Here is a 55142-nt window from a genome sequence, read left to right as displayed (position 1 = left end):
CGCAGTCGCCCTGCACCACGAAACCCATGCCCGGGCAGGCGAGGTTCGTCAGCGACACGTGGGCGCGCGCGGAGAGGAGTGTCGGCCACGCCTGCTGCGGTTCCAGGCCGAACCCCGACATGAGGGAGTCTCCCAGCGTCACCACCCGCAGGGGCCCCGTCGGCGTCGACGACGGCGACGGGCTCGCCTCGAGCGCGGGGGCGGCGAGGGTGGGCAGGGCAGCGGGGTCGGCGGGGTCGGCGGCGCAGCCGGCGAGCATCGCGACCACGCCTGCGGAGAGGGCGGTCAGCGAAGCCACGGTGGCGCGGCGTCCGAAGGTCATGACGCGATCCTAGGTTCGCGCGCCTATGAACGAGCGCGGAGGTTCACCCCTAGACGCGCAGGGCCGCGAGGTGCTCGCGCAGGGTCGGGCCCCCGCGGAACTCGCGGATGAGGTGCTGCACCACCTCGCGCAGATCGCCGTCGGCCGCGTCGGCGACCGCGATCTGCCGCGCCGAGCTGCCGCCCGTGGCGAGGATCGTCTCGAGGCTCGCGAACTCCTTCGCGCACTTCAGCTCGAGGGCGATGTCGGCGAGCTCCTCCATCGTCTCGCGCAGGTGCTCGACCACGGGGCGCTGCGTCCCCTCGCGGTCGACGATCACGCGCGCGTCGAGACCGTAGCGGGCCGCGCGCCACTTGTTCTCGCGGGCGTACCAGGGCGGGATGCCGGGAAGCTCGCGCCCCTCGTCGAGCAGCCGCGAGAAGTGCTCGACGAGCGTCTGCGCGAGCGAGGCGACCGCGGCCAGCTCGGGCAGGGTCGACATGCCGTCGCAGGCGCGGATCTCGATCGTGCCCCACTTGGGCGCCGGACGGATGTCCCAGCGCACCTCGCTGGCATCCGCCATCACTCCGGTACGGACCATGTCGTCGAGGTAGCTCTCGAAGTCGCCCCACGAGTCGAGCTGCCAGGGCAGGCCCGCCGTGGGGAGCTGCTGGAAGACGAGAGCGCGATTCGAGGCGTACCCGGTGCGCTCGCCCGCCCAGAAGGGGCTGGATGCCGACAGCGCCTGCAGATGGGGGAGGTAGACGTTCAGTGCGTTGACGATCGGAATGACCTTCTCGACGTCGTCCACGCCGACGTGCACGTGGATGCCCCAGATCATCATGTTGCGCCCCCACCACTGGGTGCGCTCGATGAGCGAGTGGTAGCGCGTCTTGTCGGTGACCTCCTGGTCGAACCACTGCGCGAAGGGGTGACTGCCGGCGCACAGGATCTCGACCCCGCGCGGCTCGGTCTCGTCGCGCAGGGCGCAGATGGCGTCGGCGATGTCGTCCACGGCCTCGGCGACGGTGTGGCCGACGCCGCTGGTCACCTCGACGGTGTTCGTGAGCAGCTCACCGGTGACCGTGAACCGCTCGAGCGCGGTCTTGTCTTCGAGCTGGTCGAGGATCTCGGGCGCGCGGGGGACCAGATCGCCCGTCTCGCGGTCCGCGAGCATGAGCTCCCATTCCAGACCCACGGACGAACGCGTCGATGCAGCGAACGGCAGCCTCATGCGGCTCAGTCTGGCACGGGGGTCGGATGCGGGGATCCTCCGCTACCCTTCGAGACGCCGCGTGTCGCGGCGCGTCGCGTGTCACCGCGAGGCCCGGGGATCTGGCAGAATAGAGGGCTGGACCCGCTACTCGACCCTCTATCCAGTATCGGTCCACCCTTTTGAGCTTCCGCCGGGTGTGCACCCCACTCTCCAGGCGTTCGGTTCGTTCGTTTTCATCATTTGGAGTCATCGTGGCTGTCAAGATCCGTCTCAAGCGCCTCGGAAAGATCCGCGCGCCCTACTACCGCATCGTCGTCGCCGACTCGCGCACCAAGCGCGATGGTCGTGTCATCGAGGAGATCGGCAAGTACCACCCGACCGAGGAGCCCTCGTTCATCGAGGTCGACTCCGAGCGCGCGCAGTACTGGCTCTCCGTGGGCGCGCAGCCCACCGAGCAGGTCGCCGCCATCCTCAAGCTCACGGGCGACTGGGGCAAGTTCAAGGGCGACAAGAACGCCGTCTCGACCGTCAAGGTCCGCGAGCCCAAGGCCGCGTTCGAGGCCGACGCCTCGAAGAAGTCGGTCGTCAAGCCCAAGGCCGAGAAGAAGGCCGAAGCTCCCGCCGAGGCGCCCGCTGAGGACGCCGCCGAGACCTCGGCCGAGTAATTCCCGTGCTGTCTGCCGCGCTCGAACACGTCGTCAAGGGGATCGTCGATCACCCCGATGCCGTGACCATCCGCTCCAGCTCTTCGCCTCGCGGCGACGTGCTGGAGGTTCGCGTGCACCCCGATGACCGGGGTCGCGTGATCGGGCGCGGCGGACGCACCGCCAAGGCACTGCGCACGGTCGTGTCGGCTCTCGCCGACGGACGTCGCGTGCGCGTCGACGTCGCCGACGACTGATGGCGAACGGCGACACCGCGGGCGCGCAGCCCGCCAAGACCCAGCTCCGCGTCGGACGACTCGTCAAGGCCCACGGCCTGAAGGGTGCGTTCAAGCTCGAGCTGTACACCGACGATCCCGACGGGCGCTTCACGCCGGGGAGCACCTTCACCCTGCAGGTTCCGGAGTCCTCGCCGTGGCACGGCCGCGAGCTGACGGTCCGTGAATTCCGGTGGATGAACTCGCACCCCGTCGCCTTCTTCGAGGGCGTCGACGACCGCAACGCGGCCGAAGAGCTCGTCAAGGCCATTCTGTGGATCGACCAGGATGCCGAAGCCGCTCCCGCCGAAGACGACGCCTGGTACGACCACCAGCTCGTCGGTCTCGACGTCGTGCGCGACGGCGCCGTCATCGGCCGCGTCGCCCGCGTCGACCACTTCCCGGCGCAGGACCTCTTGATCGTCCGCATGGCCGGCGAAGACCGCGAGGTCCTCGTTCCTTTCGTGGGCGCCATCGTCCCCGAGGTCGACATCGCGGGTGGCCGCGTCGTCGTCACTCCGCCCGCGGGGCTCTTCGAAGAGCTCCCGGCCGACGCCGACGACGAGCCCGAACCCGTCTCGGCGTCGGACGAATCCGACGGCGAGACGCCCGACGCCTCCGAGGACTGACGTGCGCATCGACATCGTCTCGATCTTCCCGACGATCTTCGATGCTCTCGAGGTGTCGCTGCTCGGCAAAGCCCGGCAGAGCGGTCTGCTCGACGTCCGCATCCGCGATCTGCGGGACTACACGCACGACCGTCACCGCACCGTCGACGACACCCCGTACGGCGGTGGCGCCGGCATGGTCATGAAGCCCGAGCCCTGGGGCGAAGCGCTCGACGACGTGACGAGCGACGCCGAAGCGCGCCCGGTCATCATCTTCCCCTCGCCCGCGGGCGAGCGGTTCACGCAGGCGACGGCGCGAGAGCTCTCCACCGCCCCGCACCTCGTCTTCGGCTGCGGCCGGTACGAGGGCATCGACGAGCGCGTCTTCGACTACGCCGCCGAGCGGGGCGACGTGCGCCTGATCTCTTTGGGCGACTACGTGCTCAACGGGGGAGAGGTCGCCGTCATGGCGATGGTCGAGGCGATCGGACGACTGATCCCCGGCGTCGTCGGCAACCCCGAGAGCCTTGTCGAGGAGTCGCACGAGGACGGCCTGCTCGAGTACCCCTCGTTCACCAAGCCGGCCGTGTGGCGCGAGCGAGAGGTGCCGCCCGTGCTCCTGAGCGGCAACCACGGCGCCGTGGCGACGTGGCGTCGCTCGCAGCAGATCGAGCGCACGCGCGAGCGCCGGCCCGACCTGCTCGCCGACTGAGGCGGCAGAGCTCTTCCGGCGCTCCCGGGAGGATGCCGCGACCTCGGGCCGCGGCATCCGGGATCATCCGTCAGTCGACGCCCAGGAACGAGCGATCGGTCAGGACGATGGGGCCGTCGGCGGTGATCGCCACGGTGTGCTCGGAGTGCGCCCCGCGCGATCCGTCGGCGCTGCGCAGGGTCCATCCGTCGGGGTCGGTGATCAGCTCGTCGGTGGTCTGCAGGAACCACGGCTCGAGCGCGAGCACGAGGCCGTCGCGCAGCGGGTAGCCGCGGCCGGCCTTGCCGTCGTTGGCGACGTGCGGGTCGCCGTGCATGGTGCGGCCGACGCCGTGGCCGCCGAAGTCGGTGTTGATGCTCAGGCCCTCGGCGTGGGCGACGGCGGCGATCGCGGCGGAGATGTCGCCGATCTTGCGGCCCACGCTCGCGGCCTCGATCGCGGCGGCCAGCGCGCGCTGCGAGGTGTCGATGAGGGCGAGGTCCTCGTCGCGAGCGGTGCCCACGACGAAGGAGACGGCGGAGTCGGCGACCCAGCCGTCCACGGACGCGGCGAAGTCGAGCGAGACGAGGTCGCCGTCGCGCAGCACGTAGTCGTGGGGGAGTCCGTGCAGCACGGCGTCGTTGATCGACGTGCAGAGCACCTTGCCGAAGGGGCTCGCACCGAAGGACGGGTGGTAGTCGATATAGCACGACTCCGCGCCGGCCGAGCGGATCATGTCGTGCGCGCGACGGTCCAGCTGCAGCAGGTTGGTCCCCACCTTGGTCTCGGCGCGCAGCGTGGCCAGCACCTCCGCGACGAAGCGTCCGGCGGGGCGCATCGCGTCGATCTCGGCCGGGGTGCGCAGTTCGATCATGGGTGGTTCCTCTCGCGTCGAACCTCCATTGTCTCCGATCCGCGGCGCCGCCGCCCGATGCGCGCGCGCCATAGCCTTCTCAGAGGCGAAGCACATGCGCGAGCCCTAGTCTCGGGTCATGGCGTTGCGACGGATGTTCCTCCACTGGCTGTTCCCGGCCGCGTTCGTTCTGCCGCTGTGGCTGTTCGTCGGGTGGATCGTCTTCTCGGGAGGCAGCGCGTGGGGCCTGCTCTGGCTCTTCGTCGCGGTTCCGGCCGTCTTCATCTCGCAGCTCGTCCTGACCCTCATGGTGCGAGCGCGGGGGAGTGTGCGCGAGAACCGCGCGGTGTCGTGGCGGGATCTGGCGGGCCTGGGCATCTGGCAGGTCGTCATCGTCGCGCTCGGCTTCTTCGACTCCCGGGTCTTCTTCCCGCTGCTCGTGCTGTCGATCGCGGGAGCGCTGGTGTTGTTCTGGTCCTCTCTCGCGCAGCTCTGGAACGAGGCACGCGGGGCGGTGACGGTGCTGCACACGACGGACGGGACCGCGTACATCCCGCCGCCGCGCGAGAACCGCGAGCAGACTCGGGATGCCGAGGTCATCGTCGTTCCGGAGACGCGGCGTCGCGACTGACGTCGTCGCGTGCCCGCGGCGGGGCGGACCGTTTTGGCGGGTAGGCCTGCGCGTGGCAGAATGGACGCTTGTGCCCTGACCGGCTCTGCCTCAGGGGAGTCAGCTGCTTCGGCGGCTTCGGGCACGCCTCACCTTTTTCCCTCTTATCGTGCGATCGACCTGTGGCGGTCGCAGGAAGTGATGATCATGCAGATCCTCGACTCCGTCGACGCGGCTTCGCTCCGCTCCGACATCCCCGTCTTCGGCCCCGGCGACACCGTCAAGGTGCACGTCAACATCACCGAAGGCAACCGCTCGCGTATCCAGGTGTTCCAGGGCGTCGTCATCGGCCGCTCGGGTGACGGCGTGCGGGAGACCTTCTGCGTCCGCAAGGTCAGCTTCCAGGTCGGCGTGGAGCGCACGTTCCCCGTCCACAGCCCCGTGATCGACCACATCGAGGTCGTCACCCGCGGTGACGTGCGTCGCGCCAAGCTGTACTACCTGCGCAGCCTGCGTGGCAAGAAGGCCAAGATCAAGGAGAAGCGCGACCGCTGAGTCCGCTCTCTCGAACGCCCCGTGGGTTTGACCCGCGGGGCGTTCGGCGTTCTCACGGCGTCGTCGGTCACGGGGCGGCTCCTCGATGTGCGACCCTGGTTCCTGCGGTTCGCTCGGTGTGCGTCGAACCCGGTGAAGGAACACATGAGCGACCAGACCGCCTCGACCCCGGATGCCGTGGCATCCCGCTCCGCCGGACGGCGTCGACGTGGATGGGGGGCGTTCTTCCGCGACCTGCTCGTGATCGTGCTGATCGCGCTCGTGGTGTCGTTCCTCGTCAAGACCTTCGTCGTCCGCTCGTTCTACATCCCGTCGGCGTCGATGGAGAACACGCTGCTGATCAAGGACCGCATCCTCGTGGACGAGCTGACCCCGAAGTTCGGTCAGTACTCGCGGGGTGACGTGGTCGTGTTCCGCGACCCCGGTGGATGGCTGCCGCCGAGCCCCACCGAGGAGCGGTCCCCGGTGGTCGAGGGCGCCGACTGGGTGCTGTCGCTCTTCGGGCTGTCGGCTCCCGACAGCGACGATCACCTCATCAAGCGCGTGATCGGCACGGCGGGCGACCACGTCGTCTGCTGCAACGCCCTGGGGCAGACGACGGTCAACGGCGTCCCGCTCGATGAGTCGTACGTGCGGCTCGCTCCGGGGGCGACTGCGCCCGAGCCCGTTCCCTACGACATCACGGTGCCCGACGGCTCGCTTTGGGTCCTCGGCGACAACCGCAACAGCTCGCGCGACTCGCGTTTCAACCAGGATCAGCCCGGGCAGGGCTTCGTCCCCGTCGACAACGTCGTGGGACGCGCGTTCCTCATCACGTGGCCGTTCACGCGCTTCGGCCTGATCGACTTCCACCACGAGGTGTTCGCGGGGGTCCCCGCGCCGGGAGCGCAGTGATCGAACCCACCCTCACCCTCGAGCGCCGTCTGCTGAAGGATCACGCGATCGTCATCGCGTGCGACGAGGTCGGGCGCGGGGCCCTCGCGGGGCCAGTGGCGGTCGGCGCCGCGGTCATCGACCCGGCGCGTTCGCGCAAGCGGGTTCCCGCCGGCCTGCGCGACTCCAAGCTCGTTCCCGAGGCGCGACGGCCCGAGGTGGCCGCCCGGGCGGCCGCGTTCGTCCAGCACAGCGCCGTCGGGTGGGCGAGCTCGATCGAGGTCGACGAGATCGGCATCATCCGGGCTCTGGGGCTCGCGGCCGTCCGCGCGATCGCGGATCTGCGCGCGCACGGCGTCGTGCCCGAAGAGGCCCTCGTCATCCTCGACGGCAACCACGACTACATCACGCCGGCGGGGGAGTCGGGGCTGACGGTGCGCCCCATCATCAAGGCCGACCGTGACTGCGCGAGTGCGGCCGCGGCATCCGTCATCGCCAAGGTCGCCCGCGACACCCTCATGACGGGACTGCACGACGATCACCCCGCCTACGGGTGGGCGCGCAACAAGGGCTACGCGAGCCTCGATCACCGCGAGGCGATCACCGCGTACGGAATGAGCGTGCACCACCGGCACTCGTGGGCCATCGCCGCGGCCCCGACGCTCTTCTGACCCCGCTGCGGACACGGCGCCCGAACGCGCCCGGGCGGCTGCACCGTGCGGCCGGGGCGACGGCGCGCGCCTAGGATGGAGAAACCATGGATGACGACGTCTTCGAGGACTACGACCGCGAGCTCGAGCTGGCCCTTTACCGCGAGTACCGCGATGTCGTGCGCCAGTTCACCTACGTGATCGAGACCGAGCGCCGGTTCTATCTCGCGAACGACGTGAACGTCGTGCGGCGCGACACCGAGCACGACTTCTACTTCGAGATCTCGATGACCGACGTGTGGGTGTGGGACATCTACCGCGCCGACCGCTTCGTGAAATCCGTGCGCGTGCTGACCTTCAAGGACGTCAACGTCGAGGAGCTCTCGCGCCACGACTTCCAGTTGCCCGACGAGCTCTCGCTCGACAACTGAGGTCCCTCCCCAGTCGGATCTTCCCCCGGGTTGTCCACCGATAGGTCCCTCCGCTCCGCGCGAGGGGGAGGGTGGATGCCACGCTCTCGGGCATGGCAGCGAAAGACGAGCTCGGCAGAGCAGGCGAAGATCGCGCCGTCGCGTACCTGAGGGACGACGGCTACCGCATTCTCACGCGCAACTGGCGGTGCGATCAGGGCGAGATCGACATCGTCGCCGCACGCGACGACACTCTCGTCGTGGTCGAGGTGAAGACCCGACGCACCGAGGACTACGGCCACCCCTTCGAGGCCATCGACGCCCGGAAGGCGCAGCGGCTCTGGCGCCTCGCCATGGCGTGGTTGGCGGCCCATCCCGAAGAGGCGAGGGGGCGACGCCTCCGGGTCGACGCGATCGGCCTCGTCGGTCCCGATCCCGCGCGGGCGCGCCTCGAGCACCTCGAGGACGCCTTGTGACCCTCGCGCGGACCTGGGCCGTGGCGTTGTCGGGGCTGCACGGCGATCTCGTCGAGGTTGAGGCCGACGTGTCCTCTCAGACCCCGGAGTTCTCGATCATCGGTCTCGCCGACAAGGCCCTGGGCGAAGCCGGTCGGCGCGTGCGGGGCGCGTGCACCAACCGCGGCCTCGACCTGCCCAAGCGTCGGATCACCGTCAACCTGTCGCCCGCGAGCCTGCCGAAGCGCGGATCGGGGTTCGACGTGGCGATCGCCGTGGCCGCCCTCGCGACGTCGGTGCGGATGGATGCCGCCCGCGTCGCGCGGACCGTGCACATCGGCGAACTGGGACTCGACGGACGACTCCGACCCGTTCCCGGGGTCCTGCCGGCGGTCGTGGCAGCGCAGCGCGCCGGTCATCGGCGCGTGGTGGTCCCGGCGGCCAATGCCGCGGAGGCGGGACTCATCGAGGGGATCGAGGTGTTCGCCGCCACGTGCCTCGCCGACGTGGTGAGGTGGCACGGCGGTACGAGCGACGCGCCCGACCTCGAGCCGGTCGAGGCGCCCGCCACCCGTGCAGACGACGAGGAGCAGCTCGACCTCGCCGATGTCGTGGGGCAGGGGGACGCCGTGGACGCCCTCGTCGTCGCCGCGGCGGGCGGGCACCACCTGCTCATGAGCGGCCCGCCGGGCGCGGGCAAGACGATGCTGGCGCGCCGGCTCCCCGGCATCCTTCCGCCCCTCGATGACGAGGCGGCCCTCTCGGTCGCGTCGGTGCGCTCCCTGTCCGGCGAGGCGGTGACTCGGTTGTCGCGCACGCCCCCGTTCGAGAGCCCCCACCACGGGGCGACCGCCGCGGCGCTGATCGGGGGAGGCTCCGGCGTGGTGCGTCCGGGTGCCATCGCCCGCGCGAGCGAGGGAGTACTGTTCCTCGACGAGGGCGGCGAGTTCCCGGCCTCCGTTCTCGACGCCCTTCGTCAGCCCCTCGAGAACGGCGTGATCCAGGTGCACCGCTCCGGGGTCTCGGCGACGTACCCCGCGCGGTTCCAGCTCGTGGTGGCCACGAACCCCTGCCCGTGCGGCCAATACGGCGTCCCGGGTGGATCGTGCGAGTGCGCTCCGCAGGCGATACGCCGCTACACGCGGCGCCTCTCGGGCCCGCTTCTCGATCGGATCGACATCGACCTGCGGCTGCAGCGCGTGTCCACCGCCCGGCACGAGTGCAGTTCCCGGACGGTGTCCTCGGAACGCGCGCGCGAGATCGTCGCCGCCGCTCGTGCGCACGCCGCTCGACGGTGGGCCCAGACGCCCTGGAGACGCAACGCCGATGTGCCGGGCACGTGGCTGCGCGGCCCGGCCGCCCCGTCGCCCGAGGTCCTGCGTCCGCTCGACACCGCCCTTCGCCGCGGCGCAGTGACCTTGCGCGGATACGACCGCCTGCTCCGTGTGGCGTGGACGGTTGCCGACATCGCGGGCCACGAACAGCTCCGGTCCGACGATGTGGGCCGTGCCCTCTACCTGCGCCGAGGTGCGGGCGCATGACGCCCTACGAGGTCGACGAGATCGAGGCCGCACGCGCCCTCCGGGGCCTGCGGGACGACGATGACCATGGGGGTGCCGTGGAGGCGTTCGCGCGGGCGGTGTGGAGTGTGCTGACCGAGCCCGGAGACGGGGTCGCCGGGAAACTCATCGCGGAACACGGACCGGTTCGGGCCCTGAGCGTGGCCACGTCCGCGGGGCGTGAGGATCTCGGGGCGGCGCGTGCCCGGTGGCTGCCCCGGCTCCATCCCGACGCGATCGCGGCAGCGCTCGACGCCGCGCGGCGGTCGGGAACCTCGCTCGTCGTTCCGGGAGACGCCTCGTGGCCCGCCCGCCTCGACGATCTGGGGGAGCACGCGCCGGTCGTCCTCTGGCGCCGCGGAGCCGGCATCGAGGACGATTCCCCCACGGTCGCCCTCGTGGGCGCGCGAGCTTCGACGGCGTACGGGGAGGGGGTCGCGGCGGATCTCGCCGCCGACCTGACGGCGGCCGGTGTGATCGTCGTCTCGGGGGCGGCGTACGGGATCGACGGGGCCGCTCATCGGGCGGCGCTGTCGACGGGCGGATCGACGGTCGCGTTCCTCGCCGGCGGCGTCGATCGGGCGTACCCGCGCGGTCACGAAGGTCTCCTTGCCCGGATCGCGGGAGCCGGCGCGGTCTGGAGCGAGACGCCCTGCGGGACGACGCCCACCAAGTGGCGCTTCCTCGCGCGCAACCGGTTGATCGCCGCGATCGCGGACGCCGTCGTGGTCGTCGAGGCGGGGTGGCGCAGCGGCTCGCTCAACACCGCCGCGCACGCCGCGAGCCTCGGCCGCGCCCTCGGCGCGGTGCCCGGTCCCGTCACCAGCGCGGCGTCGGCGGGGTGCCACCGTATCCTCCGCGAGTACGGCGGAGTCTGCGTGACGGGCGCTGCCGACGTGCTCGAGATGGTCGGCGCGGGAGGACCCGGCGAGCACGGCGCCACCGATCGCACCGACGACATCACCCGACTGCTCGACGCCCTCTCGGCGCGCTCCGGTCGGTCGACGCGGGAGGTCGCCCGCCGAAGCGGGATGTCGAGCGAGGAGGCCGGGGTGCTCCTCGGCTTCGCGGAGCTCGAGGGGAGGGTCGTCCGCGACAGCGAGGGGCTGTGGACGTCCGCCGGTCGGGGGGACGGGCGATCTCCGCGATGAGGGAAACGCCGTTCGGCGCGCGTCGTCGCGCACGCGCGGCCGGCCTGCGGGCACTCTGGGGGGATGCAGTTGTCGGAGGCCGTCGCGGGATATCTCTCCCACCTGTCCGACGTGCGCCGACTCTCTCCGGCGACGGTGCGGGCCTACCGCGCGGATCTCGCGGACCTGATCCTGTGGGTCGGCGATCGCCCCCTGGGCGAGGTCGGCGTGGAGGATCTGCGCGAATGGCAGTGGCAGTCGGCCAAGTCGGGGCAGTCCAAGGCGACCGCCGCGCGTCGCGCGTCGACGGTACGGGGGCTGTTCGCCTGGGCCGTCGAGGAAGAGCTGGTCGGGGTGGACCCCGCGCGGAGGCTGGTGTCTCCGAAGCGCGGGCGCACCCTCCCCGCCGTCGCGACCACCGACGCGCTCGACGACGTCCTGACCGCGGCGGCCGAGCGCGCGGCGAGTGGCGATGCCGTGGCGCTCCGAGACCACGCCCTCCTGGAGGTGCTCTACGGATCGGGCGCGCGGGTCTCCGAGGTGTGCGGTCTCGACCTCGACGACATCGATCACGATCGACGCACCCTGTTCCTGCGCGGCAAGGGCGGCAAGGACCGCGTCGTGCCGTTCGGACTCCCCGCCGCTCGCGCGCTGCAGGCCTACCTGGTGCGGGCCCGTCCCGTCCTGCAGGCACGCCGGGTCGAGGCATCCGCATCTCTCGCATCCGGGTCGCGCCACGACGGAAGGGGGAGCGGCTCCCGCATTCCCGCCCGCGAAGCCGGGGGTGCGACGCGCCCGCACGAGCGCGCCGTGTTCCTGGGGGCGAAGGGCTCGCGTCTCGGGCCGAGGGCCGTGCACGCCCTCGTGTCGAGAACCGTGGCGCCGAGTGTGGGGGCGGACGTGCTCGGGCCGCACGCTCTGCGGCACTCGGCCGCGACCCATCTGCTCGACGGGGGCGCCGATCTGCGCTCCGTGCAGGAGATCCTCGGCCACGCGAGTCTGGGCACCACGCAGATCTACACCCATGTCTCCGCCGAGCGCCTCCGCGAGGCTTACCGACTCGCGCACCCGCGCGCTTGAGGGGTCGGCGCGGGCGACCCGGGTGGCGCAGCGCCTCGTGCCGAGGAGCCCGTCCTCGGCCAGCGCTCCGGCAGGCCGCGCGGCTCACCTCGCCGTCGGGTTCTCGCCGGGCGGCCCGTGAAGTGTCCCGTATGCGTGCGCATGCGCGCCGGACCCCCTAGCGTGGAACCGTGATCTCCCGCCGCCTGGTGCCCGCCGCGATCGGCGTCGTCGCGCTCGTCGGGGTGCTCAGCGGGTGCAGCCTCGCCCCGGAGCCGGTCGAAACCCGTCTTCCTCCCGGGCTCGTCGCCTCGAGCCCTCCGCCCACGGTCGCCGTGCCCTCGCCCTCCGTCGTCACAACGTCTCCCGCGCCGGTCTCGTCGACGGGCCCGTCGACTCCCGCCGCAGGATCCGGCACCGACGCCGTCTCGTGCGGCGACGGGGGAAGCCAGACCGTCTCGGGGGCCGAGCAGAGCGTCCGCATCGTCGGAACGTGCGCCGAGCTCACCGTCTCGGGGTCGGCCCTCACCGTCGACGCCTCGGGGGCCTCGATCGGTACCCTCCGCATCTCCGGCGACCGCGCCCGCATCGACGCCGGCTCGATCGATGCCCTCATCCTGCAGGGCAACGACGGCTCGGTCCGTTCCTCGGGGGCGATCGGCAGCGCCGACCTGAGCGGCGATCGGTCCTCGATCCAGGCGGGCGGTGCGATCTCGGCCGTCACGGTCCGCGGGCAGGATAACATCGTGAGCGCCACGGGCGGCATCGGCACCCAGACCGTCGAGGGCCGCGGCAACCGGATCGGATGAGCGGGCCCGCCGAGTCACCTCTCGCAGCAGGGCAGCAGCACCGCTCGCGGGACGCCGCCCAGCAGGCGCAGCGGATTCACGTACTCACCGTTCCACCGCACCCCGAAGTGGACGGTCGCGGGGCCGGCGTGCCCACCGGCGGCCACCCGCCCCACCGGTGACGCGCGCGCGACGACCGCACCCACATCCAGGTCGGTGACCACGGGTTCCAGCGTCGTCACGAGGCCGTCGCCGTGGTCGATGGTCACGATGTCGCGCCCGGCTACGGCCCCCACGAAGGCGACGCGGCCGTCCGCGGGGGACCGGACCGAATCTCCCGCGAGATCGAGCCCGCGGTGACCCGGACCGTACATGTGAGCAGGGGCGACGAACGGCCGCACCACCCGGGCCGGAATCGCGGGCCACACCCAGACGCGGTCGCCGAGCGGGTCGCCGTCGGACGCTTCGGCGGGCGACGATACGAGGAGCGTCGCCGTCAGAAGGGCGAGAGTGACGAGGCGGGCGGATGCCGGGATCATCAGCGAAGTCTTCTCTCCCCGGGTCCGCGCGGAGCGCCGTGGAGGCGAGACGGGGGAGAGTTCGCGCCCGCACGCGGGTGGGGAGGAGCAGTCCTGTATGCTGGAGGACGCATCTCGCATGTCGGGATGACTCCGCGTGCCCACAGCGCATCGCGCCGCCCTCCGGGGCAGCGCACCGCGCGGCATCCACACCCCCTGGTCCTCCGCTTCGGCGGATGGCGGGTGTGCGCCGGGTACCAGGCTCGTCAGACGGATCGTCTGGCGCGAACAACCACAACCACGGCGCGAAAGCGCCCAGAAACAGGAGTACGACCATGGCCGTCGTCACCATCCGCCAGCTGCTCGACAGCGGCGTTCACTTCGGACACCAGACCCGCCGGTGGAACCCGAAGGTGAAGCGCTTCATCCTCACCGAGCGCTCGGGCATCCACATCATCGACCTCCAGCAGTCGCTCGGCTACATCGACAAGGCGTACGAGTTCGTCAAGGAGACCGTCGCACACGGCGGCACCATCCTCTTCGTCGGCACCAAGAAGCAGGCGCAGGAAGTTCTCGCCGAGCAGGCGACCCGCGTGGGCCAGCCCTACGTCAACCAGCGCTGGCTCGGTGGCCTTCTCACCAACTTCCAGACGGTGTCGAAGCGCCTCGCCCGCATGAAGGAGCTCGAGGAGCTCGACTACGAGAACCCGGCCGAGAGCGGCTTCACCAAGAAGGAGCTCCTGCTCAAGAAGCGCGAGCTCGACAAGCTGCACAAGTCGCTCGGTGGTATCCGCAACCTGCAGAAGACCCCCTCGGCGATCTGGGTCGTCGACGCCAAGCGCGAGCACCTCGCGGTCGACGAGGCCAAGAAGCTCGGCATCCCCGTGATCGGCATCCTCGACACGAACGCCGACCCCGACGAGTTCCAGTACCCGATCCCCGGTAACGACGACGCGATCCGCTCGGTGAGCCTGCTCACGCGCATCATCGCCGACGCCGCCGCCGAGGGCCTCATCCAGCGCCACCAGCCCGCCGGTGAAGAAGAGGCCGCCGAGCCCCTCGCCGAGTGGGAGCGCGAGCTGCTCGAGACCCCCGCCGAGTCGACCGACGCCCCCGCGGCCGAGTCGACCGACGAGGCTCCCGCCGCTGAGTCGACCGAGGCTTCGGCCGGGGAGTCGACCGAGGCCGCCGAGACCGAGGCCACTGACGCCGAGGCCACCGACAGCAAGTAAGCCGCGAGGCGTTCCGTTCTCCTCCGCGTGAACGGCCCGCTACCCGCACAGGCTACGATCCGGCGGGGTCGTGACAGCCCCCTCTTCGGAGGGTGGCGACACGGCCCCGCCGGGCTCACATCTAGAACGCAAACGACAAGGAGACGCCACACCATGGCAAACTTCACGATCGCCGACATCAAGGCGCTGCGCGAGCAGCTCGGCACGGGCATGGTCGACACCAAGAAGGCGCTCGAAGAGGCTGACGGCGACGTCGAGAAGGCCGTCGAGATCCTGCGCCTCAAGGGCGCGAAGGGCAATGCCAAGCGCGCCGACCGTTCGACCAGCGAGGGCCTCGTCGCCGCCCGCGAGAACAACGGTTCCGTCACGCTTCTCGAGCTCGCCTGCGAGACCGACTTCGTCGCCAAGAACGAGCGCTTCATCGCTCTGGCCGACAAGGTCGTCGACGCAGCCGCCGCCGCCGGTGCCGACTCGGTCGAGGCCGCCCTGGCCGCCGACGCCGACGGCAAGACCGTCGAGCAGCTCATCTCGGACGAGGCCGCGATCATCGGCGAGAAGGTCGAGCTCCGTCGCGTGCGCACCATCTCGGGCGACAAGTTCGAGGTCTACCTGCACAAGACCAGCAAGGACCTGCCCCCGCAGGTCGGCGTCGTCCTCGCCTACTCGGGCGATGACGCCGAGACCGCTCGCTCGATCGCGCAGCACATCTCGTTCGCCAACCCCTCGTACCTCACCCGCGACGCCGTCCCCGAGGCCGACGTCGAGAAGGAGCGCGAGATCGTCACCGAGATCTCCCGCAACGAGGGCAAGCCCGAGGCTGCGCTGCCGAAGATCGTGGAGGGCCGCGTGAACGCGTTCTTCAAGCAGGTCTCGCTGCTCGACCAGGACTACGCGAAGGACAACAAGCTGTCCGTCGCCAAGGTCGCGTCCGACGCCGGTCTCACGCTGACCGACTTCGCCCGCTTCAAGGTCGGCGCGTAACCCTTCGACAGGCTCAGGGCCCGTCATGAGGCCCGGGATGCCACGGCATCCCGGGCCTTTTCCCTGCCCGCGTCCCATATCGGTTCCTGCGTATCGGTCGCGGGTGCGGGGGGATAGTTTGTTCAAGACGAGAGGACATCACACGTGATCGATGAAGCCACCAAGCGCCGCCGAGTTCTGCTGAAGCTGTCGGGGGAGGCGTTCGGCGGCGGCCAACTGGGCGTGAATCCCGACGTCGTGGGCCAGATCGCCCGTGAGATCGCCGAGGCCGTCGACCGCGTCGACATCGCCATCGTCGTCGGCGGGGGCAACTTCTTCCGCGGCGCCGAGCTCAGCCAGCGCGGCATGGACCGCGGGCGGGCCGACTACATGGGAATGCTCGGCACCGTGATGAACTCCCTCGCGCTGCAGGACTTCCTCGAGCAGGCGGGGGCCGCCACGCGCGTGCAGTCCGCCATCTCGATGACCCAGGTCGCGGAGCCCTACATCCCGCGTCGTGCTGTCCGTCACCTCGAGAAGGGTCGCGTCGTGATCTTCGGCGCCGGCGCCGGACTGCCGTACTTCTCCACCGACACCGTCGCCGCCCAGCGCGCGCTCGAGATCGGAGCGACCGAGGTCCTCGTCGCGAAGAACGGCGTCGACGGGGTCTACACGGCCGACCCGAACGTGGATCCGACGGCCACGAAGCTCGACCACGTCACCTACAACGACGCCCTGCAGAAGGGTCTGAAGGTCGTGGACTCCACGGCGTTCAGCCTCTGCATGGACAACGGAATGGATATGCGCGTGTTCGGCATGGAGCCGGCCGGAAACGTCACCCGGGCCCTTCTCGGCGAGACGATGGGCACCCTCGTCACCGCATGACGCGCCGCGCGGGCCCGGGGAGCCGGGCCCGCGCGCGACTAGACTGAACAGTCAGTCCCAACGAATGGAGTCACCGTGATTTCCGATGTCCTCGCCGATGCCGGAGCGCGTATGGATCGCGCCGTGGAGGCCGCCAAGGAAGACTTCGCGACGGTCCGTACCGGACGCGCGAACCCCCAGATGTTCCAGAAGGTGCTGGTCGACTACTACGGCTCGCCCACCCCGCTGGCTCAGCTCGCCTCGCTGAACAACCCCGAGGCGCGCACTCTCGTCATCAACCCGTACGACAAGTCGGCGCTGAAGGCGATCGAGCAGGCGATCCGCGACATGCCGAACCTCGGGGTGAACCCGACGAACGACGGCAACATCGTCCGCGTCACCATGCCCGAGCTCACGCAGGACCGCCGCAAGGAGTACGTCAAGATCGTGCGCGGCAAGGGCGAGGACGCCAAGGTGCAGGTCCGCAACCTGCGCCGCAAGGCCAAGGACGACCTCGACGCGCTGAAGAGCGACGTCGGCGAGGACGAGCTGGTCCGCGCCGAGAAGGAGCTCGACACCGTCACGCGCACGCACGTCGACCTCATCGACGAGGCGCTCAAGCGCAAAGAGGCTGAGCTCCTCGAGGTCTGACCCCCATGCCCGACGCTCCCGAGATCGGCGACAGCGAGCCGGTCGATCCGTCCGCCTCGTCGCGCCGGGCCGATTCAGCGCGCCGTTCGCCGACCACGGGTGAAGGGGTGACTGCGATCGAGTCGCAGCTGCGCGCGATGCGGTCGGACGCCGATCAGCGGATCGCGCACGCCCGCGCCGAGTTCGACCAGGCGAACGAGCGGATCAAGCAGCGCACGGGGCGCGACCTCATCGTGGCGACCCTGATCGGGGTCGGCATCGGCGTGATCGTCATCGCCTCGCTGATCTTCGTCAAATGGCTGTTCGTCCTGTTCGCGGCCGCCGCGATGGTGCTGGGCGTCCTCGAGTTCTCGCGCGCCCTCCAGGTGGCCGGGCGTCGCGTCGATGTGGTCCCGCAGCTCGTCATGGGGTTCCTGCTCCTGCTGAGCGGGTTCTTCCTGGGCCCGTGGGTGCACTGGATCGCCACCCTCGTCGCCGTCGTCGTCGTGATCGTCTGGCGCCTGACGGCCCAGATGTTCGCGTCCGACGGTCGCGCTCACATCGAGGTGATCGGCGACGTCCTCGTCGCGAGCTTCGTGCAGCTGTACGTGCCCTTCCTGACGAGTGTCGCGATGATCCTCCTCGCGCAGCCCCGCGGGGAGTGGTGGGTGCTCGCGTTCCTCATCCTGGCGGTGGCGGCCGACACCGGCGCGTACGTCTCGGGCTTGACGTTCGGCCGGGGTGGTCGGCATCCGATGGCCCCCCGCATCAGCCCCAAGAAGACCTGGGAGGGCTTCGCGGGAGCGTGCGTCGCGGCGCTCGTGGCGGGCGCGCTCCTGGCCGCCTTCATGCTGCAGGTGCCGTGGTGGGCCGGTCTCATCTTCGGGGCCGTGGTCCTCGCGACCGCGACCGTGGGCGACCTCGGGGAGTCGATGCTCAAGCGGGACCTGGGCATCAAGGACATGAGTTCGTGGCTTCCGGGTCACGGGGGAGTGCTCGACCGCCTCGACTCGATCCTGCCGTCGGCGACCGCCGCCCTGGTGATGTTCTATCTGCTGTCCCCCCTGGGAGTGTCATGACCGAGACGCCGATCCACGACACCGTGGCCGCGACGCCGTTCCCCACGACCTCGGGTCGCACCAAGGGGTACGAGAAGCGCGCGGTCGACGTCTTCCTGGCCCGCGCGCGCGAAGCGTTCGAAGCCGACGAGGTCGGGGCCCTGCGTTCCTCCGAGGTTCGCGCCGCCGCCTTCCCGCTCGTCAAGGGCGGCTACAAGGTGGAGGCCGTGGACGCCGCTCTCGGCCGTGTCGAGGACGCCTTCGCCGCGCGCGAGCGCGAGCACGCCCTGTCGCGTCTCGGCGCCCGCGCGTGGGTCGCCGAGACCCGGGACACGGCGCAGGTGGTGCTCGACCGTCTTCGTCGCCCGCGGGGTTCGCGCTTCGACCGTGTCGGCCTCCTGCGCTACGGCTACCGGGTCGACGAGGTGGACGTCGTCGCCGATCGCGTGGCCCGCTACCTCGCGGCGGGTGATCCGGTGACACCCGATCAGGTGCGTTCGGTCGCGTTCCGCATGCAGCGCGGGGGATACCGCGAGACCCAGGTCGACGCCGTCCTCGACGCCGTCGTCGAAGTGATGCTCGCGGTCGGATGACCCCGACGCGTGGCGTCCGGCCTCGGGCGTCGGTAGAATCGAGCGCACTGTGACTTCTGGTTCGGAACTTTCGCGCGCATCCACGTCCCGTGTCGCCCGCCGGGGCGCCTCGGTCGACGTGGTCCCGCCGTCTCTCCCGCACCGTTCCAGCCCCCGCTGGTCGCGTCGTCGCGGTGTGGTCGGCGTCTTCGGGGCTGCGGCCGCGGTCTTGTTCGTCGGTGCATACGTCGGCCCGATGGGCGCCTCGCTGCTGCCAGCCCAGGCCGAGGAGCCGCACACGGTCACCCTGTACGCCGAGGGTCTCGGCGACACGCAGGCCGTGTCGACCTCGGGCGAGAAGCAGGCGCCGCAGCTCGACCGGGCCAGCTACAACGTCTACGTCAAGCCGAAGCCCACGCCCACCCCGACGCCGACGCCGTCCCGCGAGAAGGACTCCGGCTCCGGCTCGTCCTCGGGCAACGCCGGTCCCATGCTCTACACCGGTGGTGGCGCTCCCGCCGAGTGGATGGCCGCTGCCGGCATCTCCGAATCCGACATGGGCTTCGTGGACTACATCGTCAGTCGCGAGAGCGGTTGGAACCCGAACGCGACGAACCGCTCGTCCGGCGCCTGCGGCCTCGTGCAGGCCCTGCCGTGCAGCAAGGTCCCCGGCAACGGCTACGACCCGGTCGACAATCTGCGCTGGGGAACCGGCTACGCCACCGGGCGTTACGGCGGATGGGCCGGCGCCTACGCGTTCTGGTCCGCCAACCACTGGTGGTGAGCGGCATCCATGCCCCGCTCCCGTAAACGGCGCCCGGACTCCTCCCGAGGCGACGAGTCGCTCGATCGTCTGATCGCCGGGTGGAAGCGCACCGAGGTCAAGCGGGGCGGGGAGTGGACGGTGCAGCCCATCTCGGGCCCACAGGCGGTCAAGGACTACCTGTGCCCCGGGTGCGGTCGGACCGTGGAGGCCGGAACCGCTCACGTGGTGGTCTGGCGCGCCGACGGCGTCCTCGGGGACGCAGCCGATCTCGCCGCCCGTCGTCATTGGCACACGCACTGTTGGAGGATCGCCTGATGGAGATTCGCGGACCCGTTCTTCTGCCCGCCCGTCGCGAGGACGTCGAACTGCGCACCGTCGACGAGCTGACCCTGGTGGGCGAGCTGGCGCTGCCGGCCGATCGCGACCCGGTCGCCACCCTCGTCACGCTTCACCCCCTGCCCACGGCGGGCGGTTTCATGGACTCGCACATCCTGCGCAAAGCGGCGGGCCGGTTGCCGGCGCTGGCCGACCTCGCGGTGCTGCGTTTCAACACGCGGGGAACGACGTCTCCGCGCGGGACCAGCGACGGGGCATTCGACGGGGGTGCGAACGAGTGCTTCGACGTCGCGGCCGCCGTCGATTTCGTCCGTGAGCGCGGTCTTCCGCGGCCGTGGCTCGTCGGCTGGTCGTTCGGCACCGAGCTGGCGCTGAAGTACGGTCGCGATCACGACATCGAGGGCGTCATCCTGCTCTCGCCCCCGCTGCACCGCGCGACGGCCGAAGAGGTCGCCGCCTGGGCGGGCGACGAGCGCCGCATGGTCGTGCTCGTCCCCGAGTTCGACGACTACCTGCGTCCCGACGAGGCCCGCGAGCGGTTCTCGTCGGTACCGGATGCCACGCTCATCGCGGTCGAGGGCGGCAAGCACCTGTGGGTCGGCGAGACGCAGACCCGTCGCGTGCTCACCGAGATCGTCGCGGCGGTCAACCCGGACGCGCTGCCGCTCCCGGTGGAGTGGGACGGCGAGATCGCGGGCTGAACCCGCGCGCCGGTGCTCCGGCGTCGATGCCGGGTGTCCGCGGACGGGCTCAGCGTTCGTTCTGCCGCGGGATGATGACCTCGCGGTAGATGATGAGGATGCTCGCGGCGACCGGGATGGCGATGAGCGCGCCGAGCAGGTTCAACAGGGCGCCGCCGGCCAAGGCCGAGATCACGACGACGGATCCCGGCACCGAGACCGCGCGGTTCATGATGCGCGGCGAGATCACGTACGCCTCGATCTGCATGTACACGAGGTAGTAGATCGCGGCGGCGAGGATCGCCCACGTGGGGGTGCCGAGGCCCGGGATGAGGCACGTCAGCACGATGATCGTCGACCCCGTGAGGGTGCCCACCAGGGGGATGAGCGAGAAGAAGAAGGCGATGACCGCCAGCACGGCCGGGAACGGCGCGTTGATGATCGACAGGAAGATGGCGCTCAGGACGCCGTTGATGACTCCGAGACTGACCTGCCCCATGACGTAGTAGCCCACGGAGTCGGTGATCTTCTCGGCCAGCTCGATGAATCGGGCGCGCTTCGAGGCCGGGACCAGCTGGTAGACGGCCGACTTCAGCGAGGGAGTGGATGCCGTGAAGTAGATCGTGAGGATCAGCACGATGAACGCGCCGCCCAGGCCGGCCGCGACGGCGCCGCCGATGGTGAGGAGGCTGTTGCCGATCATCGTGGAGATGCTGCCGACGTCGAGCGTGGAGAACCAGTGCTGGATCCCCGCCCACACCTCGTCGATCTTCAGCCAGGGGAGGGTCTGCGACACCCAGGCCTGCACGTCGGTGACGATCTCGTTCCACCGACCGGGCTGTAGCAGCTGCTCGATCTGGGACACCAGCTGGGCGATCTGGCTCACGATGATCGGGACGACCATGAAGATGATCCCGGCGAAGACGCCGAGCACCGCCAGGATCGTCACCAGCACCGCCGCCCAGCGGGGGAGACCTCGACGCTCGAGGAACGACACGACGGGGTCGAGGCCGAGAGACAGGAACAACGCCGTGCCCACGTACAGCAGGATCGTCGACAGGTTCTGGACGCTGCCGATGAGCAGCAGGCCGACTCCGACGCCGAGCGTGGCGAGCAGAGCCACCCGGAAGGGATTGTGAATCTTCATGCCGAACGACTCCCGCATCAGCCGGGCTGACGTGCCCGTGTCGTCAGGATACTGAGCGGATGGCCCGACCGAGCGCGCGACGGGCCTCGCCGAGAACTTTCAGGCGCCCTCGGATAGTCTGAAATGTCGATTCGGTGGCGCCCGAGCCACCGGTGGGGATGGTGTGAAGCGTGAGATTCGTCTGGGCCGTGGTGGCATTCGTCATCGCTGCCGCCATGATCGGTGCCGGTATCGCCCAAAGGACCGTGTTCCACGGCCCTTCGGAGACCTCGGCCAACGTGCAGACCGACGGCTCGACGGCGTTCACGCTGATCGACGGCGCAGTGCTGACGAGCGTCCCCGGGGCGCAGACCCTGCGCGTCCAAGGCGATGGGGCGGTGTTCGTCTCGTACGGACGCACCGCCGACGTCACCGCGTGGCTCGCCGACGTCCCCTACACCGCGGTGACCCTCGACGGCGCCGGCACCGTCCAGACCTCCGAGGTCGCGCCGACGGTCACCCCCGCCTCGGGCGCCGCGACCACCGGACGATCGCCCGTGGACTCCGACCTCTGGCTCGACGAGTTCGAACAGACCGGATCGCTGTCGACCACTCTGCAGCTCCCGTCCGACATGAGCGTGCTCGTCGCCTCCGACGGAACGGCCCCCGCCCCCTCGACCGTCAGCCTCACCTGGCCGATCGACGACTCCACGCCGTGGGCCGGTCCGCTCATCGTCGGCGGCGGAATCGTCCTTCTGGCCGGTCTGGTGCTCTACCTGCTCGGCATCCGCCACGTCCGTCGTCAGCGTCGTCCGCGCCGCAAGGGGCTGCCCCTTCCGGTCACCGAGCCGATTTCGACGGTCGACGCGGATGCCGAGAGCAAAGGCGTCGTGAGCCAGAGCCCCGGTCGCCGCGGAGGGTCGCGAGTCCGCGGGGCCCTGCGCGGTCGCCGCGCTCTGGTCGCCATCCCCGCGCTAGGCGTGTCGATCGCTCTGCTGGCGGGATGCTCGGCTGACGCGTGGCCGCAGCTCGCGGCGACCGAGTCGCCGAGCCCCACTCCGACGGTGATCGTCCCGGAGGGGCAGTTCCCGCCGGCGGTCACCGAGGCGCAGGCGCAGCGCATTGTGGCGAAGGTCTCGTCGACCGTCGCGCAGGCCGATGCCTCGCTCGACGGGAACGTCGTCGCCGAGCGACTGTCGGGCCCGGCTCTCGCGGAGCGGCAGACCAACTACAAGCTGCGCGCCGCGATCCCCGACCGACCCGCCCTGCCCGCGATCCCGGCGGAGCCCGTGCAGATCGTGCTGCCGCAGACCACGGGAACGTGGCCGCGCACCCTCATGACGGTGGTGGAGTCGGCGGATGCCGCGACCCCCACGACCACGATCATGATGATGACGCAGCAGACGCCGTGGGAGGAGTACAAGGCCTCGTACGTCGGCAACCTCGAGGCCTCGACGAACCTTCCCGAGCTCGCGGCGCCCTACGTCGGTGCCACGCAGGTTCCGCCGGACTCGTCCTTCCTCGTCATGGCGCCCGAGAAGGTGGCCGCCGCCTACGCGGATGTCATCAACAACGGCCAGAACAGCGCCTCGTTCGCGAAGTTCGACACGGCGAACGACCTGCTGCTCTCGGCGATCCAGGACAACAAGACCAAGCGCACCGACGAACTCAACCAGACCGGTGCGGGAACGGCGGAGATCAGCTTCTCGGCCTCCGCGGGAGCGGCGACCCCCATCGCGCTGGCGACGCTCGACACCGGTGCGATCGTCGCGGTCAACGTGTACGAGAGCGACACCGCGAAGCCCACCAACAAGGACGCCGTGATCAAGCTGGACAACAATCCGGCGGTCAAGGCCCTGACCGGTGTCGACCAGTCGGCGACAGGCTTCACCACGACATACTCCGACCAGGTGTTCTTCTACGTGCCCAGCCAGGGCTCCGACGATCAGATCCGCCTGCTCGGCTACCGATCCAGCCTCCTCGAAGCGAAGGTGTCCCCGTGAGCACTCCCGCCCCCGGTTCCGTGATGCGCGGTGCCGTCGACCTCTCGTCGTTGCGCAACCGTCCCCAGCCGCCGGCGGCACCCGCCTCCGGCGCCCCCGCGACGCCCCCGCGCCCCGCCGGCGCGCCGCCCCTGGTCTTCGACGTGACCGATGAGACGTTCGGTGAGGTCCTCGAGCTCTCGCGCACGGTCCCGGTCGTCATCGATCTGTGGGCCGAGTGGTGCGGGCCGTGCAAGCAGCTGAGCCCCGTGCTCGAGAAGGTGGTCACCGAGCTCGCCGGCCGCCTGGTGCTCGCCAAGGTCGACGTCGACGCGAACCCGCAGCTCGCGCAGGGCTTCCGCGCGCAGTCGATCCCCATGGTGCTCGCGCTCGTGGCGGGTCAGCCGGTGCCCCTGTTCACGGGAGCCGTCCCTGAGCAGCAGGTGCGCGACGTGTTCGCCCAGCTTCTGCAGCTCGCCGCTCAGCACGGCGTAACCGGTACCGTCCCGGTCGAGGGCGCCCCCTCCGCCGATGCCCCCGCCGCGGAGCCCGAGCTGCCCCCGCTGCACGCAGAGGCGTTCGCCGCGATCGAAGAGGGCGACTACGCCCGCGCCATCACCGCCTACGAGAAGGCCCTCGCAGAGAACCCGCGCGACGCCGACGCGCGCGCCGGTCTCGGACAGGTGCGTCTGCTGGACCGCGTCCAGGACGCCGACCTCCAGGCGGCCCGTGCCGCGGCGGCCGCCGACCCGACGGGGCTCGAGGCACAGTTCCTCGTCGCGGATCTCGACGTCGTGGGCGGGCATGTCGACGACGCCTTCGGCCGTCTGCTCGACCTCTTCGCCGCGCTTCCCGGGGATGAGCGCGCCCCGGTGCGCGAGCGTCTGCTCGAGCTCTTCGGCCTCGTCGGCGACGAGGACGCGCGGGTGATCCGCGCCCGCTCGCGACTGGCCTCGTTGCTCTTCTGAGCCCGGACATCGCACGGCCCCGTCCTCCCAAGGGGGGACGGGGCCGTCGTCGTTTGCGCGTGTGTCAGACCCGTGGATCCGGCGCGGATCACCCCGCGCAGGGGCCGAGACGCCCGGGGTCAGCTCCCCGAACGGTGGTGGAGCCACAGCACCCCGAGAGGGGGGAGGGTCAGCGTCGCGCTTCCGCGACCATCCGTCTGTACCGCACCGAAGTTGCCCTGCCCTGAGCCGCCGAAGGCCTCGGCGTCGCTGTTGAGGATCTCGGTCCAGGTGCCCGATTCGGGCAGGTCGAGGGGGTAATCGGTCAGCGGAACGCCCGAGAAGTTGCACACCACGGCGATCGTGTTGCCGTGGTGATCGCGACGGGCGAAAGCGAGGACGTTCGTGTTCCAGGCCGGGGCACCGAGGCGCGAGAATGCCGCGCCGTCGTGATCACGCGCCCACAGGGCCGCCTGATCCTTATAGACGCGGTTCAGCTCGGCCACGAAGGAGTGCAGCTGCGCATGCGAGGGCTGGTCGAGCATCCACCAGTCGATGCTGCGCGACTCCGACCACTCGGACATCTGCCCGAACTCCTGGCCCATGAACAGCAGTTGCTTGCCGGGGTGCCCCCACATGTACGCCAGGAACGCGCGCATGTTGGCGAGCTTCTGCCAGTGGTCGCCCGGCATCCGACCGAAGAGGCTGCCCTTGCCGTGCACGACCTCGTCGTGGCTGATCGGCAGGACGAAGTTCTCGCTGAACGAGTACACGAACGAGAACGACAGCTCACCCTCGTGGTGCGAGCGGTACATGGGATCGCGCCCGATGTACTGCAGCGAGTCGTTCATCCAGCCCATGTTCCACTTGAAGCCGAAACCGAGGCCCGCGTGCGAGGTGGGAGCCGTGACGCCGGGGAAGCTCGTCGACTCCTCGGCGATCAAGGCGATACCGGGGTAGCGCTTGTACGAGGTCGCGTTCACCTCCTGCAGGAACCGGATCGCCTCGAGGTTCTCGCGACCGCCGAACTGGTTCGGCGCCCACTCGCCCTCGTTGCGCGAGTAATCGAGGTAGAGCATGGAGGCCACGGCATCCACTCGCAGACCGTCGACGTGGAACTCCTCGAACCAGTACAGCGCGTTCGCGACGAGGAAGTTACGCACCTCGTTGCGGCCGTAGTCGAAGATGAGCGTGCCCCAGTCCTTGTGCTCGCCGCGACGGGGGTCCGGGTGCTCGTACAGGGCCTCGCCGTCGAAGCGGGCGAGCGCGAAGTCGTCCTTGGGGAAGTGGCCGGGGACCCAGTCCATGATCACGCCGATGCCGGCCTGGTGCAGACGGTCGATGAGGTAGCGCAGGTCGTCCGGCGAGCCGAAACGGCTCGTCGGGGCGTAGTAACCCGACACCTGATACCCCCACGAGCCGCCGAAGGGGTGCTCGGCCAGCGGGAGGAACTCGACGTGGGTGAACCCCTGCGCGCCGACGTAGTCGATGATCTCGTCGGCCGCGTCGCGGTACGACAGCCCCTGCTTCCAGGAACCGAGGTGGAGTTCGTAGATCGACATCGGGCGGTCGATCGGCGCGGTGCGCGAGCGCTCGTCGATCCACTCGTCGTCCGCCCACGCGTAGGTCGAATCGGTGACCACGGATGCCGTGGCGGGAGGAACCTCGGCGAGTCGCGCCATGGGATCCGCCTTCTCGATCCACTGGCCGGCGCGGGTGAGGATCTCGAACTTGTAGCGCGTGCCGACGCCGATCCCGGGGACGAACAGTTCCCAGACGCCGCTGCCGCCCATCGACCGCATGGCGTGGCCGGCGCCGTCCCACCCGTTGAAGTCTCCGATGACGCGCAGGGCGCGCGCATCGGGAGCCCAGACGGTGAACGCGGTGCCCGTCGACCCGTCGAGTTCGCGCACGTGTGCACCGAGGATGCGCCAGAGCTCTTCATGACGCCCCTCGGCGATCAGGTGCAGGTCGAGCTCGCCGACGGACGGCGCGTGGCGGTACCCGTCGTCGGAGACGTGCTCCGAACCGTCGTACGACGCGCGCAGCGTGTAGGCGCCAGGGTAGGCCGCGACGTGCGCCTCCCAGATCCCCCCGCGGACGTGCTCGAGGGCGACCGAGGTGCCGTCGGCCAGTTCGGCGACCACCTCGCGGGCAAGGGGCCGGCGCGAACGGATGACCCATCCCTCGCCGGTTTCGTGCACGCCGAGCACGCTGTGCGGGTCATGGTGGGCGCCGTGGGCCACGGCATCCAGGATCTCGGAGGGAAGGGAGGTCATCGGTTCTCCTTGACGTGCAGGATGTGCACCGGCTCGACGAAGGCGTCGAGGCGCACGAAGTTGTGGTCGGCCCAGGTCCAGACCTGTCCGGTGACGAGATCCTCGACCTCGTACGTGGCGCCGGGTTCGATGCCGAAGACCGTGGTGTCGAGGTGGACGGTCGTTTCACGGGCCGAGTGCGGGTCGACGTTCGCGACCACGATGATCGTGTCGCTGCGACCATCGGGCGAGAGGGCGGCGTCGAGGTGCTTGGAGTACACGAGGATGCTGTCGTCGTCGCTCCAGTGCACGCTGAGGTTGCGCAACTGCCCGAGCGCCGGATGCGCGCGCCGCGCGCCGTTCAGCATGCGCAGGTACGGCGCGAGCGAGTCACCCGCGGCTTCGGCGGCGGCCCAGTCGCGGACCTTGTACTCGTACTTCTCGTTGTCGATGTTCTCTTCGGACCCCGGACGCGCGACGTTCTCGTACAGCTCGTAGCCCGCGTAGACGCCGTAGGTGGGAGCCGCGGTGGCCGCGATGGCGGCGCGGATCTTGTACGCCGGTCGCCCGCCGAACTGAAGGTACTCGGTGAGGATGTCAGGGGTGTTGACGAAGAGGTTGGGGCGGAGGAAGTCGTCGGTCTCGTGGGCGAGACCGGTGAGGAACTCCTCGAGCTCGTCCTTCGTGTTGCGCCACGTGAAGTAGGTGTAGCTCTGCTGGAACCCCGCCATGGCCAGGCCCTGCAGCGGCGCGGGGCGCGTGAAGGCCTCGGCCAGGAACACCGCGTCGGGCTCCTCGGCGCTGACGGTCGCGATGAGCCACTCCCAGAACTGCAGGGGCTTGGTGTGCGGGTTGTCCACGCGGAAGATCGTGACCCCCTGCGCGATCCAATGGCGGACGATGCGCAGCACCTCGGCGCGGATGCCCTCGGGGTCGTTGTCGAAGTTGACCGGGTAGATGTCCTGGTACTTCTTCGGGGGGTTCTCGGCGAAGGCGATCGAGCCGTCGGGGAGGGTGGTGAACCACTCCGGGTGCTCGGCGACCCACGGGTGATCGGGCGAGGCCTGCAGCGCGAGGTCGAGTGCCACCTCGATGTCGTTCTCGCGCGCGGTCCGCACGAAGGCGCGGAAGTCCTCGAGAGTGCCGAGGTCGGGGTGGACGGTGTCGTGCCCGCCCGCCGCGCCCCCGATGGCCCACGGCGAGCCGGGGTCTCCGGGCTCGGTGACGAGGGTGTTGTTCGGCCCCTTGCGGTTGGTCTGGCCGATGGGGTGGATCGGCGGCAGGTACAGGACGTCGAAGCCCATTCCGGCGACGGCCGGGAGCCGCTCGGCGGCGGTGCGGAACGTGCCGCTGACGATCGAGCCGTCCTCCGCTCGTCGTGCCCCTTCGGACCGGGGGAAGAACTCGTACCAGGCGCCGGCGCCGGCGCGCTCTCGTTCGACGAGCAGCTCGGCATCCCGCCCGACAGAGACCAGGCCCATCATGGGGCGGGCCTCGAACAGCGCCGCGATCTCGGGGTCGCGGACGATCTGGAGCGCGGTGTCGTCGTGCACGTCGGGATCGCGCAGGGCGCGGGCGGCGTCGTACAGGCGGTCCTTGTCGGTGCCGGGCCGCTTCTTCTCGCCGCGCGCCCGATCGAAGAGCTGCGCGCCCATCTCTCGCATGAGGGCGACATCGACGCCCGCCGCGATCTTGACCTCGGCGGCGTGCTCCCACGTCGCGAAGTCGTCGGCGAAGGATTCGAAACGGAATCGCCAGACGCCCTGCTCGAGCGGAGCGACGAGCGTCGACCAGCGATCGAAGCCGTCGTTGAGGGGACTCAGGCGGTGCAGCGATTCGTCGCCGGACGGCGAGAACAGGCGCACCTGCACGCCGATGCGGTCGTGGCCCTCGCGGAACGCCGTCACCGTGAACGGCACGGCCTCACCGACGTACGCGGAGGGGCGGAATCTGCCGCCGGGCACGCTCGGGTGCGGGAGCGCCAGCGGGATGCGCGGGGTGACCACGCTGCGCGAGGTGGGCGTCGGCTTGACCGGACGCACGGGAATCGAGGCGGCGCTGCGCCAGGGCAGCTCGGGCGAGGGAGTCGTCGTGGTGGCCACGGTCCGAACCTATCGCGGGCCACCGACGTTGCCGTACGGTTTCGCCCGGCCTTGACAGCGGGGCCCGATCAGTCGACGCGGAACAGTCGCATCGAGGCGCCGGCGAGGGAGACGACGTCTCCGGGCGCGAAGCGCTCCTCGTCATCGGACGGCGTCTCGTCGGCGCTCGACCAGAGCGAGACGTAGACCGCGTCCTCGAGATCGGGCAGGACGATCTCGGTGGCGTCCTCGGTGCCGTGGATCACGAGGAGGACGCGGTTCGGGTCCTCTTCTTCGGGCGTCGAGGTCGCGAGGTACTGCAGGGTCCGGTGCGCCGGGTCGTTCCAGCGCTCGCTCGACATCGTCTCGCCGTTCTCGTCGAACCACTCCATGACCGAGGCCGAGGGGATCACCTCGCCGAGCCGGGCGAAGCGCTGGGGCCGCAGCGCGGGATTGTCGCGGCGCAGCCGCAGGAGGCGCTGCGTGTGCGCGAACAGGTGCTCCTGCCACGGGGCGAGGTCCCACGACAGCCAGGTGAGCGCGGAATCGTGGCAGTAGGCGTTGTTGTTGCCGCGCTGCGTGCGTCCCATCTCGTCGCCGGCGGTGATCATCGGCACCCCCGCCGACAACAGCAGCGTGCCCATGAGGTTGCGCATGGCCTTGCGGCGGGTGGCGAGCACGCGTTCGTCGGTGGTGCGACCTTCGGCGCCGTGGTTGAACGAGCGGTTGGTGTCGGCGCCGTCGCGGTTCTGCTCGCCGTTGCCGAGGTTGTGCTTGACGTCGTACGAGACGAGGTCGCGCAGGGTGAACCCGTCGTGCGCGGTGACGAAGTTGACGCTCGCGAGGGGCCCGCGGTCTTCGGAGAAGGTGTTCGAAGATCCCGCCAGACGCGTGGCGAAGCCGCCGATCCCGACCGGGGCGGTGGCCGCGCGCCGGGCGTAGTCGATGTCGCTCAGCCAGAAATTGCGCACCCGATCGCGGTAGCGGTCGTTCCACTCCAGCCAGCCCTCGCCGAAGTTGCCGGTCTGCCAGCCGCCCATGCCGACGTCCCAGGGTTCGGCGATCAGCTTGGTGCCCGACAACGCGGCATCCTCTCGGATGGCCGTGAGGAGCGGGTGATCGGGCGTGAAGGAGTGGTTCTCGTCGCGGCCGAGGGTGACGGCGAGATCGAAGCGGAAGCCGTCGATCTGCACCTCGTCGCTCCAGTACCGCAACGAGTCGAGGATGAGTCGTGCCGCGGCATCCGTCGAGGTGTTCACCGCGTTGCCGCAGCCGGTCTCGTCGATGTACGCGCCCTCGGCGGTCTGGCGGTAGTAGGCCTTGTTGTCGATGCCGCGCAGGCTCGTGCGCGGCCCCCCGATGCCTTCTTCGGCGGTGTGGTTGTAGACGACGTCGAGCAGCACCTCGAGGCCGGCCTCGTGCAGGAGCTTCACCATTCCCTTGAACTCGCGCAAAACGGCCTCGGGACCCTCGGCGCGGCTGGCGGCCGTGGCATACGGCGCGTGCGGGGTGAAGAAGTTGAGCGAGTTGTAGCCCCAGTAGTTCGACAGGCCCAGCTGCAGCAGGCGAGGCTCGGTGGCGAAGGCGTGGACCGGAAGCAGCTCGACGCTGGTGACGCCGAGGGAGAGCAGATGATCGATCATCGCGGGGTGCGCCAGTCCCGCGTACGTGCCGTGCAGAGCGGGCGGAATGAAGGGATGCCGCTTGGTGAGGCCCTTGACATGTCCCTCGTAGATGACCGTGCGGTCCATCGGCACGCGGGGCTTGGTGGAGGTGCCCCAGTCGAAAGAGCCGTCGACGACCACGGAGCGCCAGTCGCCGTAGCTGCCCGAGACGAGCCCCCGCGAGTACGGCTCGATCAGGAGCGACTGCGGGTTGAACGTGTGTCCGGGGCCGTGCGGCCCTCCGACGCGGATCGCGTATCGCGCGCCGGGTCGCAGCAGGGGAGTGGTGGCCTCGAACACGCCCCCGCCCACGGGGGTCATGGTGATGGTCTCGGTCGCCCAGTCGAGGTCGACGTCGTCGAAGACGAGCACTTGCATCGCGTCGGCGGAACCCGACCAGACGCGCAGGGTGCCCCCGTCGGGGCCGAGCCGCACGCCCAGATCGTCGAGCGACGAGCGGAGCAGGGCGGGGCGGGCGGGCAGGACAGTCTCGGGTCGGACCATGCGTCTTAGGGTAGTGAAAGGCGCTGGAGATACCGGGAGGGCGAGGATGCGGGTATACCTCGATCACGCGGCGACCACCCCGTTGCGCCCGGAGGCGCGAGAGGCGTGGCTCGCCGCCCACGACGTGCTCGGCAACCCGTCGTCGATCCACGGCGCCGGTCAGGACGCGCGTCGCCTGCTCGAGGACGCTCGCGAGGCTCTCGCGACCGTGCTCGGGTGCCAGCCGATCGAGGTCGTCTTCACGTCCGGCGGCACCGAGGCGGCCAATCTCGCGCTGAAGGGCCTGTGGTGGTCGCGCTCCGCCGACGCCGACGCGATCGTGCTCCCCGACGGCGAGCACCACGCCACGCTCGATGCGGTGGGGTGGCTGTCCTCGACGCAGGATGCGCATGTGCGCCCGGTACCCCTCGATCCGCTCGGCCGCATCGACGCGGAGGCGTTCTCTGCGGCTCTTCCGGGAGCCGCCCTCGCGACGGCGCTCGTCGCGAGCAACGAGGTCGGAACGATCCAGGATGCCGCCGACCTCGCGCGGCGCGCGCTCGACGCCGGGGTGCCCCTGCACCTCGACGCCGTGTCGGCGCTCGGCCAGATCCCGGTGTCGTTCTCGGCGTGGCGGGGCTCGGGGAGCGCGCCCTCGGGCCTCGTGGCGATGTCGGTCTCGGCGCACAAGGTCGGCGGTCCCGTCGGCGTTGGCGCCGCGGTCGTCTCGCGACACGCCCGGCTCACCCCTCTCGTCCACGGCGGCGGCCAGCAGCGGAGCCTCCGCGCCGGGACGCAGGACGTCGCGGGCGCCTCCGCCTTCGCGGCGGCCCTCACGGCGGCCGAGGCCGAGCGCCACGGCGAGGCGGAGCGGCTCGCCGCACTCCGCGATCGCCTGGTGACCGGCATCCTCTCGTCCATCCCTTCCGCCCGGCTGCTCGGGCACCGGACCGAGCGTCTGCCCGGCAACGCGCACGTGCTGTTCCCGGATGCCGCGGGCGAGACGCTCCTGTTCCTGCTCGACATGGAGCAGATCGCCGTGTCGACGGGGTCGGCGTGCCAGGCCGGCGTGGCGGAGCCGTCGCACGTGGTGCTCGCTCTCGGGCTCGACGATCGCGCGGCGCGATCGGTGCTGAGATTCACCCTCGGACACACCTCCACGGACGCCGACGTCGACGCCGTTCTCACCCGTCTCCCCGACGCGTACGCCCGGGCCGTGGCATCCGGCGCCCGTTCAGACCGACGTTCGTAGACTGGGACGATGCGAGTTCTTGCGGCGATGAGCGGTGGAGTCGACTCCGCGGTGGCTGCGGCCCGCGCGGTCGAGGCGGGTCACGACGTGGTCGGCGTGCACCTGGCGCTCTCGCGCGCCGGGGGAACGCTCCGCGCTGGCAGCCGCGGCTGCTGCACGATCGAAGACGCGATGGACGCCCGCCGTGCCGCCGACAAGCTCGGCATGCCCTTCTACGTCTGGGACTTCTCGGAGCGCTTCCGCGACGACGTGATCGACGACTTCGTCGCGGAGTACCGCGCCGGGCGCACGCCCAACCCCTGCATGCGCTGCAACGAGAAGATCAAGTTCGCGGCCCTCCTCGAGCGGGCCCTCGAACTCGGCTTCGACGCCGTCTGCACCGGCCACTACGCCACTCTCGTCGACACGCCCGGGGGGCGCGAGCTGCACCGCGCCTCCGACAACGCCAAGGACCAGTCGTACGTGCTGGGTGTGCTCACCGCCGAGCAGCTCGCGCACACCTACTTCCCGCTCGGGTCCACCCCGTCGAAGGCGCTCGTGCGCGCCGAGGCGGAGGAGCGCGGGTTGTCCGTGGCGCAGAAGCCCGACAGCCACGACATCTGCTTCATCCCCGACGGTGACACGCGCGGCTGGCTCGCCGACAAGGTGGGTGCCGAGCGCGGCGAGATCCTCGACCGTACGGGAGCCGTGGTCGGCACGCACGAGGGGGCGCACGCCTTCACCGTCGGGCAGCGCCGCGGCTTGCAGCTCGGGGTTCCCGCGGCCGACGGCAAGCCCCGCTTCGTGCTCGAAGTGCGTCCCATCACCAACTCCGTGGTCGTCGGGCCCAAAGAGGCGCTCGCGTGCTCCGAGATCGCGGGGGAGCGCTACACCTGGGCCGGACGCGCACCCGAGGGCGAGCGCTTCGACTGCGACGTGCAGATCCGCGCGCACGCGGACCCCGTGCCCGCCGTCGCCGAGTTCGTCGACGGCGTGCTGACGGTGCGTCCCGAGACGCCTTTCGACGGGGTCGCCCCCGGGCAGACCGCTGTGCTCTACGACGGCACGCGCGTGCTCGGACAGTTCACGATCGACCGGACGGTGTCGGCGGTCCCGGTCGAGGCCTGAGGCCCGTCACACTCCGCCGTCGCCGTTCGACTCCTCTGATGGACGCGATCTTCGCGTCCCTTACCGCGAGGAGTCCCCGATGACCCGTATCGACCTGTCCCGCACCAACCGCGGCGGTTACGCCGCCGTCCTCGCGCTCGAGGGGTATGCGCGCACCCACGTCGACAAGACCCTCTACGAGTTGCTCAAACTGCGGGCGTCGATCCTCAACGGGTGCGGGTTCTGCGTCGACATGCACGCCACCGCGGCGGCCGCGCACGGCGTCCCCGCGCGGACGCTCCACGCCGTCGCGGCCTGGCACCACGCCGGCGACCTCCTCGACGACCGGCAACGCGCGGTACTCGCCCTCACCGATGCCGTGACCCTCGTCGGGCCGGAGAGCGTGACCGACGAGGTGTGGGAGCGCGCGGCCGCGTTCTTCTCGGAGAAGGAGCTCGGCTCCCTCGTGGTCGCCATCGCGACGATCAACGTGTGGAACCGCATCGCCCTGGCGACCGGGATGACCCCTCCGGTCGATGCCGCCCACCCCGTCGCATGAGCGTCGCCCGTCCTGCCGGTAGCCTCGGCGAGGTGACGATGGCCAGCCTCGCGTGGAGCACGGAGCGGGACCGACTCGTGGGGATCGCCTATCGGATGCTCGGAGACTTCGGTGCCGCGGAGGACGTCGTCTCGGACGTCGCCCTCGACGCACTGCGGGCGGAGGGCGACGGCGATGAGGTGCGCTCGTGGGCGGCCTGGCTGACGACGGTCTGCGTCAGACGATCCATCGACCAGTTGCGTCGAGTGCAGGCCGCTCGCGAGGATTATCCGGGGCCGTGGTTGCCGGAGCCGGTCGCCACCGAGCGTCTGCCCGACGACGTGGTGGCGGACCGCGAGATGCTGTCGCTGGCGGTCCTGCACCTCGCGGAGCAGCTGGAACCCGCGGCTCGTGCGTCGGTGGTGTTGCATCGGGCGTTCGGGATGACGTCCGTCGAGATCGCGGAAATCCTCGATCGCTCACCCGCGTCGGTGCGCCAGCTGATCTCGCGTGGAGAGAGGAGGCTTCAGCTGCGCGCCGAGCCGTCGTCGTCAGGCGCCGACCGCGGGGCTGTCCGCGCTCTCGTCGCCGCGATCGAGACCGGAGACGTCGCGGGCGTGGCGGGCATCCTCACCGATGACGCGATCCTCTGGGCGGACGGAGGCGGGCGGGTCAAGAGCGCGCTCAACCCCATCTTCGGCGCCGAGAGGATCGTCCGCTTCTTCGCCGGAATTCTCGAGAAGGCGGCCGCAGCCGGAGCCGTGATTTCGGCGCGGGAGGTGGACGTCAATGGCGAGATCGGGCTCTCGCTCTCGGTGGGCGCCGTCACGGACGTCATCTCGCTGGAGATGAGGGGTGGGCTCGTCGCCGGCGTCCGACGGATATCGAACCCCGACAAGCTCTGGAGGGCGTGGTGAGCGGCGACCCGCCCGCGGCCGATGTCGGAACCCCTCCCTAAGCTGGATGCGTGACCGAGCACGATCAGCTTCCCGACCTCACCCTCGACGAGGCGCGCGCCGAGGCCGCGGACCTCACCCAGCGGATCGTCGGTGCGCGCGACGCGTACTACGGCCGAGACGCCGAGGTCGTCGACGACGCGACGTACGACGGATGGATGCACCGGCTCGAGGCCCTCGAGCGTCGGCACCCCGAACTCCAGGGGCAGGACAGCCCGACCCTCTCGGTGGGAGCCGCCGAGGCCACCGACCTCGCGACGATCGAGCACGCCGAGCGCATGCTCAGTCTCGACAACGTCTTCTCGCCCGAAGAGCTGCGCGATTGGGCCGTCAAGACCGAGGCCGCCGCGGGGCGCGCGGTGCACTGGCTCAGCGAGCTCAAGATCGACGGACTGGCCATCAGCCTGCGCTACGAGAACGGCGTGCTCACCTCCGCCGCGACCCGCGGCGACGGTCGGGTCGGAGAAATCGTCACCGAGAACGCCCTGCGTCTCGCCGACATCCCGCACGAGCTCGCGGGAGAGGGGCACCCGCCGATCGTGGAGGTGCGCGGAGAGGTCTTCATCCCCGTCGCGAAATTCGAGAACCTCAACCGACTTCAGGGCGAGTTCCGCGAGCGGGCGCTGGCTGAGGCTCGAGAGCGGGCCGCCGGCCGACGTGGGGGCCGCGCCTTCGACGAAGAGAAGGCCGAGGTCGCGGCGGCTCGACGCTTCCCCGCGTTCGCGAATCCCCGCAACGCGGCCAGCGGCGGACTGCGTCAGCAGATCGAGAAGAAGACGGGCCTCGAACTCGAGGCCGGTCTCGCGCGCATCGACTCCCTCAAGCTCTACGTGCACGGCATCGGTGCGTGGCAGAACCCTCCCGTGGCCGCACAGAGTGAGATCTACGACCTGCTGGCGTCGTGGGGACTGCCCACCTCGCCGTACAGCCGCGTCGAGTCGACGATCGACGGCGTCCTGGCCTTCGTCGCGCATCACGGCGAGCATCGTCACGACGTGGAGCACGAGATCGACGGCGTCGTCGTCAAGGTCGACGAACTCGCCCTGCACGACGAGCTCGGTGCCACGAGTAGAGCGCCGCGATGGGCGATCGCGTACAAGTACCCTCCCGAGCAGGTGAACACGAAGCTGCTCGACATCGTGGTGTCCGTCGGCCGCACCGGACGGGCCACCCCCTTCGCGGTCATGGAACCCGCGAAGGTCGCCGGCAGCGTCGTGCGCCAGGCCACTTTGCACAACCAGGACGTCGTCAAGGTCAAGGGAGTGCTGATCGGCGACACGGTCGTGCTGCGCAAGGCCGGCGACGTCATCCCCGAGGTCCTCGGTCCGGTGGTCGAGTTGCGCGACGGCAGCGAACGCGCGTTCGTCATGCCGGCGGACTGCCCCGAGTGCGGGACACCGCTGCGCCCCGCGAAAGAGGGCGACGTCGACCTGCGGTGCCCGAACGCGCGCTCGTGTCCCGCCCAGGTGCGCGGTCGTGTGGAGCACATCGGGTCCCGCGGAGCGCTCGACGTCGAAGCCCTGGGAGAAGTCACCGCCGCCGCCCTCACCCAGCCCGAGGTGCCCGACCGGCCGCCGCTCGACACCGAGGCGGGGCTCTTCGACCTGACGGTCGACCAGCTCGTGCCGATCGAGGTCGTCGTGCGCGACTCCGAGACGGGGGAGCGCAAGGTCGATCCCGATACCGGCGAGCTCGTGCGACGACTGCCGTTCCAGAAGCTGTCGCCGGCGTCGTACCCGCCGGGCACCGAGGACCTCGACCCGGCCGAGCGCCGCCGCCGCGGCATCCGCAAGGACTATCGGCAGGTCCTGCCGTCCGAGCAGGCGACCAAGCTCATCGCCGAGCTCGACAAGGCCAAGACCAAAGACCTCTGGCGGCTGCTCGTTTCGCTGAACATCCGGCACGTCGGTCCGGTCGCGGCCCGCGCCCTCGCCCAGTGGTTCGGCTCCCTCGACGCCATTCGGGCGGCCTCGCGCGAAGAACTCGCGGCCGTCGAGGGCGTCGGCGGCATCATCGCCGACGCCGTCATCGACTGGTTCGACGTGGAGTGGCACCGCGAGATCGTCGACCGCTGGGCAGCCGCGGGCGTGCGCTTCACGATCCCCGGCCATCCCGGACCCGGGGCGGCGGCCGCTGCGGGCGGGGTCCTCGCGGGCCTCACGGTGGTGGCGACCGGATCACTCGAGGGCTACACCCGCGAGGGGGCGCAAGAAGCCATCCTCTCGGCCGGCGGCAAGGCGGCATCGAGCGTGTCGAAGAAGACGGACTTCGTGGCGGCGGGCCCGGGGGCCGGATCCAAGCTCGCGAAGGCCGAGGAGCTCGGACTGAGAATCCTGGATGCCGCGCAGTTCCGCATCCTCGTCGAGCAGGGCCCCGCGGCACTCGACGCGGCGACGGGCGACACCTCAGCCGACGCCGACATCGACGCCGCCGCGGAAGAGACCGCCGCCGACGACTGATCGAACAACGGAAGGGCGGAGGCCGAGGCCCCCGCCCTTCCGTTCGTTCTCGGTATCTGTCAGCCGGCGCAGACCGTGGCGGCCTCCGTGAAGCTCGCCTGCAGAGTGCTCACCTGGCCGCTCAGGCCGCTGGCCTTCGACGGGTCGGCGACGACGGTCTCGAGGAACGCGGCGTAGTCGTTGAGAGCGCCGCTGGCCTTCTTGGCCGCGGGCGCGACCTCCGCGTTGGTGATCGAGTCGAACTGCGTGCCGACGTCGGACGCGAGCTTCTTGAACGCCGCCAACGTCGCCTGCGGGTCGGAGCTGTCGACCGTGCTGCCCGCACCGCTGACCTCCTGGAACTGCGTCCGGACGATGTCGCAGGCGTCGGCCTTCGACTGATCCCCGGCAGGTGCGGCGGGCGACGCGGGCGCGGTGGTCTCCTGAGTCGTCGTGGTGCCGCTGTCGGTCATGCTGTCGTCGCTCGACTCCGCGGTGTTGCTGGCACCGCCGGAGCAGCCGGCGAGAAGAAGCAGCGCGGAGGCTGCGACGAGAGCGAACGGAGTGCGCTTGATGATCATGTGATTCCCCCCAAAGGTCACACCCGGGCACGACGCGGCCCGGAATGCCCCCACGCTACCGAGCGCACGCGTGCACCGACCAATTCGGCCCCGGGTCTTGCGCGCCGAGGTCTGCGTGTAGCAGGGCGGTGGCGTCAGTCGGCGAGCAGGCGGTCGCGCACCTGACGTCGGAGCACCTTACCGATGAGCGAGCGGGGCAGTTCATCGACGACGATGATCTGCTTCGGAACCTTGTAGGGCGTCAGGATGCCGCGCGCGAAGGCCCGCACGGCTTCGGCGTCGAATTCGCCGGGGGTCGAGGGCACGACCGCGGCGACGACCGCTTCGCCCGAGTGCTCGCTCGGAAGGCCGACCACGGCGACATCGGCGATCGAGGGGTGTTGGCGCAGGACGTTCTCGACCTCGGTGGGGGCGACGTTGAAGCCTCCCGTGATGATGAGCTCTTTGATGCGGTCGACGATCCGCACGAAACCGCCGTCGTCGATCGTCACGATGTCACCGGTGCGGAACCACCCGTCGACGAAGACCGCGTCGGTCTCTTCGGGCTTGCCGTAGTAACCGGAGAAGACCTGCGGGCCGCGGACGAGGAGTTCACCGCGCTCGACGTCCGTGCGCGGGTCGTCGGGGTCGACGACCCGGCACTCGGTGCCGGGGAGGGGGAGGCCGACGGTCCCCGCGACGCGGTTGTCGGCGACGGGGTTGGCCATCAGCACGGGGGAGCACTCGCTCAGGCCGTAGCCCTCGACGAGATAGCCTCCGGTGGCTTCCTCGAACGGCACGACGAGATCGTGCGGTAGGGCCATCGCGCCCGAGATCGCGACGTCGGTACCGGTCAGCGAAACGCCCTTCTCGGTCGCCGCGGCGAGCAGCCGCTCGGCGATCGGGGGGACGAGGGGGAGGAAGGTCGCGGGGTGCTTCTTCGTCACGGCGAGCACGAGGTCGGGATCGAACTTGGGGAAGAGGACGAGACGGGCGCCCATCGACATCGCGAAGGTCAGGCACAGGGTCAGCCCGTACGCGTGGAACATCGGCAGCACGGCGTAGACGACGCACCCCTCGCCGCGGACGATCTGCGGAACCCAGGCGCGGGCCTGAGCGGCATTGGCGAGCAGGTTCGCGTGCGTGAGCATCGCCCCCTTGGGGGTGCCGGTCGTCCCGCTCGTGTACTGGATGATCGCCAGGTCGGTCGACCCCGGTCGCGGGTGCGACGAGGGGAGGGGCGCGTGACGCACCAGGTCGGCCCAGTCGGCGGCATCCTGGGTCTTCGTCGTCAGAGCCGCGCGGGCCTCTCGCGCCTTCGCGAGGGGCAGGCGGAGGGCGAGTCGGGTCCGCAGGGGCATGGCGGTGGTCACGTCGACCGAGATGAGCGTGTCGACCGTCAGGTCGGCCGGGAACTCCTGGATCGTGGCGACGACTTTGCTCCACACGATCGCGTGCTTCGCACCGTGATCCTCGAACTGCTTGCGCAGCTCCCGCGGGGTGTAGAGGGGATTGTGCTCGACCACGACGGCGCCCAGCCGCAGGACCGCGTAGAACGCCACGATGTGCTGCGGGCAGTTGGGCAGCACGATCGCGACCGGGTCTCCCGCTTTCACCCCGCGCTCGGCGAGGGCTCCCGCCACGCGGGCGATGTCGGCGGCCATCTCGGCATACGTCGTCTCGCGGCCGAAGAACTGCAGGGCGGGGGCGTCGGGGTAGTCGCGCACCGAGGCGTCGACGATGTCGACGAGCGAGCCGCTCTGGGGGTCCAGGTCTTCGGGGACACCCGGGGCGTAGCTCGAGGTCCAGGGCCGCGGGGGATCGAAGCTCGTCACCCCGTCAGCCTAGAGGTGGTGCTCGGCGGGGACAGGACCGCGCGCGAACTAGACTTGCGGGGTGTCTGAAATCACTCCTGATCTCGTGCGCCATCTCGGTGTGCTCGCCCGGATCCAGTTGAGCGACGAGGAGGTCCAAAGCCTCACCGGCCAGCTGGATGCCATCGTCGACAACATCGCGAAGGTGTCCGAGGTGGCGACCCCCGAGGTCGTCGCCACGAGCCACCCGATCCCGCTCGAGAACGTCTTCCGCCCCGACGTCGTGCAGCAGCAGCTCACGCGCGAGCAGGTGCTGCAGAACGCGCCCGACCAGGCCGACGGCCGATTCCGCGTGACCGCGATCCTGGGAGAAGAGCAGTGATGCGCACCGTGCCGACCGATTTCCGGGGAGTCTCCACCTCCGACGCGACGAAGGAGCAGGGACGATGACCGATCTGACCCGCCTCACCGCCGCCGACCTGGCCTCCGCGCTCTCGAGCAAAGAGGTGTCGAGCGTCGAGGCCACGCAGGCCCACCTCGACCGCATCGCGGCCGTCGACGGCGACGTGCACGCGTTCCTGCACGTGAGCGACCACGCCCTCGAGGTCGCGGCCGACATCGACCGCCGCCGCGCGGCGGGCGAGCAGCTGCACGAACTCGCCGGCGTTCCGCTCGCGGTCAAGGACGTGCTCGTCACCACCGACATGCCCTCCACGAGCGGATCGAAGATCCTCGAGGGCTACATGTCGCCCTACGACGCCACGGTCGTCGAGCGCTCGCGCGCCGCGGGCCTGGTGCCGCTCGGCAAGACCAACATGGACGAGTTCGCGATGGGCTCCTCCACCGAATTCTCGGCGTACGGCCCCACCCGCAACCCGTGGGACCTCGACCGCATCCCCGGCGGCTCGGGAGGCGGGTCGGCTGCGGCCGTCGCGGCCTTCGAGGCGCCGCTGGCCCTCGGCTCCGACACGGGCGGCTCGATCCGTCAGCCCGCGCACGTCACCGGCACGGTCGGCGTCAAGCCCACCTACGGTGGAGTGAGCCGTTACGGCGCGATCGCCCTGGCATCCAGCCTCGATCAGGTCGGCCCGGTCACCCGCACCGTGCTCGACGCGGGCCTGCTCCACGACGTCATCGGCGGACACGACGCGAACGACTCGACCTCGCTGTCCGACGCGTGGCCCTCCTTCACTGCCGCGGCTCGCGAGGGTGCAACCGGCGAGGTCCTGAAGGGCCTCAAGATCGGCGTCATCCGCGAGCTCGACGACCGCGGCTTCCAGAAGGGCGTGTCGGACTCGTTCCGCGCGTCGCTGGCGGCCATGGAGGCGCAGGGCGCCGAGATCGTCGAGATCAGCGCGCCGCACTTCGAGTACGGCGTCGCCGCGTACTACCTGATCCTCCCCGCCGAGGCCTCGAGCAACCTTGCGAAGTTCGACTCGGTGCGCTTCGGCATGCGCGTGAACCCGCAGGGCGCCGCCACCGTCGAGAACGTCATGGCCGCCACGCGCGACGCGGGTTTCGGCCCCGAGGTCAAGCGCCGCATCATCCTCGGCACCTACGCCCTCTCGGCCGGATACTACGACGCCTACTACGGCAGCGCGCAGAAGGTCCGCACGCTCATCCAGCACGATTTCGACGCCGCGTTCTCGCAGGTCGACGTCATCGCGACGCCGTCCGCGCCGACCACGGCCTTCCGCCTCGGCGAGAAGATCGACGACCCGCTGCAGATGTATCTCAACGACGTCACCACGATCCCCGCGAACCTCGCGGGCGTGCCCGGCATCTCGGTGCCGAGCGGTCTCGCCGCAGAGGACGGCCTGCCCGTCGGCATCCAATTCCTCGCCCCCGCTCGCGAGGACGCCCGCCTCTACCGTGTCGGTGCGGCCCTCGAAGCGCTGCTCGTCGACCAGTGGGGTGCCCCGCTGCTCGACAAGGCCCCCTCTCTCACGAACGGAGCGTCGCTCTGATGGCGAAAGATGCCCTGATGGACTTCGACGAGGCGCTCGAGATGTTCGAGCCCGTCCTCGGTTTTGAGGTGCACGTCGAGCTCAACACCGCGACCAAGATGTTCTCGGCCGCGCCCAACCCCGCCAACGAGGCCCACCACGGTGCCGAGCCGAACACGCTCGTCGCCCCGGTCGACATGGGCCTTCCGGGCGCTCTGCCGGTGGTGAACGCCGAGGCCATCCGGTCGTCGATCAGCCTGGGCCTCGCCCTCGGTTGCTCGATCGCCCCGTCCAGCCGTTTCGCGCGGAAGAACTACTTCTACCCCGACCTCGGCAAGAACTACCAGATCTCGCAGTACGACGAGCCGATCGCCTTCGAGGGCTCGGTCGAGGTCGAGCTCGAGGACGGCACCATCGTGACCGTGCCGATCGAGCGCGCGCACATGGAAGAAGACGCCGGCAAGCTCACCCACATGGGCGGGGCGACCGGTCGCATCCAGGGTGCGGAGTACTCGCTGGTCGACTACAACCGCGCCGGCGTCCCGCTCGTCGAGATCGTCACGAAGCCGATCTTCGGTGCCGAGCACTCGGCGCCTGCACTGGCGAAGGCCTACGTCGCGACGATCCGCGACATCGTGCGCGGCCTCGGAATCTCGGAGGCCAAGCTCGAGCGCGGAAACCTCCGCTGCGACGCCAACGTCTCGCTGCGCCCGCGCGGCCAGGAGAAGCTCGGCACCCGCACCGAGACCAAGAACGTCAACTCGATGCGTTCGGTCGAGCGTGCGGTGCGCTACGAGATCCAGCGTCAGGCCGCGATCCTCGCCAAGGGCGGGACCATCACGCAAGAGACCCGTCACTGGCACGAGGACACCGGTCGCACGTCTCCGGGGCGCCCGAAGTCGGATGCCGACGACTACCGTTACTTCCCCGAGCCCGACCTGCTGCCGGTGGTGCCCGCGCCCGAGCTGATTGAGGAGCTGCGCGCCGCGCTCCCCGAGCCGCCCGCGGCCCGTCGTCGTCGGCTCAAGGGCGAGTGGGGCTTCACCGATTTCGAGTTCCAGGACGTCGCCAACGGCGGCCTGCTCGACGCGGTGGCCGACACGATCGCCGCGGGAGCCGCTCCCGCCTCGGCTCGCAAGTGGTGGACGGGTGAGATCACCCGCGTCGCGAACGCGCAGGAGCGCGACGCGGCCGACCTTGTCTCTCCCGAGAACGTCGCCGCTCTGCAGAAGCTGATCGACGCCGGCACCCTCACCGACAAGCTCGCGCGCCAGGTGCTCGAGGGCGTCATCGCCGGAGAGGGCACCCCGCAAGAGGTCGTCGACGCCCGGGGTCTCGCCGTGGTCTCGGACGACGGGGCGCTCATCGCCGCGATCGACGAGGCCCTCGTCGCCCAGCCCGACGTGCTCGCCAAGATCCGCGACGGCAAGGTGCAGGCCGCCGGCGCCGTCATCGGCGCGGTCATGAAGGCGATGAAGGGCCAGGCCGACGCCGCGCGCGTGCGCGAACTCGTGCTGGAGCGCGCCGCCGCTCTGTAATCGACACCGGATGCCACGGCACCGCGCCCCGCGAGGGGTGGGGCCGTGGCATCCGTCGTTCCCGGCCCGGGGCATGTACACAGCCTCGGCGGTTGACGCGAGATTCGCGAGACGACGGTCGAGGATGCGCGGATCGCTGACCTCGCGCGGGCGCCGAGGACCGATGTCGGAGGTCCGGGGGAGAATGGATGCCATGGGACGAGGTGACGGAACGGGGCGCATCGTCTCGCGCCCCGACGCCGATGACACGGGCACGGGCATCCTGCACGTCGACATGGACGCCTTCTTCGCCTCGGTGGCCGTGCTCGACGATCCCTCTCTCGCGGGCAAGCCGCTCATCATCGGCGGGTCCGAGGGGCGCGGCGTCGTCTCGAGCGCTTCGTACGAGGCCCGCCGCTACGGCGTGAAGTCGGCGATGCCGGTGGCGATCGCCCTGCGGATGTGCCCGACCGCGATCGTCGTCAACCCGCCCTACCACCGCTACACCGAGATGTCGCGGCAGGTCATGGCGATCTTCCACGACGTCACCCCGCTGGTCGAACCCCTCTCGATCGACGAGGCGTTCCTCGACGTCCGCGGTGCGCGGCGGCTGTGGGGGAGCCCCGGCACGATCGCGCGAAACCTCAGGGCTCGGGTGAAGGCCGAGACCGGGCTGACCTGCAGCATCGGAGTCGCCGCGACCAAGCACGTCGCGAAGATGGCCTCCACGATCTCCAAGCCCGACGGGCTGCTCGTCGTGGCCGAGGCCGACACCGAGGCGTTCCTTCGCCCGCGTTCGGTTCGCGCGCTGTGGGGAGTGGGTCCCAAGGCCGCCGAGGCGCTCGAGTCTCGCGGCATCCGGCTCATCTCCGACATCCTCGACACCCCGCGGCCTGCGCTCGAGCGGGTGCTCGGTCCCGCGATGGGCGAGCGCATCTGGCATCTGTCACGCGGCATCGACGCCCGCGAGGTGCACACGGGGCGCTCCGAGAAGAGCGTCGGTCATGAAGAGACGTTCCACACCGACATCTCCGACACCCGCACGCTGCACGTCGAGCTCCGCCGCCTCGCCGATCGCGTGGGAGCGCGCCTGCGCGCGCAGCAGTACGAGGCGTCGACGATCTCGATCAAGGTGCGCTTCTCCGACTTCACCACGCTCAGCCGTTCGCGCACGCTGCCCGAACCGACCTCGGTCGGCCAGCGCATCGGCGACGCGGCCATCGAGCTGTTCGACGGGATCGACCGACGCCAGGCCGTTCGCCTGGTCGGCGTGCGGGGCGAGAAGCTCAAGCCGGCGGCGATCGCGGCCACCCTGTGGGATGACGACGCCGAATGGCGCCGCGTCGAGGGAGCGCTCGACGACGCCACCACTCGCTTCGGCCGAGGGGCCGTCACCCGTGGATCGCTGCTCGGGCCGTCGCGCGGTGGGGGAGCCCTGCCCACGAACCCACGGCCGTCGTACGACCACTGACACGCCGGTCCCGGTCGCGCAACGCCCCTCGATGCTCCGAGGCCGGGCCGCTACGGTGGAGCCATGCCCAACATCGCTTTGGAACTCGGCAAGCAAGCCACCAGCTTCGGCGTCACCTCCGCCTACGGGGAGCAGCAGGACGTGAACGGCGTCAAGATGATCCCCGTCGCCCTCACCTGGGCCGGGTACGGCGGCGGCTCCGACGAGCAGGGCAACGGTGGCGGCGGGGGCGGTGGCTACACGCTGCCCCTCGGCGCTTACATCCGCCGCGGAGACGATCTGCGCTTCGACCCGAACCTCGTCGCGTTGCTCGCCGTCGGCATCCCGTTCGTGTGGGTGGCCGGTCGCGCCCTCAGCCGTGTCATCCGCGCCCTCAAGAAGTAACGCGGACCCGGTCGCCGACGCCCTCACTGCGGCTATTGCCGCGGTGTCGGCGCGCATCGTCGCGGTCGGCGCCGCGAACCCCGTCGTCGCCCTCGACGGGCGTAGTGGCGCGGGGAAGAGCTCCTTCGCTCGACGCCTGGTCGCGGCATGGCCGGGCCACGGACGCGTGCAACTCGTCGCCCTCGACGACGTCTACCCCGGCTGGGACGGCCTCGCCGACGGCGTCGAATACGCCCGGCGGGTCATCCTCTCACCGCACGCGCGGGGGCTGATCGGCGTCTGGGAGCGGTGGGACTGGGAAGCGAGCGCGCGAGCCGAGGCATACGCCGTCGACCCCTCGCTGCCGCTGGTGGTCGAAGGATCGGGACTTCTCACCCCTGAGGTCGCGCGACTCGCCGACGTGTCGGTGTGGGTCGAGGCTCCGTTGGCGTCCCGCAAGGCGCGCGCCCTCGACCGCGACGGCGACACCTACCGTCCGCATTGGGACCGCTGGGCCGCGCAGGAGGACCGGCATCTCGAGGCGCATCATCCGGAACGGCTGGCCGATCTGGTCGTCTCCGTCCCGTAAGGTACGTCGACGACGCCGCTCACGCGCGATCGAGAGTTGCGACGAGACCGTCGAGGCGATAGCCGATCCAGTCGTACACGCCGTAGCGCGGGTCTTCGGGATCGTGATCGTCGTCGTTCTGGATGCCGAGACGGGTCGCCATAACCAGTCGCAGCGCCGAGAGCGTGCGCATCCACGCCAGGGCCTCGGTCTCACCGAGGGCGACGGCGATCGTCGCATCAGGATCGCTCTCGGGGTCGAGGTCCGCACCGTCGAGGCCGAGGGTGTGAAGAACCGTGGCGACGTCCTGCGACCGACGCTCGAGGAGGTCCCCGCCGGTCAGACGCCGGAACTCCCGACTGGCAGCTGCGTCGTCGGGGTAGGCATCCGGGAGCAGGCGTTCCACCGCCGGGTCCTCGCCCGCGCGGGAGTCCGCCAGCAGATCGCGGAACTGTCCCACGATGCCGGCCAGATGCAGGGCCTCGAGGCCGCTGATCTCCAGCACGACGACGCGCTCGCTCATGCGGGGTCCTTCCTGACGGTGGCCCAGAGGCCGAAGTCGTGCATCGCCTGCACGTGGGCTTCCATGACTTCGCGTGGCCCTCGGGCCACCACGGCGTGGCCGTCGTGGTGCACGGCGAGCATCAGCCGGTTCGCGGTCGCGGCGTCGTAGCCGAAGTAGGTGCGGAAGATGTGGGTGACGTAGCTCATGAGGTTCACGGGGTCGTTCCACACCACGGTCTGCCACGACGCTGGCGGAGCCGCCGTCAGATCGGTCTCGAGGTCGACGTCGAGATCGAGGTCGGGACTCGCCACGCCCGCCATCACGCCCACCCCAGCTCGTGGAGGCGTTCGTCGTCGATGCCATAGAAGTGCGCGATCTCGTGGACGAGCGTCGTGTGGATCTCGTCGCGCAGTTCCGCCTCGTCGTGGCAGGCGGCGAGGTGCGGCTCCCGGTACACGATGATGCGATCGGGGAGCTCGCCGACGCCGTAGCGCTCTCGTTCCGTCAACGCCCAGCCGTCGTACAGCCCGAGGAGATCCAGGGACCCGTCCTCGGGGCGGTCCTCGACGACGAAGACGATGTTATCGAGACCGTCCACCATGTCGTCGGGGAGCTGATCCAGCTCGTCGACGACCAGTTCTTCGAACGCAGACGCATCCATCTCGAGGGCCGGGCGCGCGTCGACGCGGTCGTTCACGGCGGGCCTCCCGGGGGTCTCGAGCCGTCCATCGGATGCCGACAGATCACGCCGACGTTCCGTGTCGATTCTACGGCGCGGGGGAGCGCCGGTCGCGAATGACGAAGGCCCGGCGAGCGATGCTCGACCGGGCCTTCTTCGTTGGGGTGGCTAACGGGACTTGAACCCGCGACCCCCGCGACCACAACGCGGTGCTCTACCGACTGAGCTATAGCCACCATGTGTCTGCCGCAGCAGACAACTGAACGATTATGTCATACGTCCAGCGTGAACGACGACACGGCCGAGGCCGAGACGGCCTTCGCCTCGTCGCTCGTCGGGCCCGGCTGGGGCACGAACACCGCGGCGCGGTAGTAGGCGAGCTCGCGGATCGATTCGCGGATGTCGGCGAGCGCGCGGTGTCCGCCGTTCTTCGCCGGGGCCTGGAAGTAGGCGCGCGGATACCAGCGACGCGAGAGCTCCTTGATGCTCGACACGTCGACGTTGCGGTAGTGGAGCCAGCGGTCGACGCGCGGCATGTACTTCGCCAGGAACATGCGGTCGGTGCCGATCGTGTTGCCGGCGAGAGGAGCCTTGCCCTCGACGGGCGCGAACCGCTGGATGTACTCGAGGGTCTGGAACTCGGCATCCGCAAGGCTCACCCCGTTCGGGATCTCGGCGAGCAGACCCGAGGAGCGGTGCATCTCGGTGACGAACTCGCCCATGTTGGCGAGGGCCGAGGCGTCGGGCTTGATCACGATCTGGAAACCGGGGTCGAGCACGTTGAGCTCGAAATCGGTGATGACGACGGCGATCTCGACGAGCTCGTCGACGGCCAGGTCGAGCCCGGTCATCTCGCAGTCGATCCAGACGAGCCGGTCGTTCTCGGAGGCGTTTACCATCCCCACATCCTAGTGAGGGGTGCCGACACCGGCTCTGGTCCCCCAGACACGATTCGAACGTGTGACCGGCGGATTAGAAGGCCGCTGCTCTATCCACTGAGCTACTGGGGGTCGATCTCAGGATATCGCCCGAGGCGTTCCCGGCGCGCCAGCCCCTGGCACATCTGCCGCGGCGGCTGTACATTCCGGCGAAAGAGAGCAAAGGAGCACTCATGTCCGAGACTGCGACGCGACGCATCTGGGTGGCCTACGGTCCGAACGGCGTCGTCGGGAAGATCCAGAAAGACAGCGACGGCTACCGCGTTCACATGGCCGGCAAGGACGAGCCCCTGGGCGTGTACCCCTCCATGGAGATCGCCAAGAACGCCGTGCACTCGCACCTCAAGCCCGGCAGCGAGCGGCCCGAGTTCCGCGAGCACTGAACGGTGGGGCGGCTCCCGGTCCGCGGGAGCCGCCCCACCGCGGTGTCTCAGGCGGATGCCATCGTCCGCGCGGGCGCCGCGGGCTTCGGAGTGGCCAGCAGCGGCAGGGCGAGGTGGACCAACGGCCCGATCCCCAGCGCGAAGACGACGGTCCCGATGCCGACGGTGCCGCCGAGCAGCCACCCGAGGACGAGCACCGACCCCTCGACGCCGAGGCGGCACGCCCAGATCGGCCAGCCGAAGCGCGCGTGCATTCCGGTCATGAGGCCGTCGCGCGGGCCGGGGCCGAAGTGCGCTCCGATGTAGAGCCCGGATGCCACGGCCACCAGCACCACGCCGGCGACGAGCATGAGGGCTTGCAGCCAGAAGGTGTCGGGGTGGGGGAGCAGCCCGAGCGAGAGCTGGAGGCTCGTCCCGACGAGCAGGATGTTCGCCACGGTTCCCACCCCCGGCTTCTGACGCAGGGGGATCCAGAGCAGCAGCACGCCGAGGCCGACGATGTTCGTGATCCAGCCGATGCCGATCCCCGTCACTCGCGAGAGGCCCTGCGCGAAGACCGTCCACGGGTCGACTCCCAGGCCGGCCGCGACGGTGACGGCGCAGCCGAAGCCGTAGAGCACGAGTCCGAAGAAGAGGCGCAGGATCCGAGAAGACATGTGGCGATCCAATCACGGGATTGGCTTTGGGGCACGATGCCAATTCGACTACGGTGGCCGCATGGACTCGCGCGTATCGGCCCGTACCCTCGCTGCTTCTCTCGGTGGCTGGCGGGGATACGGCCCCGCCTATGAGGCACTCGCCGACGGCGTCCGCCTTCTCTGCTTGGACAATCGCCTCGCTCCGGCCACGGCCCTCCCCGCCGAGCGTGAGCTGGCGGCGATTCTGGGAGTGAGTCGCACCACTGTCGCCGCCGCCTACCAGAGCCTGCGCGACACCGGACACATCGAGAGCCTGCGCGGGAGCGGGAGCGTCACCCTGCCCCTGCGTCGGACCGACCCGGGCCGGCACGAACCGGACGCCGAGACGATCGATCTGCAGCAGGCGAGCCCCGCGGCCTGGCCCGGGCTTCCGGGGATCATGGCGGAGGTCATCCAGGACGCTCCGGCACTCGTCGCGCGGATCGGATACGACGTCGTCGGCGATGTGGGCCTGCGTACCGCGATCGCCGAGCACTACCGCGCGAGAGGTCTCGCCACCTCCGCCGACCAGATCCTCGTGACGACGGGGGCGCAGAGTGCGATCCACCTGATCGCCTCGGTGCTCCTGCACCGCGCCGACCGGGTCATGATCGAGACCCCCACCTACCCTCACGCGGCGGATGCGTTCCGTCGGGTCGGGGCACGCCTGGTGGGCGTGCCGGTCGACTCCACCCACGGATGGGACCTCGAGCGCGCGGAGCAGACGTTCGCGAGGGCGCTGCCCTCGCTGGCGTACCTGATGCCCGACTTCCACAACCCGACGGGACGCACCATGACCGCGGACGAGACGGATGCCTTCGTCGTGGGCGCGCGCTCGGTCGGGACTCTCCTGGTCCTCGATGAGACCACCGCACAGCTCGACATCGATCGGCGATCGCAGTCGGCGGCATTTCCCGAGCATGAGCGCGTGATCCGCGTCGGCTCCCTCGGCAAGACGGTGTGGGGTGGACTGCGCGTCGGGTGGGTGCGCGCAGCGCCCGACATCGTGCGGCGCCTAGCCAGCGGTCGACCCGTGCACGATCTGGGGACTCCCGAGCTCGAGCAGGCCATCGCGGCGCGCCTCATCCCGCGACTCGACGAGATCGCCGCGCAGCGCGGCACCCTGCTGCGTGCGGGTCGCGACAGCCTGGTCGAGGAGCTGAGGCGACTGTTTCCGGAGTGGGACGTGCCCGAGGTGCACGGCGGTGTGTCGCTCTGGGTGGGGATCGGCGAGCCGCTGAGCACGCCGTTGGTGATGTCGGCGCGGGCACGAGGGCTCGCCCTCTCCGCCGGATCGCGATTCGCCGTGGAGGGCGGCCACGACCGTCGTCTGCGCGTGCCGTTCACCGCGTCGCCGTCGACGTTGCGGCGGGCGGTCGGCATTCTGCGCTCAGCGTGGGACGACGTGCGCGGCGGAAGCGCGATCCCTTCTCGAACGGACTTCACCACCGTCGTCTGAGCACAGCCCGACCGCACCGGGAGACCGGATGCCGAGCGCCGCACGGTTCTACCGGAGGTACCGCAAACACTCGACGGCGTCGGCGGACGACCAGAACTCGCCGAGGCGACGGAAGCTGCCAGAGGCGGAGTGGAACCGCTCGGCGGCGTAACGCCACCCCCCGTCGGCGGAGATCGCACGGATATGACCGACCACGATGCCGCGCGGATCGGCGATGCGCCACAGGCCCGCGGCGACGTGCGTCGCCGCTCCCCACCCGGCCGGACGCGGTGCCGGAGCGAGGTCGTTCCACAGTGCGGTGCTCATGGGATGACGGTAGAACCAACCTCCGACATCGACGCCGGTCGTCCCCGGGGTCCGTCCTCCCCAGGCGCCTGATCGTCCGAACCATCCACGGAACGGCCGGATCGACCCGCGGCGTACGCGTCGATCCGGTCATTCTGAGCGTGGCTCCGGCATCCGTCGGGCACACGGATGCCGGGGCGCACACCACGTCGAGAGGAACAACGGATATGAGCGATCACATCACCCTGGTGGGCAACATCGTCGGCGAGCTGGAGCAACGCGCCACGCGCGGAGGCGGGCCGATCGCGGCCTTCCGGATCGCCGTCGGCGAGCGCAGACTCGATCGCGAGCGCGGGGAGTGGGTGGACGGGCACACGAACTACTACAACGTCTCGGCGTTCGGAGACCTCGGGGCTCACGCGCTGCACTCCCTGCGGAAGGGCCAGCGGGTCGTCCTGACCGGCCGTCTGCGGCTGCGCGAGTGGGAGAACGACGTCAAACGCGGGGTGAGCGCCGACGTCGTCGCCGACGCCATCGGCCACGACCTGCGGTGGGGCACCACGCGCTTCGAGAAGGCGGCGCGGTCGCCGGACGCCGCGAGCGTCGCGGCCTCAGAGGCGGCGGGGCCGGAGGCGGACGAGCAATGGGCGCTCCCCGGGGCGTCGGAGGGGCTCGCCGGTGACGTCGAGATGGTCGGCGCGAGCGCCGGGGGCAGCGGGGGATCGTCGTCGGACGAAGACGCGGCCGGTCCGTTCTGAGTCGGGGGTTCACGGCGGCGCGGGGGACGGTCGCGGCGCGGGCGATCGCGTCGTCCGGAGCGGGGTGGGGCGGAGGGGTCCGTAGACTCGGACGCGTGTCCCGCCTCCTCGGTCGTCCCCTCGCCGCCCTGACCATCGTCGCGGTGCTGGGCCTCGCCGGGTGCACCGGCGAGTCGCCCGCTCCCGGCCCCGTCGATTCCGCCACGCCGTCGGTGTCGGCCTCACCGTCGTCCACGTCCACGCCGACAACGCCGGCCGCTCCCGCGCTCGTACCCGGGGGGACCGCCGCGCAGAACCTGCCGTTCTTCACCCAGGTCGTCTCGGGGGTCTGGTCGGGCCCCGACCAGGTGGCCGGTCGCGCCTACATCGACGCTCTCGTGGCCGCGGGCTTCGACAAGGCCGCGATGCAGGTGACGCCCGACCGGACCACGGTCGACAACCCCGCCGAGAGCATCGAGTTCTCCGTCCGCATCGGCGATCAGTGCCTGGTGGGTCAGGTCGGCCCCTCGATCGGCAACCCCGTCACCGCGGTGCTGCCCGGCCTGTCGTCCGGCGGGTGCCTGATCGGGCAGACGCGCGCCATCGACTGGTGACCCGAGGCCGTCTCACGTCGGCGAGATGGCGCATCGCCCCTAGACTGGACGGGTTATGGCGGAATACATCTACTCCATGGTCCGCGCTCGCAAAGCTGTGGGCGACAAGCTGATCCTCGACGACGTCACCATGTCGTTCCTCCCCGGTGCCAAGATCGGCATGGTCGGGCCGAACGGTGCGGGTAAGTCGACGATCCTGAAGATCATGGCGGGGCTCGACAACCCCTCCAACGGCGAGGCCCGACTGAGCCCCGGCTTCACCGTCGGCATCCTCATGCAGGAGCCCGAGCTTGACGACAGCAAGACCGTCCTCGAGAACATCCAGGATGGCGTGGCGATCAAGCCCAAGCTCGACCGCTTCAACGAGATCTCGGCCCTCATGGCCGACCCCGATGCGGACTTCGACGCCCTGCTGGCCGAGATGGGAACGCTGCAAGAAGAGATCGACGCCGCCGACGGCTGGGACCTCGACTCGCAGCTCGAGCAGGCGATGGACGCGCTGCGCACCCCGCCGGCCGACGCCTCGGTGGTTCCGCTCTCCGGTGGTGAGCGTCGTCGCGTCGCCCTCGCCAAGCTCCTCCTGCAGAAGCCCGACCTGCTGCTCCTCGACGAGCCCACCAACCACCTCGACGCCGAGAGCGTGCTCTGGCTCGAGCAGCACCTCAAGGCGTACAAGGGCGCGGTCATCGCGATCACCCACGACCGGTACTTCCTCGACAACGTCGCGGAGTGGATCGCCGAGGTCGACCGCGGCCACCTCTACCCCTACGAGGGCAACTACTCGACCTACCTCGAGAAGAAGGGGCAGCGCCTCGACGTCCAGGGCAAGAAGGACGCCAAGCTCGCCAAGCGCCTCAAGGAGGAGCTCGAGTGGGTCCGCTCCAACGCCAAGGGCCGCCAGGTCAAGTCGAAGGCGCGTCTCGCCCGCTACGAAGAGATGGCAGCCGAGGCCGAGCGCACGCGCAAGTTGGACTTCGACGAGATCCAGATCCCCGCGGGCCCGCGCCTGGGCAGCATCGTCATCGACGCCAAGAAGCTCGAGAAGAGCTTCGGCGACCGCTCGCTGATCAGCAACCTCAGCTTCAACCTGCCGCCGAACGGCATCGTCGGCGTGATCGGTCCGAACGGTGTCGGAAAGACCACGCTGTTCAAGACGATCGTCGGCCTCGAGCCCCTCGACGGCGGCACGCTGAAGATCGGCGAGACCGTCAAGATCAGCTACGTCGACCAGTCGCGCTCCAACATCGACCCCGAGAAGACGCTGTGGGAGGTCGTGTCCGACGGACTCGACATCATCACCGTCGGCAAGACCGAGATCCCCTCGCGTGCCTACGTGTCGAAGTTCGGATTCAAGGGCCCCGACCAGCAGAAGAAGGCGGGCGTCCTGTCCGGCGGTGAGCGCAACCGCCTGAACCTCGCCCTCACGCTGAAAGAGGGCGGCAACCTGCTCCTCCTCGACGAGCCGACCAACGACCTCGACGTCGAGACCCTGAGCTCGCTCGAGAACGCGCTGCTCGAATTCCCCGGTTGCGCCGTGGTCATCACGCACGACCGGTGGTTCCTCGACCGCATCGCGACGCACATCCTCGCCTACGAGGGCACCGAAGAGCACCCCGATCAGTGGCACTGGTTCGAGGGCAACTTCGAGGCCTACGAGGCGAACAAGGTCGAGCGTCTCGGTGCCGACGCGGCCAACCCCTCGCGCTCGACCTACCGCAAGCTCACGCGTGACTGACAGCCCCGCGCAGCACACCCCCGACGAGGGTCCGGCGGTCGCCGGACCCTCGCGGGTGCACGTGCCCATCCACCTCCGCTGGGGCGACCTCGACGCCCTCGGGCACGTCAACAACACCTCGATGTTGAAGCTGCTCGAAGAGGCACGGTTGCGCGCGTTCTGGCACAGCGACGGCGAGGGAGAACCGCTCCCGACGGCGGTGTTCGACATGGACGTGCTCGAGAGCGGCGGCGATCGCGCCACGCTCATCGCCCGTCAAGAGATCGAGTACCTGCGCCCGGTGCCCTACAGTCAACGCCCCCTCGACGTGCGCATGTGGATCGGCGCGATGGGCGGGTCGAGCGCCGACATCTGCTTCGAGGTCTACAGCCCCGTCGGTGACGCCGAGCCCGTGCTCTACGCCCGCGCCACGGCCGTCACGGTCCTCGTCGACACCGCCAGTGGTCGACCCATCCGCTGGACCGAAGCGGAACGCACCGCCTGGGCGCCGTACATCGGCGACCCGATCGAGTACCGCCGGGGCCGTTCGCGCGGGTGAGCCCGCTCCACGGGACCCCGCGTATTCCGCGTCCGTCGTAAGACGCCGGAGCCCGGTGACGTCACTCGCGGGCCCGGGGGGTTCCCTCCCGCCGGGAGCCGACTCTCGTCAGCGCCCTGCGGAACCCGGCCCGCGCACGCCGCCGCCGACCCGCGCGACCTCGCCCGGCGAGGGTCGCCAGATGTCGGCATCCGGGATCATCCGCGTGGGACGCGCACCATGACCTCTTGCGCGACGCTGGCCACGAGCGCGCCGTCGCGCGTGTAGATGCGTCCGGTGGCCAGTCCTCGGCCCCCGCGGGCGTTCGGGGACTCCTGCACGTACAGCAGCCACTCGTCGACGCGTCCCGGGCGGTGCCACCACATCGCGTGGTCGAGGCTTGCGACCTTCAGTCCCGGGGCGTTCCACGCGACGCCGTGCGCACGCATGATCGACTCCTGGATCGTGAGGTCGCTGAGGTAGGCGAGGGCGGCGCGGTGGACGGCGGGGTCGTCGCCGACGGGGCGACGCAGCTTCATCCAGACCGCCTGCCGGGGCACGAGCGGGCCCTCGACCGAGGCGTACAGCGGCGAGGTCACGTGGCGGACGTCGACAGGGCTTTCGGAGAGGATCCTGCGGCTGATCGGGTGCAGGGTCTCGACCTCGAGCGAGGGGGCGTCCTCGGGCTGGGGAATCCCCTCCGGCATCGGCTCGAAGTGCTCGAGACCCGGGTCTTCGTCCTGGAACGAGGCGATCATCGAGAAGATCGGGACGCCCGACTGGAACGCCTGGGTCCGCCGGGTCGAGAACGAGCGGCCGTCGTGAATGCGGTCGACGGAGAAGGTGATGCCGTCGGAGGGATCACCCGGGCGCAGGAAGTACCCGTGCATCGAGTGGACGGTGCGCTCAGCCGGGAGGGTCCGAGATGCTGCGACGATGGTCTGTGCGAGCACCTGACCGCCGTACACGCGCCCGGTGGGCATGGCCTGCGACACCCCCGTGAAGATGTCTTCGGTCGTGCGCGCTCCGGCATCGCGGAGGTCGAGCACGCTCAGCAGCGACGCCACGGGATCGATGGCCTCGGACACACTGACTCCCGTTCCGGTACGGCGAACCCGCACCGCTTGATAGTTTAGGGCGGGTGTCCGCGCGCCTGTTGTTCCCCGACCCGCAGGCGGCAGCCGACCTGCTCACCTTTGCCGCCCGAACGATCCGTCTCGGTGACGGCACCGTGCGACTGCGAGCCGACGGGGGAGTGCTCGTCGCCACG

The 55142-nt window shown here is 70.2% G+C and carries 60 protein-coding genes and 2 tRNA genes (2 of these 62 running past the window's edge); 43 read left to right on the top strand and 19 right to left on the bottom strand.

Annotation, left to right across the window (positions count from 1 at the left end; all coding sequences use genetic code 11):
* Together BLS25_RS08760 and BLS25_RS08755 are read right to left on the bottom strand one after the other, a co-directional pair.
* Positions 1-322: the 5' end (the start) of an SGNH/GDSL hydrolase family protein gene (locus tag BLS25_RS08760; protein WP_081349751.1), read on the bottom strand. The gene continues 404 nt to the left of window position 1, outside the view; only the first 322 of its 726 coding nucleotides appear in the window; the start codon lies at positions 320-322; the stop codon falls past the left edge of the window.
* A gap of 49 nt (positions 323-371) precedes the next feature.
* Positions 372-1535, bottom strand: coding sequence for a glutamate--cysteine ligase (locus tag BLS25_RS08755; RefSeq protein ID WP_074695101.1), 1164 nt, complete (start codon positions 1533-1535; stop codon positions 372-374).
* 233 nt (positions 1536-1768) lie between these two features.
* Between BLS25_RS08755 and rpsP the strand changes: the two genes are divergently transcribed.
* From rpsP to trmD, 4 genes are read left to right on the top strand one after another with little or no spacing between them, the layout of a single operon-like run.
* Positions 1769-2182: a 30S ribosomal protein S16 gene (gene rpsP / locus BLS25_RS08750; protein WP_056230889.1), complete on the top strand. Its 414-nt coding sequence runs from the start codon at positions 1769-1771 to the stop codon at positions 2180-2182.
* A gap of 5 nt (positions 2183-2187) precedes the next feature.
* On the top strand, positions 2188-2418 hold the full coding sequence (locus BLS25_RS08745; RefSeq protein WP_056230892.1) for an RNA-binding protein: 231 nt from the start codon (positions 2188-2190) through the stop codon (positions 2416-2418).
* Positions 2418-3065: a ribosome maturation factor RimM gene (gene rimM, locus BLS25_RS08740; protein WP_074695100.1), complete on the top strand. Its 648-nt coding sequence runs from the start codon at positions 2418-2420 to the stop codon at positions 3063-3065. Before BLS25_RS08745 ends, rimM begins: the two co-directional genes overlap by 1 nt.
* Before the next feature lies 1 nt (position 3066).
* A complete protein-coding gene (trmD, locus tag BLS25_RS08735) occupies positions 3067-3756 on the top strand; it encodes a tRNA (guanosine(37)-N1)-methyltransferase TrmD (RefSeq protein WP_074695099.1) in 690 nt (229 codons plus the stop codon).
* A 70-nt stretch (positions 3757-3826) separates the two neighbouring features.
* On the opposite strand, the gene map is transcribed toward trmD, so the two are convergent.
* Positions 3827-4609 (bottom strand): type I methionyl aminopeptidase, encoded by a 783-nt coding sequence (map, locus tag BLS25_RS08730; protein ID WP_074695098.1) that lies wholly within the window; start codon positions 4607-4609, stop codon positions 3827-3829.
* Between the two features lie 118 nt (positions 4610-4727).
* Between map and BLS25_RS08725 the strand changes: the two genes are divergently transcribed.
* From BLS25_RS08725 to BLS25_RS08680, 10 genes are all read left to right on the top strand, one after another.
* Positions 4728-5219: an MFS transporter permease gene (locus BLS25_RS08725; protein WP_074695097.1), complete on the top strand. Its 492-nt coding sequence runs from the start codon at positions 4728-4730 to the stop codon at positions 5217-5219.
* 186 nt (positions 5220-5405) lie between these two features.
* Positions 5406-5753, top strand: a complete 348-nt coding sequence (rplS, locus tag BLS25_RS08720) for a 50S ribosomal protein L19 (protein ID WP_056232294.1) — start codon at positions 5406-5408, stop codon at positions 5751-5753.
* 144 nt (positions 5754-5897) lie between these two features.
* Positions 5898-6647 carry a signal peptidase I gene (lepB, locus tag BLS25_RS08715; RefSeq protein ID WP_074695191.1) on the top strand — a complete coding sequence of 250 codons (750 nt, stop codon included), beginning with the start codon at positions 5898-5900 and terminating at the stop codon, positions 6645-6647.
* Positions 6644-7297, top strand: a complete 654-nt coding sequence (locus BLS25_RS08710; protein ID WP_074695096.1) for a ribonuclease HII — start codon at positions 6644-6646, stop codon at positions 7295-7297. Before lepB ends, BLS25_RS08710 begins: the two co-directional genes overlap by 4 nt.
* A gap of 86 nt (positions 7298-7383) precedes the next feature.
* Positions 7384-7707, top strand: coding sequence for a DUF2469 family protein (locus tag BLS25_RS08705; RefSeq protein ID WP_055836674.1), 324 nt, complete (start codon positions 7384-7386; stop codon positions 7705-7707).
* Positions 7708-7799: 92 nt separating this feature from the next.
* The gene (locus tag BLS25_RS08700) at positions 7800-8162 is read left to right on the top strand and encodes a YraN family protein (protein ID WP_056232302.1); all 363 of its coding nucleotides are present in this window, start codon (positions 7800-7802) and stop codon (positions 8160-8162) included.
* Positions 8159-9682: a YifB family Mg chelatase-like AAA ATPase gene (locus tag BLS25_RS08695; protein WP_074695095.1), complete on the top strand. Its 1524-nt coding sequence runs from the start codon at positions 8159-8161 to the stop codon at positions 9680-9682. The genes BLS25_RS08700 and BLS25_RS08695 overlap by 4 nt, the downstream gene beginning before the upstream one ends.
* Positions 9679-10851, top strand: a complete 1173-nt coding sequence (dprA, locus tag BLS25_RS08690; RefSeq protein ID WP_056230906.1) for a DNA-processing protein DprA — start codon at positions 9679-9681, stop codon at positions 10849-10851. The genes BLS25_RS08695 and dprA overlap by 4 nt, the downstream gene beginning before the upstream one ends.
* Positions 10852-10914: 63 nt before the next feature.
* The gene (locus BLS25_RS08685; protein WP_056230908.1) at positions 10915-11910 is read left to right on the top strand and encodes a tyrosine recombinase XerC; all 996 of its coding nucleotides are present in this window, start codon (positions 10915-10917) and stop codon (positions 11908-11910) included.
* 170 nt (positions 11911-12080) lie between these two features.
* Complete coding sequence (locus tag BLS25_RS08680) at positions 12081-12698, top strand: YdhT family protein (RefSeq protein WP_074695094.1); 618 nt, start codon at positions 12081-12083, stop codon at positions 12696-12698.
* 14 nt (positions 12699-12712) lie between these two features.
* On the opposite strand, the gene BLS25_RS08675 is transcribed toward BLS25_RS08680, so the two are convergent.
* Positions 12713-13216: a murein hydrolase activator EnvC family protein gene (locus tag BLS25_RS08675; protein ID WP_074695093.1), complete on the bottom strand. Its 504-nt coding sequence runs from the start codon at positions 13214-13216 to the stop codon at positions 12713-12715.
* Positions 13217-13530: 314 nt separating this feature from the next.
* On the opposite strand from BLS25_RS08675, the gene rpsB reads away from it, so the two are divergent.
* From rpsB to BLS25_RS08630, 9 genes are all read left to right on the top strand, one after another.
* On the top strand, positions 13531-14427 hold the full coding sequence (gene rpsB, locus BLS25_RS08670; RefSeq protein ID WP_074695092.1) for a 30S ribosomal protein S2: 897 nt from the start codon (positions 13531-13533) through the stop codon (positions 14425-14427).
* A gap of 153 nt (positions 14428-14580) precedes the next feature.
* On the top strand, positions 14581-15408 hold the full coding sequence (tsf, locus tag BLS25_RS08665; RefSeq protein ID WP_056230918.1) for a translation elongation factor Ts: 828 nt from the start codon (positions 14581-14583) through the stop codon (positions 15406-15408).
* 144 nt (positions 15409-15552) lie between these two features.
* Positions 15553-16272, top strand: a complete 720-nt coding sequence (pyrH, locus tag BLS25_RS08660; RefSeq protein ID WP_056230920.1) for a UMP kinase — start codon at positions 15553-15555, stop codon at positions 16270-16272.
* Positions 16273-16347: 75 nt separating this feature from the next.
* Positions 16348-16902 (top strand): ribosome recycling factor, encoded by a 555-nt coding sequence (gene frr / locus BLS25_RS08655; RefSeq protein ID WP_056230923.1) that lies wholly within the window; start codon positions 16348-16350, stop codon positions 16900-16902.
* 5 nt (positions 16903-16907) lie between these two features.
* Positions 16908-17960, top strand: a complete 1053-nt coding sequence (locus BLS25_RS08650; protein ID WP_056230926.1) for a phosphatidate cytidylyltransferase — start codon at positions 16908-16910, stop codon at positions 17958-17960.
* Positions 17957-18532, top strand: a complete 576-nt coding sequence (locus tag BLS25_RS08645; protein ID WP_056230928.1) for a DivIVA domain-containing protein — start codon at positions 17957-17959, stop codon at positions 18530-18532. Before BLS25_RS08650 ends, BLS25_RS08645 begins: the two co-directional genes overlap by 4 nt.
* Positions 18533-18581: 49 nt before the next feature.
* Positions 18582-19295 carry an aggregation-promoting factor C-terminal-like domain-containing protein gene (locus BLS25_RS08640; protein ID WP_074695091.1) on the top strand — a complete coding sequence of 238 codons (714 nt, stop codon included), beginning with the start codon at positions 18582-18584 and terminating at the stop codon, positions 19293-19295.
* Positions 19296-19304: 9 nt separating this feature from the next.
* Positions 19305-19592, top strand: a complete 288-nt coding sequence (locus tag BLS25_RS08635; protein WP_056230930.1) for a hypothetical protein — start codon at positions 19305-19307, stop codon at positions 19590-19592.
* Positions 19592-20314 carry an alpha/beta hydrolase gene (locus BLS25_RS08630; RefSeq protein WP_056230932.1) on the top strand — a complete coding sequence of 241 codons (723 nt, stop codon included), beginning with the start codon at positions 19592-19594 and terminating at the stop codon, positions 20312-20314. Before BLS25_RS08635 ends, BLS25_RS08630 begins: the two co-directional genes overlap by 1 nt.
* 49 nt (positions 20315-20363) lie before the next feature.
* Here the strand turns inward: BLS25_RS08630 and BLS25_RS08625 are convergent, their stop codons facing one another.
* Positions 20364-21440, bottom strand: coding sequence for an AI-2E family transporter (locus BLS25_RS08625; RefSeq protein WP_056232310.1), 1077 nt, complete (start codon positions 21438-21440; stop codon positions 20364-20366).
* A gap of 170 nt (positions 21441-21610) precedes the next feature.
* Here BLS25_RS08625 and BLS25_RS08620 point away from each other — a divergent pair, with 170 nt between their 5' ends.
* Together BLS25_RS08620 and BLS25_RS08615 are read left to right on the top strand one after the other, a co-directional pair.
* Entirely contained in the window at positions 21611-23422 is a 1812-nt protein-coding gene (locus tag BLS25_RS08620; RefSeq protein ID WP_074695090.1) for a DUF8094 domain-containing protein, read from the top strand.
* A complete protein-coding gene (locus tag BLS25_RS08615) occupies positions 23419-24369 on the top strand; it encodes a tetratricopeptide repeat protein (protein ID WP_074695089.1) in 951 nt (316 codons plus the stop codon). The genes BLS25_RS08620 and BLS25_RS08615 overlap by 4 nt, the downstream gene beginning before the upstream one ends.
* A 119-nt stretch (positions 24370-24488) precedes the next feature.
* On the opposite strand, the gene glgB is transcribed toward BLS25_RS08615, so the two are convergent.
* The 3 genes from glgB to glgX all read right to left on the bottom strand — a co-directional run bounded on the left by glgB (position 24489) and on the right by glgX (position 30855).
* On the bottom strand, positions 24489-26627 hold the full coding sequence (gene glgB, locus BLS25_RS08610) for a 1,4-alpha-glucan branching protein GlgB (RefSeq protein WP_074695088.1): 2139 nt from the start codon (positions 26625-26627) through the stop codon (positions 24489-24491).
* Positions 26624-28708, bottom strand: coding sequence for an alpha-1,4-glucan--maltose-1-phosphate maltosyltransferase (locus BLS25_RS08605; protein ID WP_081349750.1), 2085 nt, complete (start codon positions 28706-28708; stop codon positions 26624-26626). Before BLS25_RS08605 ends, glgB begins: the two co-directional genes overlap by 4 nt.
* Positions 28709-28776: 68 nt before the next feature.
* A complete protein-coding gene (glgX, locus tag BLS25_RS08600) occupies positions 28777-30855 on the bottom strand; it encodes a glycogen debranching protein GlgX (RefSeq protein ID WP_056230941.1) in 2079 nt (692 codons plus the stop codon).
* A 46-nt stretch (positions 30856-30901) separates the two neighbouring features.
* Between glgX and BLS25_RS08595 the strand changes: the two genes are divergently transcribed.
* From BLS25_RS08595 to ligA, 5 genes are all read left to right on the top strand, one after another.
* Positions 30902-32086: a cysteine desulfurase family protein gene (locus BLS25_RS08595; RefSeq protein ID WP_074695087.1), complete on the top strand. Its 1185-nt coding sequence runs from the start codon at positions 30902-30904 to the stop codon at positions 32084-32086.
* 9 nt (positions 32087-32095) lie between these two features.
* Positions 32096-33193: a tRNA 2-thiouridine(34) synthase MnmA gene (gene mnmA / locus BLS25_RS08590; protein ID WP_074695086.1), complete on the top strand. Its 1098-nt coding sequence runs from the start codon at positions 32096-32098 to the stop codon at positions 33191-33193.
* Positions 33194-33272: 79 nt separating this feature from the next.
* On the top strand, positions 33273-33731 hold the full coding sequence (locus BLS25_RS08585; protein ID WP_056230947.1) for a carboxymuconolactone decarboxylase family protein: 459 nt from the start codon (positions 33273-33275) through the stop codon (positions 33729-33731).
* Positions 33732-33769: 38 nt separating this feature from the next.
* The gene (locus tag BLS25_RS08580; RefSeq protein ID WP_056232315.1) at positions 33770-34627 is read left to right on the top strand and encodes a sigma-70 family RNA polymerase sigma factor; all 858 of its coding nucleotides are present in this window, start codon (positions 33770-33772) and stop codon (positions 34625-34627) included.
* 50 nt (positions 34628-34677) lie between these two features.
* Entirely contained in the window at positions 34678-37125 is a 2448-nt protein-coding gene (gene ligA / locus BLS25_RS08575) for an NAD-dependent DNA ligase LigA (RefSeq protein WP_074695085.1), read from the top strand.
* Between the two features lie 59 nt (positions 37126-37184).
* Here the strand turns inward: ligA and BLS25_RS08570 are convergent, their stop codons facing one another.
* Together BLS25_RS08570 and BLS25_RS08565 are read right to left on the bottom strand one after the other, a co-directional pair.
* Positions 37185-37685: a hypothetical protein gene (locus BLS25_RS08570; protein WP_056230950.1), complete on the bottom strand. Its 501-nt coding sequence runs from the start codon at positions 37683-37685 to the stop codon at positions 37185-37187.
* Positions 37686-37819: 134 nt separating this feature from the next.
* Positions 37820-39499 carry a long-chain-fatty-acid--CoA ligase gene (locus BLS25_RS08565; RefSeq protein ID WP_074695084.1) on the bottom strand — a complete coding sequence of 560 codons (1680 nt, stop codon included), beginning with the start codon at positions 39497-39499 and terminating at the stop codon, positions 37820-37822.
* A gap of 61 nt (positions 39500-39560) precedes the next feature.
* On the opposite strand from BLS25_RS08565, the gene gatC reads away from it, so the two are divergent.
* From gatC to BLS25_RS08535, 6 genes are all read left to right on the top strand, one after another.
* Entirely contained in the window at positions 39561-39860 is a 300-nt protein-coding gene (gatC, locus tag BLS25_RS08560; RefSeq protein WP_056230955.1) for an Asp-tRNA(Asn)/Glu-tRNA(Gln) amidotransferase subunit GatC, read from the top strand.
* Positions 39861-39924: 64 nt separating this feature from the next.
* Complete coding sequence (gene gatA / locus BLS25_RS08555) at positions 39925-41445, top strand: Asp-tRNA(Asn)/Glu-tRNA(Gln) amidotransferase subunit GatA (protein ID WP_074695083.1); 1521 nt, start codon at positions 39925-39927, stop codon at positions 41443-41445.
* Positions 41445-42962, top strand: a complete 1518-nt coding sequence (gene gatB / locus BLS25_RS08550) for an Asp-tRNA(Asn)/Glu-tRNA(Gln) amidotransferase subunit GatB (protein WP_074695082.1) — start codon at positions 41445-41447, stop codon at positions 42960-42962. Before gatA ends, gatB begins: the two co-directional genes overlap by 1 nt.
* A gap of 193 nt (positions 42963-43155) precedes the next feature.
* Positions 43156-44412, top strand: coding sequence for a DNA polymerase IV (locus BLS25_RS08545; protein ID WP_074695081.1), 1257 nt, complete (start codon positions 43156-43158; stop codon positions 44410-44412).
* A 63-nt stretch (positions 44413-44475) separates the two neighbouring features.
* Positions 44476-44796, top strand: a complete 321-nt coding sequence (locus BLS25_RS08540) for a hypothetical protein (RefSeq protein ID WP_056230965.1) — start codon at positions 44476-44478, stop codon at positions 44794-44796.
* The gene (locus BLS25_RS08535; RefSeq protein WP_081349749.1) at positions 44771-45364 is read left to right on the top strand and encodes a nucleoside/nucleotide kinase family protein; all 594 of its coding nucleotides are present in this window, start codon (positions 44771-44773) and stop codon (positions 45362-45364) included. The genes BLS25_RS08540 and BLS25_RS08535 overlap by 26 nt, the downstream gene beginning before the upstream one ends.
* Before the next feature lie 19 nt (positions 45365-45383).
* On the opposite strand, the gene BLS25_RS08530 is transcribed toward BLS25_RS08535, so the two are convergent.
* The 6 genes from BLS25_RS08530 to BLS25_RS08505 all read right to left on the bottom strand — a co-directional run bounded on the left by BLS25_RS08530 (position 45384) and on the right by BLS25_RS08505 (position 47537).
* Positions 45384-45866: a DUF2017 family protein gene (locus BLS25_RS08530; RefSeq protein WP_074695080.1), complete on the bottom strand. Its 483-nt coding sequence runs from the start codon at positions 45864-45866 to the stop codon at positions 45384-45386.
* Complete coding sequence (clpS, locus tag BLS25_RS08525) at positions 45863-46168, bottom strand: ATP-dependent Clp protease adapter ClpS (RefSeq protein ID WP_143017876.1); 306 nt, start codon at positions 46166-46168, stop codon at positions 45863-45865. The genes BLS25_RS08530 and clpS overlap by 4 nt, the downstream gene beginning before the upstream one ends.
* A complete protein-coding gene (locus BLS25_RS08520; RefSeq protein WP_074695185.1) occupies positions 46168-46509 on the bottom strand; it encodes a metallopeptidase family protein in 342 nt (113 codons plus the stop codon). Before BLS25_RS08520 ends, clpS begins: the two co-directional genes overlap by 1 nt.
* A gap of 178 nt (positions 46510-46687) precedes the next feature.
* Positions 46688-46763: transfer RNA gene (locus BLS25_RS08515), tRNA-His, on the bottom strand.
* Positions 46764-46799: 36 nt separating this feature from the next.
* Complete coding sequence (orn, locus tag BLS25_RS08510) at positions 46800-47426, bottom strand: oligoribonuclease (RefSeq protein ID WP_074695079.1); 627 nt, start codon at positions 47424-47426, stop codon at positions 46800-46802.
* A 35-nt stretch (positions 47427-47461) separates the two neighbouring features.
* Positions 47462-47537 (bottom strand) — tRNA-Arg (locus tag BLS25_RS08505).
* 101 nt (positions 47538-47638) lie between these two features.
* Here BLS25_RS08505 and BLS25_RS08500 point away from each other — a divergent pair.
* Positions 47639-47848, top strand: coding sequence for a hypothetical protein (locus BLS25_RS08500; RefSeq protein ID WP_056230976.1), 210 nt, complete (start codon positions 47639-47641; stop codon positions 47846-47848).
* Between the two features lie 47 nt (positions 47849-47895).
* Here the strand turns inward: BLS25_RS08500 and yczE are convergent, their stop codons facing one another.
* A complete protein-coding gene (gene yczE / locus BLS25_RS08495; protein WP_056230978.1) occupies positions 47896-48504 on the bottom strand; it encodes a membrane protein YczE in 609 nt (202 codons plus the stop codon).
* Positions 48505-48565: 61 nt separating this feature from the next.
* On the opposite strand from yczE, the gene yczR reads away from it, so the two are divergent.
* Positions 48566-49984, top strand: coding sequence for a MocR-like transcription factor YczR (gene yczR, locus BLS25_RS08490; RefSeq protein WP_074695078.1), 1419 nt, complete (start codon positions 48566-48568; stop codon positions 49982-49984).
* Positions 49985-50032: 48 nt separating this feature from the next.
* On the opposite strand, the gene BLS25_RS08485 is transcribed toward yczR, so the two are convergent.
* Positions 50033-50290 (bottom strand): hypothetical protein, encoded by a 258-nt coding sequence (locus tag BLS25_RS08485; protein ID WP_056230983.1) that lies wholly within the window; start codon positions 50288-50290, stop codon positions 50033-50035.
* Between the two features lie 206 nt (positions 50291-50496).
* Between BLS25_RS08485 and BLS25_RS08480 the strand changes: the two genes are divergently transcribed.
* The 4 genes from BLS25_RS08480 (at position 50497) to BLS25_RS08465 (ending at position 53893) form a co-directional block, all read left to right on the top strand.
* Positions 50497-51027, top strand: coding sequence for a single-stranded DNA-binding protein (locus BLS25_RS08480; RefSeq protein ID WP_074695077.1), 531 nt, complete (start codon positions 50497-50499; stop codon positions 51025-51027).
* 95 nt (positions 51028-51122) lie between these two features.
* A complete protein-coding gene (locus BLS25_RS16890; RefSeq protein ID WP_056230988.1) occupies positions 51123-51620 on the top strand; it encodes a DUF6993 domain-containing protein in 498 nt (165 codons plus the stop codon).
* Positions 51621-51675: 55 nt separating this feature from the next.
* Entirely contained in the window at positions 51676-53355 is a 1680-nt protein-coding gene (gene ettA, locus BLS25_RS08470) for an energy-dependent translational throttle protein EttA (RefSeq protein WP_074695076.1), read from the top strand.
* Positions 53348-53893, top strand: a complete 546-nt coding sequence (locus BLS25_RS08465; RefSeq protein WP_074695075.1) for an acyl-CoA thioesterase — start codon at positions 53348-53350, stop codon at positions 53891-53893. The genes ettA and BLS25_RS08465 overlap by 8 nt, the downstream gene beginning before the upstream one ends.
* A gap of 197 nt (positions 53894-54090) precedes the next feature.
* On the opposite strand, the gene BLS25_RS08460 is transcribed toward BLS25_RS08465, so the two are convergent.
* Positions 54091-54993 carry an acyl-CoA thioesterase gene (locus BLS25_RS08460; protein ID WP_371129324.1) on the bottom strand — a complete coding sequence of 301 codons (903 nt, stop codon included), beginning with the start codon at positions 54991-54993 and terminating at the stop codon, positions 54091-54093.
* A 20-nt stretch (positions 54994-55013) separates the two neighbouring features.
* Between BLS25_RS08460 and BLS25_RS08455 the strand changes: the two genes are divergently transcribed.
* Positions 55014-55142 carry the 5' end (the start) of a DUF8185 domain-containing protein gene (locus BLS25_RS08455; RefSeq protein ID WP_074695074.1) on the top strand. 540 nt of this gene lie beyond the right edge of the window, so only the first 129 of its 669 coding nucleotides appear in the window; it begins with the start codon at positions 55014-55016; its stop codon lies beyond the right edge, outside the window.

Source organism: Microbacterium testaceum StLB037 (assembly GCF_900104345.1).
Classification (GTDB): domain Bacteria; phylum Actinomycetota; class Actinomycetes; order Actinomycetales; family Microbacteriaceae; genus Microbacterium; species Microbacterium testaceum_A.
Note: the sequence above shows the minus strand (reverse complement) of the source record. Positions and strands in the feature narration are given on the sequence as shown.

Excerpts from the sequence above, each read along its gene's own strand:
- BLS25_RS08705 (WP_055836674.1), top strand. The coding sequence starts at position 7,384 with ATGGATGACGACGTCTTCGAGGACTACGACCGCGAGCTCGAGCTGGCC.
- BLS25_RS08755 (WP_074695101.1), bottom strand. The coding sequence starts at position 1,535 with ATGAGGCTGCCGTTCGCTGCATCGACGCGTTCGTCCGTGGGTCTGGAA.
- glgX (WP_056230941.1), bottom strand. The coding sequence starts at position 30,855 with ATGGTCCGACCCGAGACTGTCCTGCCCGCCCGCCCCGCCCTGCTCCGC.
- BLS25_RS08530 (WP_074695080.1), bottom strand. The coding sequence starts at position 45,866 with ATGAGCGAGCGCGTCGTCGTGCTGGAGATCAGCGGCCTCGAGGCCCTG.
- orn (WP_074695079.1), bottom strand. The coding sequence starts at position 47,426 with ATGGTAAACGCCTCCGAGAACGACCGGCTCGTCTGGATCGACTGCGAG.
- BLS25_RS08540 (WP_056230965.1), top strand. The coding sequence starts at position 44,476 with ATGCCCAACATCGCTTTGGAACTCGGCAAGCAAGCCACCAGCTTCGGC.
- BLS25_RS08500 (WP_056230976.1), top strand. The coding sequence starts at position 47,639 with ATGTCCGAGACTGCGACGCGACGCATCTGGGTGGCCTACGGTCCGAAC.
- BLS25_RS08700 (WP_056232302.1), top strand. The coding sequence starts at position 7,800 with ATGGCAGCGAAAGACGAGCTCGGCAGAGCAGGCGAAGATCGCGCCGTC.
- BLS25_RS08585 (WP_056230947.1), top strand. The coding sequence starts at position 33,273 with ATGACCCGTATCGACCTGTCCCGCACCAACCGCGGCGGTTACGCCGCC.
- tsf (WP_056230918.1), top strand. The coding sequence starts at position 14,581 with ATGGCAAACTTCACGATCGCCGACATCAAGGCGCTGCGCGAGCAGCTC.
- BLS25_RS08675 (WP_074695093.1), bottom strand. The coding sequence starts at position 13,216 with ATGATCCCGGCATCCGCCCGCCTCGTCACTCTCGCCCTTCTGACGGCG.
- BLS25_RS08570 (WP_056230950.1), bottom strand. The coding sequence starts at position 37,685 with ATGATCATCAAGCGCACTCCGTTCGCTCTCGTCGCAGCCTCCGCGCTG.
- rimM (WP_074695100.1), top strand. The coding sequence starts at position 2,418 with ATGGCGAACGGCGACACCGCGGGCGCGCAGCCCGCCAAGACCCAGCTC.
- mnmA (WP_074695086.1), top strand. The coding sequence starts at position 32,096 with ATGCGAGTTCTTGCGGCGATGAGCGGTGGAGTCGACTCCGCGGTGGCT.
- BLS25_RS08485 (WP_056230983.1), bottom strand. The coding sequence starts at position 50,290 with ATGAGCACCGCACTGTGGAACGACCTCGCTCCGGCACCGCGTCCGGCC.
- BLS25_RS08595 (WP_074695087.1), top strand. The coding sequence starts at position 30,902 with ATGCGGGTATACCTCGATCACGCGGCGACCACCCCGTTGCGCCCGGAG.
- BLS25_RS08545 (WP_074695081.1), top strand. The coding sequence starts at position 43,156 with ATGGGACGAGGTGACGGAACGGGGCGCATCGTCTCGCGCCCCGACGCC.
- ettA (WP_074695076.1), top strand. The coding sequence starts at position 51,676 with ATGGCGGAATACATCTACTCCATGGTCCGCGCTCGCAAAGCTGTGGGC.
- dprA (WP_056230906.1), top strand. The coding sequence starts at position 9,679 with ATGACGCCCTACGAGGTCGACGAGATCGAGGCCGCACGCGCCCTCCGG.
- BLS25_RS08635 (WP_056230930.1), top strand. The coding sequence starts at position 19,305 with ATGCCCCGCTCCCGTAAACGGCGCCCGGACTCCTCCCGAGGCGACGAG.
- BLS25_RS08480 (WP_074695077.1), top strand. The coding sequence starts at position 50,497 with ATGAGCGATCACATCACCCTGGTGGGCAACATCGTCGGCGAGCTGGAG.
- BLS25_RS08580 (WP_056232315.1), top strand. The coding sequence starts at position 33,770 with ATGGCCAGCCTCGCGTGGAGCACGGAGCGGGACCGACTCGTGGGGATC.
- BLS25_RS08625 (WP_056232310.1), bottom strand. The coding sequence starts at position 21,440 with ATGAAGATTCACAATCCCTTCCGGGTGGCTCTGCTCGCCACGCTCGGC.
- BLS25_RS08645 (WP_056230928.1), top strand. The coding sequence starts at position 17,957 with ATGACCGAGACGCCGATCCACGACACCGTGGCCGCGACGCCGTTCCCC.
- rpsB (WP_074695092.1), top strand. The coding sequence starts at position 13,531 with ATGGCCGTCGTCACCATCCGCCAGCTGCTCGACAGCGGCGTTCACTTC.
- BLS25_RS08520 (WP_074695185.1), bottom strand. The coding sequence starts at position 46,509 with ATGGATGCGTCTGCGTTCGAAGAACTGGTCGTCGACGAGCTGGATCAG.
- lepB (WP_074695191.1), top strand. The coding sequence starts at position 5,898 with ATGAGCGACCAGACCGCCTCGACCCCGGATGCCGTGGCATCCCGCTCC.
- glgB (WP_074695088.1), bottom strand. The coding sequence starts at position 26,627 with ATGACCTCCCTTCCCTCCGAGATCCTGGATGCCGTGGCCCACGGCGCC.
- clpS (WP_143017876.1), bottom strand. The coding sequence starts at position 46,168 with ATGGCGGGCGTGGCGAGTCCCGACCTCGATCTCGACGTCGACCTCGAG.
- BLS25_RS08630 (WP_056230932.1), top strand. The coding sequence starts at position 19,592 with ATGGAGATTCGCGGACCCGTTCTTCTGCCCGCCCGTCGCGAGGACGTC.
- gatA (WP_074695083.1), top strand. The coding sequence starts at position 39,925 with ATGACCGATCTGACCCGCCTCACCGCCGCCGACCTGGCCTCCGCGCTC.
- map (WP_074695098.1), bottom strand. The coding sequence starts at position 4,609 with ATGATCGAACTGCGCACCCCGGCCGAGATCGACGCGATGCGCCCCGCC.
- BLS25_RS08650 (WP_056230926.1), top strand. The coding sequence starts at position 16,908 with ATGCCCGACGCTCCCGAGATCGGCGACAGCGAGCCGGTCGATCCGTCC.
- BLS25_RS08685 (WP_056230908.1), top strand. The coding sequence starts at position 10,915 with ATGCAGTTGTCGGAGGCCGTCGCGGGATATCTCTCCCACCTGTCCGAC.
- yczE (WP_056230978.1), bottom strand. The coding sequence starts at position 48,504 with ATGTCTTCTCGGATCCTGCGCCTCTTCTTCGGACTCGTGCTCTACGGC.
- gatB (WP_074695082.1), top strand. The coding sequence starts at position 41,445 with ATGGCGAAAGATGCCCTGATGGACTTCGACGAGGCGCTCGAGATGTTC.
- yczR (WP_074695078.1), top strand. The coding sequence starts at position 48,566 with ATGGACTCGCGCGTATCGGCCCGTACCCTCGCTGCTTCTCTCGGTGGC.
- rplS (WP_056232294.1), top strand. The coding sequence starts at position 5,406 with ATGCAGATCCTCGACTCCGTCGACGCGGCTTCGCTCCGCTCCGACATC.
- BLS25_RS08725 (WP_074695097.1), top strand. The coding sequence starts at position 4,728 with ATGGCGTTGCGACGGATGTTCCTCCACTGGCTGTTCCCGGCCGCGTTC.